Origin of the sequence: Citrifermentans bemidjiense Bem, assembly GCF_000020725.1 — a bacterium.
Classification (GTDB): Bacteria; Desulfobacterota; Desulfuromonadia; order Geobacterales; family Geobacteraceae; genus Geomonas; species Geomonas bemidjiensis.
This window is the reverse complement of sequence record NC_011146.1, coordinates 3,304,435-3,362,105: the sequence shown is the minus strand read 5'-3', so window position 1 is coordinate 3,362,105 and position 57,671 is coordinate 3,304,435. Positions and strand designations below refer to the sequence as shown.

General features: G+C 58.8%; 46 protein-coding genes, 1 tRNA gene and 2 pseudogenes (1 of these 49 running past the window's edge). 30 read left to right on the top strand and 19 right to left on the bottom strand.

Annotated features, from left to right (window positions below):
• The first annotated feature begins 91 nt into the window (after positions 1-91).
• On the top strand, positions 92-697 hold the full coding sequence (locus GBEM_RS14540; RefSeq protein WP_012531341.1) for a YceI family protein: 606 nt from the start codon (positions 92-94) through the stop codon (positions 695-697).
• A gap of 363 nt (positions 698-1,060) precedes the next feature.
• The gene (locus tag GBEM_RS14535) at positions 1,061-1,288 is read left to right on the top strand and encodes a hypothetical protein (protein ID WP_012531340.1); all 228 of its coding nucleotides are present in this window, start codon (positions 1,061-1,063) and stop codon (positions 1,286-1,288) included.
• Between the two features lie 272 nt (positions 1,289-1,560).
• Here GBEM_RS14535 and ldhH read toward each other — a convergent pair whose 3' ends face one another.
• Together ldhH and GBEM_RS14525 are read right to left on the bottom strand one after the other, a co-directional pair.
• Complete coding sequence (gene ldhH, locus GBEM_RS14530) at positions 1,561-3,696, bottom strand: L-lactate dehydrogenase (quinone) large subunit LdhH (protein WP_012531339.1); 2,136 nt, start codon at positions 3,694-3,696, stop codon at positions 1,561-1,563.
• On the bottom strand, positions 3,693-4,244 hold the full coding sequence (locus GBEM_RS14525) for a lactate utilization protein (RefSeq protein ID WP_012531338.1): 552 nt from the start codon (positions 4,242-4,244) through the stop codon (positions 3,693-3,695). Before GBEM_RS14525 ends, ldhH begins: the two co-directional genes overlap by 4 nt.
• 433 nt (positions 4,245-4,677) lie before the next feature.
• Between GBEM_RS14525 and GBEM_RS14520 the strand changes: the two genes are divergently transcribed.
• The 15 genes from GBEM_RS14520 to GBEM_RS14450 all read left to right on the top strand — a co-directional run bounded on the left by GBEM_RS14520 (position 4,678) and on the right by GBEM_RS14450 (position 22,156).
• On the top strand, positions 4,678-6,627 hold the full coding sequence (locus GBEM_RS14520) for an L-lactate permease (RefSeq protein ID WP_012531337.1): 1,950 nt from the start codon (positions 4,678-4,680) through the stop codon (positions 6,625-6,627).
• Between the two features lie 138 nt (positions 6,628-6,765).
• Entirely contained in the window at positions 6,766-7,131 is a 366-nt protein-coding gene (locus GBEM_RS14515; RefSeq protein WP_012531336.1) for a CidA/LrgA family protein, read from the top strand.
• Positions 7,128-7,817, top strand: coding sequence for an LrgB family protein (locus GBEM_RS14510; RefSeq protein WP_012531335.1), 690 nt, complete (start codon positions 7,128-7,130; stop codon positions 7,815-7,817). Before GBEM_RS14515 ends, GBEM_RS14510 begins: the two co-directional genes overlap by 4 nt.
• 59 nt (positions 7,818-7,876) lie before the next feature.
• Positions 7,877-9,265 (top strand): FAD-binding oxidoreductase, encoded by a 1,389-nt coding sequence (locus GBEM_RS14505; protein WP_012531334.1) that lies wholly within the window; start codon positions 7,877-7,879, stop codon positions 9,263-9,265.
• A gap of 51 nt (positions 9,266-9,316) precedes the next feature.
• Positions 9,317-10,558: a (Fe-S)-binding protein gene (locus tag GBEM_RS14500; protein WP_012531333.1), complete on the top strand. Its 1,242-nt coding sequence runs from the start codon at positions 9,317-9,319 to the stop codon at positions 10,556-10,558.
• A gap of 118 nt (positions 10,559-10,676) precedes the next feature.
• The gene (locus GBEM_RS14495; protein WP_012531332.1) at positions 10,677-11,399 is read left to right on the top strand and encodes a FadR/GntR family transcriptional regulator; all 723 of its coding nucleotides are present in this window, start codon (positions 10,677-10,679) and stop codon (positions 11,397-11,399) included.
• 175 nt (positions 11,400-11,574) lie between these two features.
• Positions 11,575-13,356: an aspartate--tRNA ligase gene (gene aspS / locus GBEM_RS14490; protein ID WP_012531331.1), complete on the top strand. Its 1,782-nt coding sequence runs from the start codon at positions 11,575-11,577 to the stop codon at positions 13,354-13,356.
• An 8-nt stretch (positions 13,357-13,364) separates the two neighbouring features.
• The gene (locus GBEM_RS14485) at positions 13,365-14,057 is read left to right on the top strand and encodes a DUF4398 domain-containing protein (protein WP_012531330.1); all 693 of its coding nucleotides are present in this window, start codon (positions 13,365-13,367) and stop codon (positions 14,055-14,057) included.
• Positions 14,058-14,460: 403 nt separating this feature from the next.
• Positions 14,461-16,692 carry an NADP-dependent isocitrate dehydrogenase gene (locus GBEM_RS14480; RefSeq protein WP_012531329.1) on the top strand — a complete coding sequence of 744 codons (2,232 nt, stop codon included), beginning with the start codon at positions 14,461-14,463 and terminating at the stop codon, positions 16,690-16,692.
• Positions 16,693-16,745: 53 nt separating this feature from the next.
• The gene (gene mdh / locus GBEM_RS14475; protein WP_012531328.1) at positions 16,746-17,699 is read left to right on the top strand and encodes a malate dehydrogenase; all 954 of its coding nucleotides are present in this window, start codon (positions 16,746-16,748) and stop codon (positions 17,697-17,699) included.
• A 173-nt stretch (positions 17,700-17,872) separates the two neighbouring features.
• Positions 17,873-18,067: a 4Fe-4S binding protein gene (locus tag GBEM_RS14470; protein ID WP_012531327.1), complete on the top strand. Its 195-nt coding sequence runs from the start codon at positions 17,873-17,875 to the stop codon at positions 18,065-18,067.
• A gap of 22 nt (positions 18,068-18,089) precedes the next feature.
• Positions 18,090-19,223, top strand: coding sequence for a 2-oxoacid:acceptor oxidoreductase subunit alpha (locus tag GBEM_RS14465; RefSeq protein WP_012531326.1), 1,134 nt, complete (start codon positions 18,090-18,092; stop codon positions 19,221-19,223).
• A 1-nt stretch (position 19,224) separates the two neighbouring features.
• On the top strand, positions 19,225-20,037 hold the full coding sequence (locus GBEM_RS14460) for a 2-oxoacid:ferredoxin oxidoreductase subunit beta (protein ID WP_012531325.1): 813 nt from the start codon (positions 19,225-19,227) through the stop codon (positions 20,035-20,037).
• Positions 20,038-20,057: 20 nt separating this feature from the next.
• Positions 20,058-20,606: a 2-oxoacid:acceptor oxidoreductase family protein gene (locus GBEM_RS14455; protein ID WP_012531324.1), complete on the top strand. Its 549-nt coding sequence runs from the start codon at positions 20,058-20,060 to the stop codon at positions 20,604-20,606.
• Positions 20,607-20,905: 299 nt separating this feature from the next.
• A complete protein-coding gene (locus GBEM_RS14450; protein WP_012531323.1) occupies positions 20,906-22,156 on the top strand; it encodes an HD-GYP domain-containing protein in 1,251 nt (416 codons plus the stop codon).
• Positions 22,157-22,327: 171 nt separating this feature from the next.
• Here the strand turns inward: GBEM_RS14450 and GBEM_RS14445 are convergent, their stop codons facing one another.
• Both GBEM_RS14445 and rlmD read right to left on the bottom strand, forming a co-directional pair.
• Positions 22,328-23,527: an HD domain-containing protein gene (locus tag GBEM_RS14445; protein ID WP_012531322.1), complete on the bottom strand. Its 1,200-nt coding sequence runs from the start codon at positions 23,525-23,527 to the stop codon at positions 22,328-22,330.
• A gap of 34 nt (positions 23,528-23,561) precedes the next feature.
• Complete coding sequence (gene rlmD / locus GBEM_RS14440) at positions 23,562-25,280, bottom strand: 23S rRNA (uracil(1939)-C(5))-methyltransferase RlmD (protein ID WP_012531321.1); 1,719 nt, start codon at positions 25,278-25,280, stop codon at positions 23,562-23,564.
• Positions 25,281-25,466: 186 nt separating this feature from the next.
• Between rlmD and ispG the strand changes: the two genes are divergently transcribed.
• The 7 genes from ispG to GBEM_RS14405 all read left to right on the top strand — a co-directional run bounded on the left by ispG (position 25,467) and on the right by GBEM_RS14405 (position 35,449).
• Positions 25,467-26,516 carry a flavodoxin-dependent (E)-4-hydroxy-3-methylbut-2-enyl-diphosphate synthase gene (gene ispG, locus GBEM_RS14435; RefSeq protein ID WP_012531320.1) on the top strand — a complete coding sequence of 350 codons (1,050 nt, stop codon included), beginning with the start codon at positions 25,467-25,469 and terminating at the stop codon, positions 26,514-26,516.
• Positions 26,517-26,836: 320 nt separating this feature from the next.
• Positions 26,837-28,558, top strand: coding sequence for a proline--tRNA ligase (locus tag GBEM_RS14430; protein WP_012531319.1), 1,722 nt, complete (start codon positions 26,837-26,839; stop codon positions 28,556-28,558).
• Positions 28,559-28,765: 207 nt separating this feature from the next.
• Positions 28,766-29,488 (top strand): orotidine-5'-phosphate decarboxylase, encoded by a 723-nt coding sequence (gene pyrF / locus GBEM_RS14425; protein WP_012531318.1) that lies wholly within the window; start codon positions 28,766-28,768, stop codon positions 29,486-29,488.
• Between the two features lie 157 nt (positions 29,489-29,645).
• A complete protein-coding gene (gene rlmB, locus GBEM_RS14420; protein WP_012531317.1) occupies positions 29,646-30,392 on the top strand; it encodes a 23S rRNA (guanosine(2251)-2'-O)-methyltransferase RlmB in 747 nt (248 codons plus the stop codon).
• Positions 30,393-30,466: 74 nt separating this feature from the next.
• Positions 30,467-30,543, top strand: a tRNA-Met gene (locus GBEM_RS14415).
• A 654-nt stretch (positions 30,544-31,197) separates the two neighbouring features.
• On the top strand, positions 31,198-35,082 hold the full coding sequence (locus GBEM_RS20465; protein WP_012531316.1) for a multiheme c-type cytochrome: 3,885 nt from the start codon (positions 31,198-31,200) through the stop codon (positions 35,080-35,082).
• An 85-nt stretch (positions 35,083-35,167) separates the two neighbouring features.
• Entirely contained in the window at positions 35,168-35,449 is a 282-nt protein-coding gene (locus GBEM_RS14405; RefSeq protein ID WP_012531315.1) for a hypothetical protein, read from the top strand.
• A gap of 210 nt (positions 35,450-35,659) precedes the next feature.
• Here GBEM_RS14405 and tsaA read toward each other — a convergent pair whose 3' ends face one another.
• Positions 35,660-36,178: a tRNA (N6-threonylcarbamoyladenosine(37)-N6)-methyltransferase TrmO gene (tsaA, locus tag GBEM_RS14400; RefSeq protein ID WP_012531314.1), complete on the bottom strand. Its 519-nt coding sequence runs from the start codon at positions 36,176-36,178 to the stop codon at positions 35,660-35,662.
• A 601-nt stretch (positions 36,179-36,779) separates the two neighbouring features.
• Between tsaA and GBEM_RS14395 the strand changes: the two genes are divergently transcribed.
• Positions 36,780-37,757: a DMT family transporter gene (locus tag GBEM_RS14395; RefSeq protein WP_012531313.1), complete on the top strand. Its 978-nt coding sequence runs from the start codon at positions 36,780-36,782 to the stop codon at positions 37,755-37,757.
• Between the two features lie 214 nt (positions 37,758-37,971).
• On the opposite strand, the gene GBEM_RS14390 is transcribed toward GBEM_RS14395, so the two are convergent.
• Both GBEM_RS14390 and GBEM_RS14385 read right to left on the bottom strand, forming a co-directional pair.
• Entirely contained in the window at positions 37,972-41,025 is a 3,054-nt protein-coding gene (locus tag GBEM_RS14390; RefSeq protein ID WP_012531312.1) for an InlB B-repeat-containing protein, read from the bottom strand.
• 57 nt (positions 41,026-41,082) lie between these two features.
• Complete coding sequence (locus tag GBEM_RS14385) at positions 41,083-41,427, bottom strand: hypothetical protein (RefSeq protein ID WP_012531311.1); 345 nt, start codon at positions 41,425-41,427, stop codon at positions 41,083-41,085.
• A gap of 416 nt (positions 41,428-41,843) precedes the next feature.
• On the opposite strand from GBEM_RS14385, the gene GBEM_RS14380 reads away from it, so the two are divergent.
• Entirely contained in the window at positions 41,844-42,782 is a 939-nt protein-coding gene (locus GBEM_RS14380) for a LysR family transcriptional regulator (protein WP_012531310.1), read from the top strand.
• Positions 42,783-42,860: 78 nt separating this feature from the next.
• On the opposite strand, the pseudogene GBEM_RS21620 reads toward GBEM_RS14380, so the two are convergent.
• A pseudogene (locus GBEM_RS21620) lies at positions 42,861-42,988 on the bottom strand (ATP-binding protein); the annotation flags it as partial.
• A gap of 711 nt (positions 42,989-43,699) precedes the next feature.
• Between GBEM_RS21620 and GBEM_RS21840 the strand changes: the two are divergent.
• Positions 43,700-44,188 (top strand): EamA family transporter, encoded by a 489-nt coding sequence (locus tag GBEM_RS21840; RefSeq protein WP_041262790.1) that lies wholly within the window; start codon positions 43,700-43,702, stop codon positions 44,186-44,188.
• On the opposite strand, the gene GBEM_RS20800 is transcribed toward GBEM_RS21840, so the two are convergent.
• The 4 genes from GBEM_RS20800 to GBEM_RS14360 all read right to left on the bottom strand — a co-directional run bounded on the left by GBEM_RS20800 (position 44,084) and on the right by GBEM_RS14360 (position 47,392).
• Positions 44,084-44,872 carry an alginate export family protein gene (locus tag GBEM_RS20800; protein ID WP_226373975.1) on the bottom strand — a complete coding sequence of 263 codons (789 nt, stop codon included), beginning with the start codon at positions 44,870-44,872 and terminating at the stop codon, positions 44,084-44,086. The genes GBEM_RS21840 and GBEM_RS20800 overlap by 105 nt on opposite strands.
• A gap of 97 nt (positions 44,873-44,969) precedes the next feature.
• Positions 44,970-45,392 (bottom strand): alginate export family protein, encoded by a 423-nt coding sequence (locus GBEM_RS22105; RefSeq protein ID WP_083770269.1) that lies wholly within the window; start codon positions 45,390-45,392, stop codon positions 44,970-44,972.
• Positions 45,393-45,442: 50 nt separating this feature from the next.
• Positions 45,443-46,306 (bottom strand): transposase, encoded by an 864-nt coding sequence (locus GBEM_RS14365; RefSeq protein ID WP_012531308.1) that lies wholly within the window; start codon positions 46,304-46,306, stop codon positions 45,443-45,445.
• A gap of 228 nt (positions 46,307-46,534) precedes the next feature.
• The gene (locus tag GBEM_RS14360; protein WP_012531307.1) at positions 46,535-47,392 is read right to left on the bottom strand and encodes an SDR family oxidoreductase; all 858 of its coding nucleotides are present in this window, start codon (positions 47,390-47,392) and stop codon (positions 46,535-46,537) included.
• A 97-nt stretch (positions 47,393-47,489) separates the two neighbouring features.
• Here GBEM_RS14360 and GBEM_RS14355 point away from each other — a divergent pair, with 97 nt between their 5' ends.
• A complete protein-coding gene (locus GBEM_RS14355; protein WP_012531306.1) occupies positions 47,490-47,891 on the top strand; it encodes a winged helix-turn-helix transcriptional regulator in 402 nt (133 codons plus the stop codon).
• A 66-nt stretch (positions 47,892-47,957) separates the two neighbouring features.
• On the opposite strand, the gene GBEM_RS14350 is transcribed toward GBEM_RS14355, so the two are convergent.
• A complete protein-coding gene (locus tag GBEM_RS14350; RefSeq protein WP_169308689.1) occupies positions 47,958-48,599 on the bottom strand; it encodes an SPASM domain-containing protein in 642 nt (213 codons plus the stop codon).
• Entirely contained in the window at positions 48,529-49,092 is a 564-nt protein-coding gene (locus tag GBEM_RS14345) for a radical SAM protein (protein WP_012531304.1), read from the bottom strand. The genes GBEM_RS14350 and GBEM_RS14345 overlap by 71 nt, the downstream gene beginning before the upstream one ends.
• A gap of 440 nt (positions 49,093-49,532) precedes the next feature.
• Here GBEM_RS14345 and modA point away from each other — a divergent pair, with 440 nt between their 5' ends.
• Complete coding sequence (gene modA / locus GBEM_RS14340) at positions 49,533-50,276, top strand: molybdate ABC transporter substrate-binding protein (RefSeq protein ID WP_012531303.1); 744 nt, start codon at positions 49,533-49,535, stop codon at positions 50,274-50,276.
• Positions 50,277-50,403: 127 nt separating this feature from the next.
• Here the strand turns inward: modA and GBEM_RS14335 are convergent, their stop codons facing one another.
• The 5 genes and pseudogenes from GBEM_RS14335 to GBEM_RS22100 all read right to left on the bottom strand — a co-directional run.
• A complete protein-coding gene (locus GBEM_RS14335; protein ID WP_012531302.1) occupies positions 50,404-51,063 on the bottom strand; it encodes a choice-of-anchor N protein in 660 nt (219 codons plus the stop codon).
• Between the two features lie 270 nt (positions 51,064-51,333).
• On the bottom strand, positions 51,334-52,164 hold the full coding sequence (locus GBEM_RS14330) for a cytochrome c biogenesis protein (protein WP_012531301.1): 831 nt from the start codon (positions 52,162-52,164) through the stop codon (positions 51,334-51,336).
• On the bottom strand, positions 52,151-53,086 hold the full coding sequence (locus tag GBEM_RS14325; protein WP_012531300.1) for a cytochrome c biogenesis protein ResB: 936 nt from the start codon (positions 53,084-53,086) through the stop codon (positions 52,151-52,153). The genes GBEM_RS14330 and GBEM_RS14325 overlap by 14 nt, the downstream gene beginning before the upstream one ends.
• A 139-nt stretch (positions 53,087-53,225) precedes the next feature.
• On the bottom strand, positions 53,226-56,186 hold the full coding sequence (locus tag GBEM_RS20460) for a CxxxxCH/CxxCH domain c-type cytochrome (RefSeq protein ID WP_049762679.1): 2,961 nt from the start codon (positions 56,184-56,186) through the stop codon (positions 53,226-53,228).
• Positions 56,187-56,297: 111 nt separating this feature from the next.
• Positions 56,298-56,525, bottom strand: a pseudogene (locus tag GBEM_RS22100) (CxxxxCH/CxxCH domain c-type cytochrome); the annotation flags it as partial.
• A gap of 550 nt (positions 56,526-57,075) precedes the next feature.
• Here GBEM_RS22100 and GBEM_RS14315 point away from each other — a divergent pair.
• Positions 57,076-57,671, top strand: the 5' portion of a protein-coding gene (locus GBEM_RS14315) for a fibronectin type III domain-containing protein (protein WP_012531298.1). It continues 19 nt past the right edge of the window; 596 of the gene's 615 nt are visible here — the first part of the coding sequence; it begins with the start codon at positions 57,076-57,078; the stop codon falls past the right edge of the window.

Below are 57,671 nucleotides of genomic sequence, written 5' to 3'. Positions count from 1 at the left end.
AAATGGTATGTTTAGGGCAAGTCCTTGCTCTCAAGCAGTACGGCACTGATGTCTAAGGCGGTGAGTCAATAAAGCAGTAGGGGAGGATACTATGAACAGAAGCATCAAGCATTTTGCTGCCATCTTCGCGGCGGCTTTTCTCGTAATGGTCCCGGCGTTTGCCATTGCATCGACCTGGAACATAGATCCGGAACACTCAAGCGCGCAGTTCAAGGTACGTCACCTGATGGTTTCGCACGTTAAGGGAGGCTTCGGGAAGGTTTCCGGTGTGGTTACGGTGGACGACAAGGACGTCGCTAAATCGCACGTTACTGCCAGCATCGACACAGCCTCGCTCGATTCGGGTGTTGCCAAGAGGGACGCGCATCTAAAGAGCGCCGACTTCCTGGACGTCGAGAAGTACCCGACCATGACCTTTACCTCGACGAAGATCGATAAAAAAGGGGACGGCAAGCTCAGGATGACTGGCAACCTGACCCTGCATGGCATGACCAGGCCGGTCGTTCTGGAGGTCGACGGACCGTCTGCGGAGGTGAAGGATCCGATGGGAAATATCCGGCGCGGCGCCTCAGCTACCACCAAGATCAGCAGGAAGGAGTTTGGAGTTGTCTGGAACAAGGCACTTGAGGCTGGTGGGGTGGCGGTCGGCGATGACGTCGATATCAGCATCGAGGTGGAAATGATCTTGGCTAAGTAACTTGCAGGAAGAAGCTGAATGCAGGGCAGGGCCATCAACTCTCAACGGGTTGATGGCCTTGCTTTTTTCTGCACAGGATCCGATACTTAGGCGCATGACGCAGTTATACACCCACGCGTGCGGGGGTAGTCTTAATGAATACAGTGACTTGGAAGTTTTATCAGTGGGCGGGACGACTCTTTAACTGTCCCAGGTGTATGAAAAAAAGATACTATCGGCTGCGGCCGGAAGAGCGCTACGAATGGGTGATTGCTGTGATTTCAATGACTTGAGGATAAAATCGCTTCGCATGCAGCTCTGGCATGCTTGATGCTCTTCATGAATCAAGCAGACTAAAGAACTGATTCCAAAAAGGAGGATGTCATGAGAGCGAGAGCACCTATTACCGCGATTCTTGCAACGGCCGCTTCTGCGACCACGGCTTTTGCAGCAAACGGTGCGCAGGTCGACGAGCCTGGCATCCTTGTCTGGGCCTTCATGGGATTTGCCGCCGTCATCGTAGCGGGGCAGATGGTTCCCGCAGCGCTCCTGGTATTCGGCGCGCTGAAGGCGCTCCTCGGCAAGCCCGAGGAAGCGAAGATGAAGGCGTAAAGGGACAGGGAGGCTGCTGCAAAACGGCAAAAGCCGCTCGAATTTTCGAGCGGCTTTTGCTTTTTCCGGATTGCGTAATCTTCCGCCGTCGATTCCGGCTCATACTCCCTCCCCCCTTGCGGGGGAGGGTTGGAGTGGGGGGGAAGGCGCCAAGCTATGACTCTGTTGCAGCTTCACCCACCCCCCGACCCCCTCCCGTCGAGGGAGGGGGAGAGTAGTGGACGAAGATCAACTGTGATCAACATTCATGGAATCGATGGCACCTATGGCTGCTAGCCTTTCAATCGCTCGGCCAAAAGCTCGGCGGTATGCTTCACCTTCACCCCGCCCTCTTGCTGATCGAATCCGCCGCGGATCTGCATCACGCACCCCGGGCAGTCCATGGCCACTACCGGCGCCCCGGTTTCCTTGATGTTCTGCAGTTTCCGCTTGAGTATTGGCGCCGAGATCTCGGGAAGCTTCATGGAGTAGGAACCTCCCATGCCGCAGCACATGTCGCACTCGAACATCTCCTCCAGCTGGTAACCCGCCTTTTGCAGCAGTTCGCGCGGCTCTTCCGACACCTTGAGCGTCCGCTTGAGATGGCAGGAGTCGTGGTAGGTGATTTTCGAAAGCCCTTCCCCTTCCTCAAAGCTCAGCCTTCCTTCATCGGTCAACCGCTTCACGAGGGTGGAGAGATCCACCGTCTTAGCGGCCAGCTCCTGCGCTTTTTCCATCCACTCGGTCTGTCCCAGGCTTTCCAGGGTCTTGCCGAACTCGTGCGCCAGCGCCACCGTGCAGGTGGGGCAGGCGGAGACCACGTACTGCGCCTCCTGCTGCAAGAGCGCTTGTATGTTGTCCACGGCGTTTTGCGCCGCGACCTCGTAGGCCCCGTTGTAGAGCGCCGGGGCTCCGCAGCAGGTCTGCTCCTCGGGGAAGACCACCTCGATCCCCGCCTTATTCAGCAGCTTCACCAGCGCGACCCCCGTCTCGGGGTAGGCGAAGTCGATCAGGCAGCCGGCGTAGAAGACGGCCTTTTCCTTTGCCTGCGGCTGCACGATCTCCGGGAAGATGTCCCTGAACGGCTTCTCCGCGATGGCCGGGAGGCTGCGTCCGTCGGTTAGGTCGGCCAGAAACAGCGGCAGGTGGCGGATGAACCCTGCGGAGCTGAAGGGCTTTGCGGCGACGGAGGCGGCGCGCAGCATGCCGTGGAAAAGCCTTCTGTTGTTCACCACGCCGAATATCGCCTTCTGCAGCAGCGGCTGCCCCTTTTCCAGCACCAGCCTGCGCCGTATCTCCATGATCATCTCGGGTATGTCGAGCTTGCCCGGGCAGACCTCCTTGCAGTTGCCGCACTGGATGCAAAGCCCCTGTATATCCTCGGACTTCTTCAGCTCGTCGAACCAGGCGGTGAGGATGGTGCCGATCCCCCCGGTGTAGATGCTGCCGAAGACGTGCCCCCCCACCAGCCGGAAGATCGGGCAGACGTTCAGGCAGGAGCCGCAGCGGATGCATTGCAGAGCCTGCTTGAACTTGGGGTCCTGCGCCATCTCAGTGCGCCGGTTGTCCATCAGGATGATGTGCAGCTCCTTTTCGCTCCCGTCGTCGTTAGGTGTGGGGCCGGTGATGATGGAGACGTAGCTGGTGAGAAGCTGCGCCGTGGCGCTCCTGGGTAGCGCGTCCAGGATGGGGGCGACGCTCTCGAACTTCTCCACCAGTTTCTCGACGCCGATCAGCGCCACGTGGATCCTGGGAAGGGAAGTTACGAGCCTCGCGTTCCCCTCGTTGGTCACAAGCACGATGCTTCCGGTCTCGGCGACGGCTATGTTGCCGCCGGAGATACCCATGTCCGCGGCCAGGAACTTAGGGCGGAGTTCGTTGCGGGCCACCTTCACCAGCCTCGGGATGTCGGTGGAGAGCCGCTCGTCGACCTCTTTGCTGAAGATCTCCGCCACCTCCTCCTTGGTCATGTGGATGGCCGGCATGACCATGTGCGACGGGGTTTGGCCGGCGAGCTGGATGATCCATTCCCCCAGGTCGGTTTCGGCGACCGAGATTCCCTCGTCCAGCAGGGCACGGTTCAGGTGGATCTCCTCCGTCGCCATGGACTTCGACTTCACCACGCTCCTGACCCCTTTATCCTTGGCCAGTTGCAGGATGTAGCGCTTCACCTCCTGTGGGTCGCGGGTGCGGAACACCTTGGCGCCGAGCGCTTCGGCGTTCGCCTTGAAGACATCGGCTACCTCGTCCAGGTGGCAGGCGGCCTTCGACTTCGCCTCGGCGACGGTGGAGCGGAGCGCCTCGAAGTCCATCCCATCGTAGGCCTTGGCGCGGTTCACCTTGTAGGCTTCAGAAAACTTCCCCAGCGCGCCAGTCAGGTTGGCGTCGTTGAGGGCCCGGTTGATCGATGCCTTGAACTCTTTTTTCATCGGCTAACCCCCTCAAGCCCGTCCACGAAGATGATGACCAGACGTTGGGGGCCGTGCACCCCGATGGTGAGCACCCGCTCGATGTCGGCGGTGCGGCTGGGACCGGTGATGAATGCTATGTAGCGGCTGGTCCTGGGGGAGATCCTGCTGAAAAGGGAGACCTTGTCCGGGACGATGTTGGCGCTCGGGACGAGGGCTATGTGGATGTCGGTGAGCGAGGAGGCGAGCCGGTCGGCGGCGGCGCTTTGATCCTGCACCAGCGAACCGGTGTCGGCGACGGCGAAGCTCATTTCGCTGATCCCCACCTTTGCCTGGGCCGCACGCTCCCGGGTCACCTCGAACGAAAGCCCCGGCAGCTCCTTTAGTGCCCCCCGGTCAATCCCATTCAGGAAGGTCCCTTCCGCCCATACCGCTCGGCAGCCGGGAAGATCGACGACGTTTTCATCCTTCAGCAAGGAGACGATCAGCTCAACCGCCTCTATCTTGCCGCCGACCCGATGCACCTCCGCCCCGACGGCGGACGCCTTGGTCTTGAATAGCTCGTACATGCTCTGGTTCCCTCCATCCGGCTCTCGCGCCGGTTTCACCGCCTGCAGGATCGGTCCCGCCGAAGCTGCAGGAAAGCTGTTTTAAACGGTGACGTTCCGGCTGTTTCGACATACATGCGCCCCACTTCTCGGGTCACTCGGCGCATATGCGGGAAAATAGATATTACCAAATCGCTAAGGCATCGTAGTTTAAAAACACACGTATGTAAAGCCGTTTAGTGGTCGCAGGCAAAAAAACTTGACACCGTATTCAAAAGGTGGTTAATTGGCCTGACCAAAATGTATAACCCGGTTTGATTGGCCTGTTCTCCTGCCCGCCAGGCACCGGGTGGCTCAGGCCCAAGACGACGATTGATCCGTTTTACGGTTTAGCTGCACCTAAAAGGCACCGACGCCCCACATACTGCATCAAGAGCAAAGGAGAACTCAAGTCATGCCATGGATTCAGAGCTACACACCTGTAGCGGGTAGTCTCGCGATGTCGGCTTTGGTCGCCGCCATCCCCCTCGTCGTCATCTTCATCTGTCTGGCCGTCTTCAAGATGAAGGCGCACAAGGCGGGCCCCTTGGCGGTCGCCTCCGCCGTCGCCATCGCGATCTTCGTCTGGCAGATGCCGGCGAAACTTGCCGGGCTCGCCACCATCCACGGCGCGGCCTTCGGTCTGTTCCCTGTCTTCTACATCGTGGTGACCACCATTCTCCTTTACAACATCACCGTCAAGGGGGGGCAGTTCGAGATCATCCGCGCCTCCCTGGCGGGGCTCACCGGTGACCGCCGACTGCAGGCGCTTCTGATCGCCTTCTGCTTCGGCGCCTTCATCGAGGGGGCCGCGGGCTTCGGCACCCCGGTCGCCATCGCCGGCGCCACCCTGGTGGGCCTCGGTTTCCGTCCCTTCTACGCCGCAGGGGTCTGTCTCATCGCCAACACCGCGCCGGTCGCCTTCGGTGCCATCGGCATTCCGGTGGTCGCGCTGGCGGGCGTCATGGGTTACGACGACGGCGGCCTGATGAAGCTCTCCACCATGGTGGGGAGGCAGCTTCCCTTCGTCTCCGTGTTCATCCCGTTCTACGTCATCATGATCATGGTAGGCTGGAAGAAGACCATCGAAGTCCTCCCCGCCATCGTCGTCTGCGGCGTCACCTTCGCCTTTGCCCAGTGGGGCACCGCCAGCTATCTCGGTCCCTACCTCCCCGACGTTACCGCCTCGCTTCTGACCCTGGCCGCCCTCGTCATCCTGCTCAAGTTCTGGCAGCCCAAAACCGTCTGGACCTTCGATCACGAACCCGAGTTCTCCGGCAAGGAAAGTCACGAATACACCGGCGGTCAGGTGTTCCGCGCCTGGGCTCCCTACCTTGTCCTCACCATCATGGTGCTGGTATGGGGCATCCCGTCCGTTAAGACCTCCCTGGATAAGAGCAAGGTGGTGGTCCCGGTCACAGGCCTCGACAACGCCATCGTGAAAAAGGTCTCCAAGCCGGAGGACGGCGTCAAGAAGGTCGCCGCGGTTAAGGCCGAAGCGGCCAAACAGGCGGCGCTCCTCGCGCCGGCCGACGCCAAGCAGGCAGCACTTGCGGCTGGCCTTGCGGAACTGCAGGGGCTGGAAGACAAGCTCCTCGTCGTCGAGCAGAGCCTCCCCGCCGGAAAGGCCGTGGTCACCGCCGAGCGTCTGGCCGCCTACGACGCGGTCGACAAGAAGCAGAAGGACCTGCAGAAGATAGAAAAGGAACTGGTCGAGGCGAAGTCGGCGGACAAGGCGCAGTTCAAGGCGCTGGACAAGGCGGTCGCGGACCAGCTCCCGGCCAAGATTGCCGCCAAGTTCACCTTCAACTTCATGTCCGCTGCCGGTACCGCCATACTCATCGCCGCCATCCTCTCGGCACTTATCTGCGGCGTCGGCATCGGCGAATTCTTCCAGGTGCTGGGCAAGACCCTGTTCGACATGCGCTGGCCGGCTGTGACCGTCGCCTCCGTGGTCGGCCTTGCCTTCGTCATGAACGCCTCGGGCATGACCACCAGCATGGGGATCTCCTTCACCAAGGCAGGCGCGTTCTTCCCGTTCCTCTCTCCCTTCCTGGGGATGCTCGGGGTCTTCCTGACCGGCTCCGATACCTCCAGCAACGTCCTCTTCGGCGGGCTGCAGAAGGTGACCGCCGAGCAGCTCGGCATGAACCCGCTTCTGACCGGCGCAGCCAACACCAGCGGCGGCGTCATGGGCAAGATGATCTCGCCGCAGTCCATCGCGGTCGCCTGCGCTGCCACCGGCCTGGTAGGGGAGGAGGGGAACCTGTTCCGCTTCACCCTGAAGCACGCGCTCTTCCTGACTACGGTCATGGGCATCATCGTGGCGCTGCAGGCCTACGTCTTCCCCTGGATGATCCCCTGATGAAACCCGCGCCCCGGGAGGGTCGTCCTCCCGGGGAGACGGTCGTTTCGCCGTTTGCCACGCTCCGATCGTTTGGGGTCAACCGCTAAACACGGCCTCCTGCCGCCAGAGGGAAAAAACAGCAAGCTGGTAGCGATCATGACAAAAACCGCATTCAACATATCCTGGCAGGTACTGCTCCTGTGGCTGGTATTTCGCCTGGGGACCTTTCTGGTCGCCTTGCTGCATCTCTCCCTGCCGGGCAACGTGGCAGGGATGCTGATCATGTTCCTCCTTTTGGCGAGCGGCGCGGTGAAGCCGTCGCTCATCGAAGAGGGGGGCGGCTTCCTCCTCAAACACTTCGCCTTCTTCTTCATCCCGATCTCGGTGGGACTCATGACCTTCGGGGATCTGATGCGTCAAAGCGGCGCGGTCCTCCTCCTCGTCCTCACCGTGAGCGCCCTGGTGGGGGTGGCGGCTACCGGGGTCTCGGTGGAACTGCTGCAGGGGAGATCGTCACGATGAACCTGCTCTTCAGTGCCTCCCTTATCCTGCTGACCCTTGGGGCTTATCTCGCGACCCGCCGCATCTTCCTTGCCTACCGGCACCCGCTGCTGAACCCGGTCTTCCTGAGCACCGTCGTCATCATCTCCCTCATGAAGCTCACGGGGTACTCCTGGGACGACTACCAGCCGGCCAAGGAGGTGATGACCTTCCTGCTCGGCCCAGCCACGGTGGCGCTCGCCCTGCCGCTCTACCACAACCGGTCGCTGTTGCGCCGGCATGCTCCTACAGTTCTGGCAGGGGTTGCCGCTGGGTCGCTGACTACCATGGCCGCAGCCCTGGTAGCTGGAAGGCTTTTCTCCTTGGGCGACACCCTGCTCCTCTCCCTGGGGCCGAAATCCGTGACCGTCCCCATAGCCGTGGAGATCTCGCGCCTATGCGGAGGGGAAGCCCCGCTTACCGCTGCCTTCGTAGTGGCCACGGGAATGCTCGGCTCCATCCTCGGGCCGGGAGCGCTCTCGCTACTCAGGGTGAAGCACCCGATGGCCCGGGGGCTCGCGCTCGGCACCGTTTCCCATGGCCAGGGAACCGCGGTGGCGCTAATGGAGAGCGAGACCGCAGGCGCCATGAGCGGGGTAGCCATGGCGCTTGCCGCCGTATTTACCGCATTGGTAGCACCATATTACCTCCCGCTTTTCCTGCGCTAGCCGGGGACGGGACGTAAAGCATCGACACTTCATACAAGCCAAAAAAAGGAACAGATGCCATGGAAAACAGTTTCATAAAGGCGCTGGCCGGAATCGTCGGAGCACCGAACACCCTGACCGATCCCGAATCGCTCGCCTGCTACGGATACGATTCCACCCCCGAACTGCAGAGCAGGCCGGGCGCGGTGCTGCTCCCGGGGAGCGCTGAAGAGATTTCGCAGGTCATGGCGCTTTGCCACGAGGCGGGTGTGCGGGTCACCCCCCGCGGCTCCGGCACCAACCTTTCCGGCGGCTCCATCTCCTTCGATGCCGGGGTGGTGCTGCAGACCAGCCGTCTGAACCGGATCCTGGAGATCGATGAGGAGAACCTGACGGCTACCGTGGAGACCGGCGTGATCACCTCGGCGCTGCACCGCGAGGTGGAGGCGAAGGGGCTTTTCTACCCACCCGACCCGGGGAGCATGAACATCTCCACCATGGGTGGGAACGTGGCCGAGAACTCCGGGGGGTTGCGCGGTCTCAAGTACGGCGTGACCGACGACTACGTGATGGGGCTTAAGACGGTCCTCGCCGACGGCGACCTGTTGAAGACCGGCGGCAAGGTGGTGAAGGACGTGGCGGGCTACAACCTGAACCAGCTCCTCGTCTCCTCCGAGGGGACACTAGGCATCTTCACGGAGATCACCGTGAAGCTGATCCCGAAGCCGGTGGCCAAGAAGACCATGCTGGTGCACTTCCCGCAGTTGGAGCAGGCGGCCCTCACCGTCTCGCACATCATCGCCGCGCGCATCATCCCGGCCACCTTGGAATTCCTGGACCGGGTCACCATCAAGTGCGTCGAGGATTACGCCCACGTGGGGCTGCCGCTCGACGTCGACGCGGTGCTCCTCATCGAGGTGGACGGCCACCCCGCCCAGGTGGAGGAGGACGCCGCCGGCATCAGGGAGATCTGCGAGCGGCACCACTGCTCCTTCTTCCAGACCGCAGCCGGGCCCGAAGAGGCCTTGAAGCTCGCCACTGCGCGCCGGGTGGCGCTTTCCGCCTTGGCCCGCATGAGGCCCACCACCATCTTGGAGGACGCAACAGTCCCCAGAAGCTGCATAGCGCCCATGGTGAAGCTGATCCAAGACACCGCCAGGAAGTACGACCTCCTGATCGGCACCTTCGGCCATGCCGGCGACGGCAACCTCCACCCCACCTGCCTCACCGACGAGAGGAACCCCGACGAGATCTCCCGCGCCCACAAGGCCTTCGGCGAGATCTTCGAGGCCACCATAGCCATGGGGGGGACCATCACCGGCGAGCACGGGGTAGGGGTGGCCAAGAAGAAGTACCTACCTAAGCTGGTGGGAGAGTCCGGTCTGCGCGTTATGCGCGGCATCAAGGGCGCGCTCGATCCCAAGGGGATACTGAACCCTGGGAAAATCTTTAGTCTGACTTCGGACTAGTCCGACCCGTCTGACCTGTCCGACGCCGTTTCTTCAACAAGAGGATGCACCATGGATTACGTCAAGCTGATCAACTGCATGCGCTGCGGCATGTGCCTGCCGCACTGCCCGACCTATAAGGAGACCTTCCTGGAAACCGCCTCGCCGCGCGGACGCGTGGCGCTGGTGCGCAAGCTCCAGGAAGGGGAGCTGGTGGAAAGCGAGAAGTTCCTGGAGTACGTCTCTCTCTGCCTTGACTGCCAGGCCTGCGCCTCCGCCTGCCCCTGCGGCGTCAACGCCGGCGAACTGGTGGCCGAGTTCCGCTGCGAGAGCAAGAAGGAGAAGGGGCTCTCCATGATGGAGGACCTGGTCCTGAGAAAGCTGGTGCCGCACCCGGACCGCCTGGAGGCCGCTACGGCGCCGCTTCGGCTCTACCAGAAAACCGGCCTGCAGCAGGTGGTCCGCTCGCTGGGGCTCTTGAAACTGTTCCCTGAGGCGCTGGGACGCATGGAAGGGCTTCTGCCTAAGCTCCCCGACGCGCCGCTGCGCCAGACCATCAGCGAGGTGACGCCGGCGGCTGGAAAAGAGAAGGGGACCGCGGGCTTTTTCCTTGGCTGCGTCATGAGCCTCATCTTCAGCGAGGCGAGCCTTGCCACGGTGCAGCTGCTCTCGACTTTGGGATACCGGGTGGTGACCCCCAAGGCTCAGAAGTGCTGCGGCGCTCCCAACATGCTGGGGCACGATCTGGACGGGCTCAAGGAGGCCGCTAGCTTCAACACCGACCTCTTCGACTCCTTCGACCTCGATTTCGTGGTCACCGACTGCGGCGGCTGCGGGGCCGAGCTGAAGAAGTACGGCCAGCACCTGGACGGCGAGCGCAAAGCCGAGGAATTCAGCGCCAGCGTGCGCGACATCTCCGAAGTCCTCTTCGCCGAGTCGGAGGCTTTGGCCGCAAAACTCAAACCCCTGCCGTTAAAGGTCACCTACCACGACCCCTGCCACATCGCCCACTGCCAGGGCATCCGCAGCCAGCCGCGCGCGCTGATCAAGCTGATACCCGGAATCGACTTCCGCGAGCTCCCCGAGGCGGATGCCTGCTGCGGGTCGGCGGGTACCTACAACATCGAGAAGCCGGAGATGGCGGACCTGGTGCTGTCGCGCAAGGTGCAAAACGTGCAGAAGACGGGAGCCGAATACCTCGTGACCAGCAACCCCGGGTGCCTCTTGCAGCTCAAGAAGGCGCTCTCGGAGGCCGAGCCGCAGGTAAGGGTGATTCATCTCACCGAACTGCTTCAGATGAGCATGAATGCGTGAGGGTAGGGGAGGTTACCTCTTCATGCCGTATACGGAATTTTCCCGGCTGCCAGATTGGTCAAAAATATTTACCAGAAAACCTATTGCCTTCCTCTTACATATGTAGTATCGGTGCCTTATGAAATTTACGCCGATAAAACCGAAAAAAGTATCGACCCAGATCGCGGAGCAGATCCGCAGTTCCATACTGGCCGGCGAGTTCAACCCGGGGGAGAAGCTTCCCCCCGAGCGCGAGCTTGCCGAGCTTTTCGGCGTCTCCCGTCCTTCGGTGCGCGAGGCGCTCAACATCCTTACCTCCTCCGGACTCGTCGAGACCTATCAAGGGGGGGGCACGCTGGTCCGTTCCCTGGTGGAGAACTCCGCCGGGATGCCGCTCTCCGAGCTGATCCGCATTGACGGCGACCGTGCCCTCGACGTGATCGAAGTGCGCAAGGGGATGGAGTCCTGGACCGCCTGGTACGCCGCTACCCGGGCGCTCCCCGAGGACGTTCGGCGCCTGCAGGTTGTTGTCGACGGCATGGCCAAAAACCTGGAGCAGCTGAAGGCTTCGGAGGATTTCGACGCCCACTTCCACATGCTGGTCGCCCGCGCCACCCACAACGTGGTCTGGGGCCACATGATGCAGAGCATTTTCGAGGCGATGCAGGAGTTCCAGCGCGACGTCTGGCGCGCCGTTTATATGACGGAGGAGGACCAGCGCCTGCTCTTCAGCCACCACCTGAAGATCTATGAGATGATCAGGGACCGCGACGCCGACGGCGCGAGAGTGGCCATGCTCGAGCACCTGGACTTCGCGCAGAAGAGATGCTCCGCCTACGTCTCCATGCGCGGCACCGAATAACGCGGCACCAAACTACCGATAAAGGCCCGGCAGCGATTCCTGCCGGGCCTTTGTGTTTTACGGCCGGCGACAATCTCCCGCGGCGCCCAAATCCCCCGTTTTTGGTTGAAGCTCACTTTCTTTTTGGGTATAGTGACCCGTTATTTCTTGCAGATTAATTCCAAGGAGGAGTTCGATGATAGATTTTCTGGGTGATTGGAAGAGAAGCAGTTACTGCGGCGAGTTGAGGGGGGGCCACATAGGGCAGGAAGTCACCCTCATGGGTTGGGTCTCCAAGAGGCGCGACCACGGCGGGCTCATCTTCGTCGACCTGCGCGACAGGGACGGCATCTCCCAGATCGTCTTCGACCCGGAGCGCTGTCCCGAGGCCCACGCCAAGGCGGAGTCCGCCAGGAACGAGTACGTCCTTGCCATCAGGGGTACGGTTGCCGCCCGCCCGGAAGGGACCGTCAACCCGAAGATGAAGACCGGCGAGATCGAGGTGCTGGTGACCGAGTGCAAGCTTTTGAACCCCTCCAAGGCGCTCCCTTTCACGCTGGACGGCTTCGTGGACGTCAACGAGAACATCAGGCTCAAGTACCGCTATCTCGACCTTCGCACCGGGACGCTGCAGCAGAACCTGATGCTCCGCTCCAAGGTGGCCCAGTTGACCCGCTCCTACTTGAGCGACAACGGCTTCATCGAACTGGAGACCCCTTTCCTCACCAAGTCCACCCCGGAAGGGGCGCGCGACTTCCTGGTTCCCTCCCGCATCAACAAGGGCGAGTTCTACGCGCTGCCGCAGTCCCCGCAGCTCTTCAAGCAGATCCTCATGGTCTCCGGCTTTGACCGCTACTTCCAGATCGTGCGCTGCTTCCGCGACGAGGACCTGCGCGCCGACCGCCAGCCCGAGTTCACCCAGATCGACTGCGAGATGTCCTTCATCGACCGCGAGGACATCATCACCGTGATGGAAGGGCTCATGGCCCGCATCTTCACCGAGGCCAGAGGGGTCAAGGTTGAGCTCCCGATCGAGAGGATGACCTACCAGGAGGCGATCCGCCGCTTCGGCGTGGACAACCCGGACCTTCGTTTTGGGCTCGAACTGGTAGAGCTCTCCGACATCGTCAAGAACTCCGGTTTCAAGGTCTTCGCCGACGTGGTGAACGGCGGCGGGATCGTCAAGGGTATGAACGTCAAGGGCGCCGGCGCCATGAGCCGCAAGGAAATCGACGACCTGACCGAGTTCGCCAAGATCTACGGCGCCAAGGGTCTCGCCTACGTGAAGATGACCGCCGAAGGGTGGCAATCCCCCATCGCCAAGTTCTTCACCCCCGAAGAGATCGCCACCATGGATAAGGCCTTCGACGCCAAAGAAGGGGACCTGCTCCTCTTCGTCGCCGACAAGCCGAAGGTGGTCAACGATTCGCTGGGCAAACTCAGGAATCATCTCGCCGCCAAGATGGGGCTCACCGATCCCAACGTCTTCCGCTTCGTCTGGATCACCGACTTCCCGCTTCTCGAGTGGGACGAGGAAGCGAAACGCTGGGCGGCGGTGCACCACCCCTTCACCGCGCCCATGGACGAGGACCTGCAGTACGTCGAGAGCGATCCCGGCCGCTGCCGCGCCAAGGCCTACGACCTGGTCCTTAACGGCAACGAGATCGGCGGCGGCTCCATCAGGATCCATCAGGAGGAAGTGCAGTCCCTCATGTTCAAGATGCTGGGGCTCTCCGAGGAGAACGCCCGCTCCAAGTTCGGCTTCCTGCTCGACGCGCTCGAGTACGGCACCCCGCCGCACGGCGGCATCGCCTTCGGCCTGGACCGCCTGATGATGCTGATCACCGGTAGCGACTCGATCCGCGACGTCATCGCTTTCCCGAAGACCCAGAAGGGGGCCTGCCTCATGTCGGACGCCCCCTCCGGTGTCGATGCACTGCAGCTGCGCGAGCTCGGCATTCGTCTCGCCGCCAAGTAGGGGGGCTGTTGAAGCTCGCCGTCCGGTTCATAACTCTTTTGCTCGTCATTTCAGCGGCGGCCTGCGCAACGCAGCCGCCGCGTTTTCGCGATGAGGCGAGCGCGAGGCTCGAACAGCTGAGGCTCCAAGGGGGCGAGCGGCTGCACCCGAACGAGTACGCCGGCACGCTGCAGGCCTTTTTCAAAGGGGACTCGCTGCTTTTGGCCAACGAGCGCGAGGAGGCGGATCGCTACTTCGAGCTGACCCTCTTGAAGGCCGAGCTGCTGGAAAAGACCCTCAACGAGGAAAAGGCGCGTGAGCAGGCCGCGCGCGAGCGGGCCGAAGAGGAAAAGCGGCGCGCCGAACGTGAGAAAAAGGCGCTGGAGGAAGCGGATCGGCGGGCCCGGGCGAAAGCCGCCGCCGAAGAGAGGGCGAAGCGTGAGGCGGCTGAGGTCGAGCGCAGAAAACCCAAGCCTCAAAAGGAGCCGCAACTCGTCGCCTCCTACACGGTGAGAAGGGGCGAATCCCTCCCCCTCATTGCCTCGCGTCCCGAGGTCTACGGCGACCGCGTCCTATGGCCGCTTCTCTACCGCGCCAACCGGGACCAGATCCGGGACCCAAGGCACATCTGGCCCGGCCAGGTGCTGCGCATCCCCCGCAACCAGGGGCGCGACGACATCTCCGAGGCCAGGCGCTACGCCCAGGAACACCCGCTGCACTGACCGCTGTTGACGATATATTTAAACAGTATTTTGCCGTCGTCAAATCCGACTCCACACCCCTTTGCACCACCGCGGATCGAGTGATTTTAACCCCTTGAACTACTCCGTCCGCACCCCTTCCGACTAATTGCAGATGCACCGTATCCCGCCCCGATTTTCCCTTGACAGTGAAAAACGTTTTGTATACTGTATACAAAATTTGTAAACCAGAACAATCCTGCTAACATCCCATAATCCCTTGTATATAGTAAGTCGCATTGTAGGAAGGCCGTTCGCGGCCGAACGGCCGACGGCCGACAGGTTCCCGCAAGCGAATAAAACAGCATATCGGGCACACCGTAGCCGCATAGTTGCCCCTTGAAAACGACTTTAGTGCAATTGGCATGAAACCCAAGGAGAGACAATGACAACAGAAAAAGCAAAGATCGTTTGGACCAAGATCGACGAGGCCCCCGCACTGGCAACCTACTCCCTGCTCCCCATCGTCAACGCCTTCACCAAGGCCGCCGGCGTTGTCGTTGAAACCAGGGACATCTCCCTGGCAGGCAGGATCATTGCCAACTTCCCGGACTACCTGACCGAGAGCCAGAAGATCCCGGACGAGCTGGCGTACCTGGGCGAACTGACCCAGAAGCCGGAAGCGAACATCATCAAGCTTCCGAACGTCTCCGCCTCGATCCCGCAGCTGAAAGCAGCCATCGCCGAGCTCCAGAGCCAGGGTTACAAGCTCCCGGAATACCCGGAAGAGCCGAAGACCGACGAGGAGAAGGCGCTCAACGCACGCTACGCCAAGGTGCTCGGCTCCGCCGTCAACCCGGTCCTCAGGGAAGGCAACTCCGACCGCCGCGTCGCCAAGGCAGTCAAGGAATACGCCAAGAAGCACCCGCACAAGATGGGCGCCTGGTCCTCCGACTCCAAAAGCCACGTCTCCAACATGAGCGCCGGCGACTTCTACCACAGCGAGAAGTCGGTGACCCTGAAAGACGCCACCGTCGCCCGCATCGAGTTCGTCGACAACTTCGGCAACGTCACCGTGATGAAGGAAAAGCTCCCGCTGCAGGCAGGCGAGGTGCTGGACGGCTCCTTCATGAACGTGCGCGCCCTGAGGAAGTTCATCCAGGAGCAGATCGACGACGCTAAAGCCAAGGGCGTGCTCTTCTCCGTGCACCTCAAGGCCACCATGATGAAGATCTCCGACCCGGTCATCTTCGGCCACTTCGTCTCCGTCTATTTCAAGGACGTCTTCGAGAAGCACGCAGCTACCTTCAAGGAAATCGGCGTCAACGCCGACCTGGGCCTTGGCGACCTCTACAAGAAACTCGAGAAGGTTCCGGCAGGGAAGAAGGCCGAGATCGAGGCCGACATCAAGGCCACCTACGCGAAGCAGCCGCCGCTGGCGATGGTCGACTCCGACAAAGGGATCACCAACCTGCACGCGTCCAACGACATCATCATCGACGCCTCCATGCCGGTCGTTATCCGCGACTCCGGCAAGATGTGGGCTCCGGACGGCAAACTCGCCGACACCAAGTGCGTGATTCCGGATACCTGCTACTCCGAGTGGTACCAGGAGTGCATCCAGTTCTGCAAGGAAAACGGCCAGTTCGACCCGACCACCATGGGCGCCACCTCCAACGTCGGCCTCATGGCTCAGAAGGCTGAAGAGTACGGCTCACACGACAAGACCTTCAAGGCTCCGCTGAACGGCACCATGCGCGTAGTCGATGCTTCCGGCGAAGTGCTGATCCAGCACCAGGTCGAAGAGGGGGACATCTGGCGCGGCTGCCAGGCGAAAGATCTCCCGATCCGCGACTGGGTCAAGCTCGCCGTCAACCGTGCCCGCGCCACCGGCGCTCCGGCCGTCTTCTGGCTCGACAAGAACAGGGCTCACGACGCCCAGATGATCAAGAAGGTGGAGACCTACCTGAAGGACCACGACACCAAAGGGCTCGAGCTGCACATCATGTCCCCGGTCGAGGCGATGAAATTCACCCTCCCCAGGGCCAAGAAGGGTCTCGACACCATCACCGTGACCGGCAACGCGCTCAGGGATTACCTGACCGACCTGTTCCCGATCCTCGAGCTCGGCACCTCCGCGAAGATGCTCTCCATCGTTCCGCTTCTTGCGGGCGGCGGCCTCTTCGAAACCGGTGCGGGCGGTTCTGCTCCGAAGCACGTGCAGCAGTTCCAGCAGGAAGGCTACCTCCGTTGGGACTCCCTGGGCGAGTTCCTGGCCCTGGCAGTCTCCCTGGAGCACCTGGCAGCAACCTTCAAAAACGAGAAGGCAGCACTCCTCGCCGAGACCCTCGACGCAGCCAACACCAAGTTCCTGGATCAGAACAAGAACCCGGCGCGTAAGGTAGGCCAGATCGACAACCGCGGCAGCCACTTCTACCTCGCCATGTACTGGGCCGAGGCGGTCGCCGCCCAGACCAAGGACGCGGACCTCGCAGCCCGCTTCGCCAAGGTCGCCAAGGAGCTCCAGGCCAACGAAGAGAAGATCAACGCCGAGCTGATCGGCGCACAGGGCAAGCCGGTCGACATGGGCGGTTACTACCACGCCGACGATGCCAAGACCGAAGCGGCTATGCGCCCGAGCGCAACGCTGAACGCCATCATCAACTCGATCGTATAAAGCTTTCGCTGCACCAGGTAGATAATCTCAATTTAATTACGGAGGAAGAAAAAATGGCACGTAAGAAAATCGCACTTATCGGTGGTGGACAGATTGGCGGCGTACTTGCTCAGCTTGCAGCTCTGCGCGAACTGGGTGACGTAGTAATGTTCGACATCGTCGAAGGCCTGCCGCAGGGCAAGATGCTCGACATCGCCGAAGTCGGCTCTGTCGACGGCTTCGACTGCAACCTGAAAGGGACCAACAGCTACGAGGACATCAAAGGCGCCGACGTGGTCATCGTCACCGCAGGCCTTCCCCGCAAACCGGGCATGAGCCGCGACGACCTGATCGAGGTCAACTCCAAGATCATGACCTCCGTGGCTGAGGGGATCAAGGCCAACGCACCCAACGCGTTCGTCATCGTCATCTCCAACCCGCTCGACGCCATGGTTACCCTCTGCCAGAAGATCACCGGCTTCCCCTACAACCGCGTCATCGGCCAGGCCGGCGTGCTCGACTCCGCACGCTTCAAAACCTTCATCGCTTGGGAACTGGGCGTTTCCGTGAAAGACGTCAACGCCATGACCCTGGGCGGCCACGGCGACGACATGGTGCCGCTGGTACGTTACGCCTCTGTGAACGGGATCCCCGTCATGGAACTCCTCGAGAAGAAATACAAAGACAAAGCCAAGGCTAAAGAAGTCATGGAAGCCATGGTCAAGAGGACCCGCGGTGCAGGCGGCGAGGTTGTTGCTCTCCTCAAAACCGGTTCCGCATTCTACTCCCCGGCTTCCTCCGCCATCCAGATGGCTGAATCGATCCTCAAGGATCAAAAGCGCGTCCTCCCGACCTGCGCTCACCTGAACGGCGAGTTCGGCGTGAAAGGCTTCTACGTCGGCGTTCCCTGCGTGCTGGGCGAGAACGGCGTCGAGCAGATCCTCGAGTTCGAACTGGACGCAGAAGAGCAGGCGATGATGGACAAGTCCGTCGCAGCCGTCAAGGAACTCGTAGGTTCCATGAAGTAATCGGAGGCTGAACACGCTTTGCCAGGGGGTAAGGAGGTGTCCCCTCCTTACCCCTTTTTTTCGAGGCAGAGCCAAGGTGCCGGTCAGCGTCGCTTGCATTTTGTTTACAGCATGTGTTATAAACCCATTTTTGCACAGCCCGAAAGGGCCTTTAAGTCAAAGGAGCTACGTGGATGGAGAAAAAACTGCCGACAATCGAGATAATCGAGAAGTACTGCAAAGGGTGCCACATCTGTGTGGAATTTTGCCCTACCAAAGTCTTGGAAATGAAGGGTTTCGTGGCAAGCGTCAAGAACCTTGAGGCTTGCATCAAGTGCATGCAGTGCGAGCTTAGATGCCCTGATTTTGCAATCAAAGTAACGGCTTAATTATTCTTAGGAGGTATTGAAAGTGGCTAAAAAAGTTGCATTCCTTCAGGGGAACGAAGCTGCCGCACAGGGTGCATTGTATGCCGGGTGCACTTTCTTCGGCGGTTATCCGATTACACCCTCCACCGAAGTTGCAGAAGTTCTCTCCATAGAGCTTCCGAAAATCGGCGGCAAATTCATCCAGATGGAAGACGAGATCGGCGCGATGGCTTCCGTCATCGGCGCGTCCCTTACCGGTGCGAAAGTTCTCACCGCTACCTCGGGCCCCGGCCTCTCCCTGAAGCAGGAGCTCATCGGTTACGCCTGCATCGCCGAGACCCCGGTCGTCATCGTCAACGTCATGAGGGGCGGCCCGTCCACCGGCATGCCGACCGGCCCTTCCCAGTCCGACGTGATGTGCGCCAAGTGGGGCACCCACGGTGACCACCCCGCCATCTGCCTGGTTCCGGCTTCCGTTCAGGAGCTGTTCGAGGAGACGGTCCGCGCCTTCAACCTGGCCGAAAAATACCGCACCCCGGTAATGGTCATGCCCGACGAGATCGTTGCCCACATGCGCGAGCGCATCGTGTTCCCGGAGCCGGGCGAGATGGAAGTCATCAACCGCACCGCTCCGAGCGTCTCTCCGGCAGAGTACAAGCCGTACGACACCAAATTCGGCGACGTACCCCCGCTGGCCGCTTTCGGTTCCGATTACCGCTTCCACGTAACCGGCCTCAACAAGGCCGAGGACGGCTTCCCGACCACCAAGGCAGCACTGGTACAGGCCGAGGAAGAGCGTCAGGTCCGTAAAGTCGAAGCTAATGTCGACGACATCGTGACCTTCGAAGAGTACGAACTGGCCGACGCCGAGGTCGTGGTCGTAGCCTACGGCTCCACCTCGCGCTCCGCAAGGTTCGCAGTCAACGAGGCCAGGAAGCAGGGGATCAAGGCCGGCCTCTTCAGGATCAAGACCTTCTGGCCCTTCCCGGACAAGCAGATTGCCGCCATCGCCGGGAAGGCGAAAGCGATCATCACCCCCGAAATGAACCTCGGCATGTGCACCCAGGAAGTACAGCGTTGCGCACAGGGCAAGGCGTCGGTTTCCGGCATCTTCCGCGTCGACGGCGAGCCGATCAACCCGGGGCAGATCCTCGAAAAGATCAAGGAGGTCAAGTAACATGTCTTTTGATTACGATAAGTACATCCGTCCTGGCAAGCTGCCGCACATCTGGTGCCCCGGTTGCGGTCACGGCATCGTCATGAAGGGTCTGATCCGCGCCATCGACACCCTGGGCCTCGAGAAGAACAACACCGCTATCGTTTCCGGTATCGGCTGCGCTTCCCGTCTTCCCGGCTACCTCGACTTCTGCACCCTGCACACCGCACACGGCCGTGCAGCTGCTTTCGCCACCGGCGTCAAGATGGCGAAACCCGAGATGAACGTGATTCTCGTCGGCGGCGACGGCGACGGTACCGCCATCGGCGGTAACCACTTCATCCACGCCTGCCGCAGAAACATCGACATGACCTACATCATCATGAACAACAACATCTACGGCATGACCGGCGGCCAGTTCTCCCCGTGCACCCCGACCGGCGCCAAGGCGTCGACCACCGTGTACGGCAACCCTGACCCGGCATTCGACGTCGCCAAGCTTGCCATCGGCGCCGGCGCAACCTTCGTTGCCCGCGGCACCGCATACCACGCGACCCAGATCGACAAGCTGATCGTCGAGGCCGTGCAGCACAAAGGGTTCTCGGTAGTCGAGATCCTGGACGACTGCCCGACCACCTATGGCCGCCGCAACAAGTTCAAGTCGGTCATCGAGATGATGAACCGCCTGAAGGACGTAGCTGTTCCCGTCAAGGCTGCCGAGAAGATGACTGCCGAGCAGCTCGAAGGCAAGATCCTCACCGGCGTTCTGTACAAGGAAGAAAGGCCCAACTACACTGACGAGTACGCGAAGGTCATCGAGCGCGCCAAGAAATAACCAAAGGAGGAGAACCTCAGATGTCTCAGAGATATGAAATCAGATTTTCCGGGGCTGGCGGGCAGGGTCTCATCCTTGCCGGTGTCATCATGGCCGAAGCCGCTTCCATCTACGACGGCAAGCAGGCAGTACAGTCCCAGAGCTACGGCCCCGAGGCAAGGGGTGGTGCATCCAAGTCGGAGGTTATCATCTCCGATACCCTTATCGACTACCCGAAGGCAACCGTGGTTGACGCGCTCTTGGCGCTGACCCAGGAAGCCGCCGACAAGTACTCCCACGACCTGAAGGAAGGCGGGGTACTGCTGATCGATTCGGACCTGGTGAAGAGAGTGCCGGCGGGGAAATTCAAGACCGTCGCCTTCCCGATCATCAACACCGCGAAGAACGAAGTCGGCCGCGAGATCGTCGCGAACATCGTGGCGCTGGGCGCCATGGTGGCACTGACCGAAGTCGTTACCAAGGAAGGCGCCGAGAAGGCAGTTCTCGCCCGCGTTCCGGAGGCCTTCGTCGAGCTGAACAAGAAGGCGTTCCAGATGGGTTACGAGAAGGCGATCGCTGCACGCGCCTAGTCTTAGCTCACACAGGCAGCATCGAAGGGCCCGGCGGAAACGCCGGGCCTTTTTTTTCAACCTGAAAGGCATCGCACGCGGATGACGCGGATCAAAAACGATAATTTCGGATCAGGCAAAACCGTGCTCTAGCTTAATCTGCCGTTATCCGCGTTATCCGTTAAATCCGTGTGCGATGCCTTTTGCTTCAACAACCCTCCGATTTTCATCTTTCGTAGACGGTTTTCCGGGTTTGAAGTTTCCCCCCCGATCCGATATAACAATAAAGCCCTCATCCTCAGACAGAACCAGGAGTAACCGTGTCACTAGAACTTTGCCACATGGCGCTCAGGCAGACACTTGATCTGGTCGCACTGACAGACGAGACGCTGCAGGGATTGACGCGCCGCAAGTTCACCAGCGACGAACTCTACGGCGAAGTCCTCGGCAAGCTCCTCGGCGGCAACGGCGTGCGCGGTCCTTCGGGCATCCTCATCGCCAGCGAGAGCGCAGACACCGCCTGCTGCAACGGCCGCGTCTTTCACTTGCGCCACGAGCGGCTGGTGGAGCGTTCCGATGTCATTTGCATCGAAACCGGTTCAAGCTATGCCAGCAGTCTGGTTCTTCTGGAGGGAGGGGCCGAGGTGGTGGCCATCAACTGGAAAGAGGTCTGCTCCAGCGTAGAGGAATTTCAGGCCTTCTTTCATCCCAAGGTGCTGGCGGCGATGGCCGAGCCGATCCTGAACTTCGTGAGCTGCCGGATCAGCGGCAAGCCCGCCGGCGTCATCGAGGCCTTCAACTACCCAGGCCACGCCACCGAATACGACGCAGACGTGCTGCGGAGCGCGGCTGTGGTAATGGGGTCGCTTTTGGCGGTGTCGAACGGGATGCGCGAGACCGAGCAGGCGTTCAATTACACCATCGAGGCCTTGGCCCGTGCCTGCGAGGCCGCGGAAGAGGATACCGGCAGACACATAGTCAGAGTCAACCGTTATTCGGGCGCCCTTGCCGCCAACATGGGATTCAACATAGAGTTCATACAGGACATCTCGATATCGGCGCAGATGCACGATGTCGGGAAGATCAGGATACCGTCGGAGATCCTGCTCAAGAAGGGGCTGCTTACCGCCAAGGAGATGCAACTGATGCGGCAGCATCCTGCCTTTGGCTCCGAGATCATCGGGGATTCGCCGAGGCTCAGGCTCGCGCACGAGATCGCCTTGGCCCACCACGAGAACTGGGACGGCACGGGGTATCCGAAACGACTGAGGGGGGAGAGGATTCCTTTAGGGGGGCGCATCGTGAAGGTGGCGGATGTCTACGACGCGCTGCGCTCAAAGAGAAGTTACAAGGGGGCGATGACCCATCAGGAAGCAGTGGCCGTATTCAGGGATGGGGATGAGAGGATCAATCCTGCCGCGCATTTCGACCCCGCGGTCCTGGCAGCCTTCTTCAGGATAGAGCACATGTTCGACATGATCTACGACAGCTCAGTACCGAAGATCGGGCTGAACCATACCAAAAAGAGCAAAACCAAAACCCTCGGCCGCGGAGACACGGAGAAAATCTGAGGATACACGCTGCCCTTGCGTCCCCTCCCTCTTTGGGAAGATTCTTGGTCCCCCCTCCCCTTGCGGGAGGGGGGGCGTTATCCACGCAATTCCCCGGTGACTTTGGGAAGGGACCCACCCCTTACGTCCCCTCGCCCTTTGGGAGAGGGACAGGGTGAGGGAAGATTCCAATCATCTACTTCTTCTCAACTCCTCCACCCGTAGCTGCATGATTATCTGCTGCAGCTTCTCCGGCGGGACTTCTTTGTTATCCAGCATCTCCCGCCCGATCCCCAGCTGCGCGGCGTTCAGCGCCGCCACCCTGAGCGCCTCATCCCACCCCGGCATCTTTCCGCCGCAGTCCGCCGCAACCTGAAGCGGCAGAAATTCCGCTATCCCCCCCTTGACGGCGTCGACGGCCAGCCTGATCTTGGTCGAGTCCCTCAACTCTTCCCACTTGTTCGCAGTGTCATGCAGCTTGCTGGTCGCTTTCAGCGCGCGCTGCAGCGCCGACGGCAGGCGCAGCCTCTTGCAGAAAGCATCGGCAGCTGAGGCCCCGAGCGCATCGTGGCCGTGGTGCTTCGGGTGCTGGTCTTTGGGGGTATAAAGCTTTCCCAGATCATGGAAGAGCGCGCAGAACCGGCCGGTCACGTCATCGGTCAGGGCAGCCATCCGCTCCAGCGTCTGCATCGAGTGGGTGAACAGATCCCCCTCGGGGTGGTGCTGCGGCGGCCCGGCAATGACCTGCTGCATTTCGAAGATCTCCGGCAGATAGTTCCTCCCCGCCTCAAACTCCACCATGCGCCTGAAGAAATGAGCGGGCTCGGGCTTCGCCAAAGCCTTGAGCATCTCCTGTGAGAAGCGCTCCACGGGAATCGCTGCGAACGCGTCGGACCAGTCGAGCGATACCAAGAGCGCCTCCGCCTCGCGGTCCAGGTGCCACCCCTCGCATTCGAAGCGCAAAGCGCGGAAGATCCTCAAGGGGTCGTCGGTGATGCTGGTCTGGGTGCAGGCGCTCAGGATGCGCTGTTCCAGGTCGGCCTTCCCGTGAAGCGGGTCGATGAGCGCGCCGTCCAGGCTCATCGCCATGGCGTTCACCCGAAAATCGCGGCGGAAAAGATCGGAGGTCAGTTCCTCCACCGACTCCAGGCGGGTGACCTCGATCTTTCCGAATTCCTGACGATAACTGAAGTAGATGTTGGGGGTGCTCTTGGACTCGACCAGGCGGAAACCGAGAGAGGCGAGTTCCGCCGCGGTAACCGCGGCGGCAAGATCGACGTCCTGGCAGGCGACCCCCAGCAGGAAGTCGCGCACCATGCCGCCGGTGAGGAAGATACGGGAGTGCAGGGACGCAGGGAAGAACTTCTTCAGTCGTAGAATCAAAGCATCCATGGCAGCCCTAGAAGCGGCATTACTGCCGCTGTTGTCACTGCTTTTTTTCCAGAAGCGCCACGTCCTCGACATGCACCGTCTGCGGGAACATGTCCACCGGCTGCACCTCCACGGTGCGGTAGCCGAGCCCGGAGAGGATGTCCAGATCCCGCGCCAGCGTTTCGGGCGAGCAGGAAACGTAGATGATGCGTGGGGGATTGATGGCGGCCACGCTCCTCAACACCTTCTCGTCGCACCCTTTCCGCGGCGGGTTGAGCACGATCAGGTCCGCGCCCCCTTCCTCCCCGATCTCGTCAATCAGATGCACGGCGTCGCCGGCCTCGAAGTGACAGTTCTCCACGTGGTTCAGTGCCGCGTTGATGGTGGCGTCGGCGACCGCTGCCTCGACGAATTCGATCCCGACCACTTCGCGAGCCTGGTCGGCGAGATAGAGCGAGATGCCGCCGATGCCGCAGTAGACGTCGATGACCCGCTCGGTCCCCTTCAGGTTCGCCAGCTCCCGCACCTTCTCATAGATGATGCGCGCGGCACCGCTGTTGACCTGGAAGAAGGAGTGGGGCGAAAGGTTGAAGATCTTGTCACCCACGAACGCCTTCAGCGTCTGGGCCTTGGTAATGGAGCGGTCCTTGGTGCCGAAGATCACGTTGCCGGTCGAGGTGTTGATGTTCTGCGCCACCACCGAGACCTCCGGGACCGCCTGCTGAATGAACTTCGCCAGGTGGTGCATCTCGTTGTAACCCTGGTCCGTCGTCACCAGAACCACCATGACCTGATTGGTCTTTTCGGCCACGCGAACCACCAGGTAGCGCAAAAGCCCCATCTCGCTCTTGGGGTTGTAGATCTGCACCTTTCCTTTCTTGATCCCGGCCTTGGCAGCCTTCACCACCTTATTGATCAGCGGGTGGTGCAGCGCGCAGTCCTCGATCTGCAAGACGTCATGGGTGTTGCGACGGTAGATGCCGATGACGGGATCGTTGTTCTTCCCGGCAATGACAAGTTTTGCCGTGTTGCGATATCCAAGCTCCTTGGGCGAGCCGATGGTTTCCCTGATGGCGACCTCGAAAAGAGAGGGGTATTTCCGGAAGTGGCGGGCGACCAGCGACTTTTTCCATGCCAACTGGGCCGGGTAGCGCATCTGCATCAGTCCGCAGCCGTCGCACACCCGTCCCAGGGTGCAGGCGGGAGAGGGGTTGCGGTCCGGAGAACGCTTCAGACACTTTATGGTATGGGCGAAGGCTTCCCTGCGGCCGACGTAGGTGATCTTCGCCACCAGCACCTCGCCCGGAAGTCCCCCTGCCACCAGCACGCGGGTCCCCTCGTGGTTGGCCACGCCGAAGCCCTCGTCGTTGGTAGCGAGAATGTTCAGCTCCAGCACCTGTCCGCTGCGCAGCGTAGGCTGGCGCTCGTCGCGGGAAGATGCTCCTCCCTTTCCAGCAGGCGTCCTCTCCGGTCTGTTCCCGGCTGTCTTTGCCGCCGGTTTACGGTCCCTGCCTTTGCCCGGTGCGGGAGGCGCCGCCGAACGATCTCCCTTCGGGCGGGCGGGACGTGAGCCAAACGCTGCAGCGGGAGTTTCGCCCCTGGAGCTGCGGGTGCTTTCGGTGCGCTCAGTCTGGGCGGCTTTGGGTTTGCGCGCTGTAGTTGAGGTGTTTTTGGAGTACTTGGGGGTAGCGCTGGACTCGGCGCCTTCGGTTCTGGCTGAGTCGTCTTTCTTGTATGGCTTTTGTGACTGGGGACGGGAGTGCTCAAACTTCATCGACTTGCCGTCTGATGCAACCTGCTTCGCTCTATCTCTTTTCGGTGCTTCGCTTTTATTTTTCATGCTTCTTACATAAGGGTAAAAGAAGTTCCTGTCAACCGCCGAATTGACTAGGCTTAGCTTGTATTGCTACAACCCCTTCATCCTTGCATTTCGTACTCCTTTTAGCTACTATGGCCCGCTATGAGAAAAACGACCAGGCAGATCATGATAGGGAATATCCCGGTTGGCGGAGGTGCTCCCTGCTCCGTCCAGTCCATGTGCTCAACCGACACCCGTGATGTCGCGGCAACCCTTGGGCAGATCGGCCGGCTTGCCGCCGCCGGATGCGAGATCGTGCGCTGTGCGGTGCCGGATATGGACGCCGCCCTGGCCCTTGCCGCCATAAAGGCCGGCTCCCCCATGCCGCTCATAGCCGACATACATTTCGACTACAAGCTTGCCTTGAAGGCCCTGGAGTCCGGGGTGGACGGGCTCCGTCTCAACCCCGGCAACATAGGCGAAAAGTGGAAGGTTGCCGAGGTGGTGAAAGCCGCGGCCGAGCGCAACGTTCCCATCCGCATCGGCGTCAACGGCGGTTCGCTGGAAAAGGAACTGCTGGTGAAGTACGGGCACCCGACTCCCGAGGCCATGGTCGAATCGGCGCTGGGGCATGTGCGGATCCTCGAGGAACTGGGCTATCAGCAGATAAAGATATCGATCAAGGTCTCCGACGTATTGCGGACCCTGGAGGCGTACCGGCTTCTTTCCGACGCCGTTGACTACCCTCTGCACATAGGCGTTACCGAGGCCGGAACCATCTTCGCCGGAACCGTCAAGTCCTCCGTAGGTCTGGGAATACTTCTTAACCAGGGGATCGGCGACACCATGCGGGTCTCCCTCACCGGCGATCCGGTTGACGAGGTGCGGGTAGCGTACGACATACTCAAATCGCTCGGTTTGCGGACCCGCGGCATCAACTTCGTCTCCTGCCCCACCTGTGGGCGTTGCCAGGTGAACCTGATACCCGTAGCCGAGGAAGTAGAGCGGCGCCTGGCGCATCTGGATACAACGATCACCGTCGCCGTCATGGGGTGCTCCGTCAACGGACCCGGCGAGGCTCGCGAGGCCGACTTCGGCATAGCCGGGGGTAGGGGAGAAGGGCTTCTCTTTCGGCACGGCGAGATCCTGCGCAAGGTCCCCGAAGCCGAGCTAGCCGATGCCTTGGTGGAAGAAGTCTTAAAAAATCAGTAGCCACAGACTGAAAGGCGGAACACAGAGGTCGCAGAGGTTCACGGAGGCCACAGAGGTTTTTCAGGGAAAGGCACAGGCACTCACCACAGAGGGACACAGAGGAAGAACAAAAGGTTTAACCTAAAGTCTTTTTGGTTCTCTCAGATTCTCTCCGTGGCTAATGGTTTCTTGTAGTTTTTTAGCTCAAAGCTTTTGGTTTTCTCAGAAGTCCTCAGATTTTCTCCGTGCCAATGGTTTTGTTTTCAGGTTTTGGTTTTACCTCAGTGTTCCTCTGTGGTTAATGCTTTTATAGTTTTTTCAATTCATAGTGAGGTCGATTCATGCGTTATTCCCAGTACTTTATTCCGACTGTCAAGGAGACTCCTTCCGATGCGGAAGTCATCTCCCACAAGTTGATGCTGCGCGCCGGCATGATCAGGAAACTCGCCGCCGGTATCTACAACTACCTCCCGTTCGGCCTTCGCTCTATCCGTAAGGTCGAGGCCATCGTCCGCGAGGAGATGAACCGCGCCGGCGCCATCGAACTCCTGATGCCTGCCGTCCAGCCTGCCGAACTCTGGAAGGAGTCGGGGCGCTGGGAATTCTACGGCAAGGAACTCCTTCGCTTCAACGACAGAAAAGACGCCGAGTTCTGCATGGGCCCCACCCACGAGGAGGTCATCACCGACCTCATCCGCAAGGAAGTCCGCAGCTACCGGCAACTGCCGATCAACCTGTACCAGATCCAGGGCAAGTTCCGCGACGAGATCCGCCCGCGCTTCGGTCTGATGCGCGGGCGCGAGTTCATCATGAAGGACGCTTACTCCTTCGACGTGAACGAGGCCGGTGCCGACGTCTCCTACGAGAAAATGTACAAGGCCTACCGCCGCATCTTCGAGCGCTGCGGGCTTAAGTTCCGCGCCGTCGAAGCCGACACCGGCACCATCGGCGGGAGCTACTCCCACGAATTCATGGTGCTTGCCGACTCCGGCGAGGACGCCATCGTCTCCTGCTCCGCCTGCGAGTACGCCGCCAACATGGAAAAGGCCGAGACCCGCAAAGGCGAGGGGATCGAGCATGCCGACCCGCGTCCGATGGAGCACGTGAGCACCCCGGGGCAAAAGAGCATCGAGGATGTGGCAACGTTCCTCGGTGTGCAGAACACCCAGGTCGTGAAGACGCTGGTGCTGGTCGCCGACGGCGAGCCGGTCGTGGCTCTTATCCGCGGCGACTATGACCTGAACGAGATCAAGCTGAAAAATCACCTGGGATGCGCAGAGCTGGAGATGGCCGAGGACGACGTGGTCGTCAAGGTCACCGGCGCACCCACCGGCTACGCCGGCCCCGTGGGGCTCGCTGCCAAAGTGAAAGTCGTAGCCGACCTCTCCCTGGAGGGGATGCACAACTTCGTCACCGGCGCCAATGCAGCCGACACCCACCTGAAAAACGTGAACATCGGGCGTGATTTCAGCGTCAGCGGCTTCGTAGACATCAGGAACGTCGTCATCGGCGACGCCTGCCCGCGCTGTGACAGCGGCAAGCTGGAGATCTGGCGCGGCATCGAAGTCGGTCACGTCTTCAAACTCGGCACCAAGTACTCCAAGGCACTCAAGGCCACCTTCCTCGATGCCGACGGCAAAGAGCAGATCATCTTCATGGGGTGCTACGGCATCGGCGTCGGGCGCACCGTCGCCGCCTGCATCGAGCAGAACCACGACGAGAACGGCATCATCTTCCCGATTCCCATCGCGCCGTTCCAGTGCATCATCTCCTCCTTGAGCGCCAAAGAGGACGAGGTCAAGGCTGCCTCCGAGTCAATCTACCAGGAACTTCTGGAGGCGGGCATAGAAGTGCTTCTCGACGACCGCGACGAGCGCCCCGGCTTCAAGTTCAAGGACGCCGACCTCATCGGGATACCGCTCAGAATAGTCGTAGGCGCCAAGGCCCTGGCAGAAGGCAAAGTCGAGCTGAAAGAGAGAAGAAGCGGCGAAGTAGAGGTACTCCCCATCGCCGAAGCCATAGCCAAGGTAAAAGCCGCCGTAAAGGAAGCGCTGCAGGTATAAGAAACCAAACCATTGGCAAGGAGCACATCTGAGGACATCTGAGCATAAACAAAGGCTTGAGGTTAACCTCCAAAAGCTTTTCTCAGAAGTCCTCAGACTGTCTCCTTGCCAAAGGTTTTGACTAAAGCTTTGAGATCCACCAAAAGCTTTTCTCAGAAGTTCTCAGATTTTCTCCTTGCCAACGGTTTTGACTTAAGGATTTTGATTATGACCAGAGAAGAAGCAATCAAGAAGATAATCTTCGCCATGGATGTGAAGGAGTTCAGCGACGTACAGTACTGGGCCGAACTCCTCTCGCAGCACGTCGGCATGTTCAAGGTCGGCAAGCAGCTCTACACCGCCTGCGGTCCCGCCGCGGTCCGCATGATCCAGAAGTGCGGCGGTGAAGTGTTCCTCGACCTCAAGTACCACGACATCCCGAACACCGTCGCCATGGCGACCCTCGAAGCCGCGAACCTCGGCGTGCAGCTCTGCGACCTGCATGCCATGGGCGGCTACGAGATGATGAACAAGACCATGGAGACCCTGGACAAGAACTTCAGCGGCTGCACCGCGCGTCCCAAGGTCCTCGCCATCACCGTCCTCACCTCCTCCAACGAAGAGACCCTGCGCGGCATCGGGATCGAGCTCCCCGTCCCCGAGATGGTGGTGAAACTTGCCAAGCTGGCGAAAAGCGCGGGCGTCGACGGCGTCGTCGCCTCCCCGCAGGAAGTCGAGCTGATCAGGGAAGCGTGCGGCAAAGATTTCCTCGTCGTTACCCCCGGAGTCCGTCCGAGCTTCGCGTCCGCTGACGACCAGAAGCGCATCATGTCCCCCGCCGAAGCCGTCAAGGCCGGAGCCGACTATCTCGTCATAGGCCGCCCCATCGCCGCCGCCCAAAGCCCGGTCGAAGCCGCCCAGAAGATCGTCGACGAGATAGTAGCCGGGTAATACTTCATTTTTTTTGAGAAACACCTTTTCATGTCCCCTCCCCCAATGGTAGAGGGGCAAGTCCATCCCCTCGCCCTCTGGGAGAGCGGCAGGGGTGAGGGAGTTTTTCTTCAGAAATTCTCCCTGGCCAATGGTTTAAAAGGTTTTTGAGAGGAATATGTCAAAAGAAGAAATCATCTACGGCCTGAATCCGGTAATGGAAGCACTGCGCGGCTCGCGCGAGATCCACGAGCTTTTCGTAGCCGGCACCAGCGCAGACAAGCGCCTGGAGAAGCTCCTCAAGCTCGCCGCCGAGCGTAAGATCCCTGTGCGTCAGCGTGAGAAGGGCGACCTCAACCGTCTGTGCGGCACCGAGCACCATCAAGGCGTGGCCCTCAAGGTGGAGCCCTTTCCCTACGCCGATCTGGACGACGTACTGGAGGGACTGCAGGGTACCCGCGACGGTCTCATTCTGGTTCTCGACAGCGTGCAGGACCCGCACAACCTCGGTGCCCTCATCCGCAGCGCTGCCTGCGCGGGAGCAAACGCCGTCGTCATCCCCAAAGACCGTGCAGCAGGAGTAACGGCAGTAGCCGAGAAGTCTTCAGCCGGCGCCACCGAGACCATCTCCGTCGCGCAGGTAACCAACATCTCCCAGGCGCTGGAGAGTCTGAAGAAAGCAGGCTTCTGGATCTACGGAGCCGACGGCTCCGCGAGGCACACCCTCTACCAGCAGGACTTCACTGGACCGGTAGCACTCGTAATAGGTGGGGAAGGGGAGGGTATCCGTCCGCTGGTCCGAAAAGGATGCGATGCGGTCGTGAGCATTCCGCTGCAGGGAGGCGTGAACTCGTTAAATGCCTCCGTAGCCGGAGGAATCTTCCTGTTCGAGGTCGTGCGGCAGAGGGTTTCTGTGAAGAAGTAATTAAAATGCTTGTGGAGTGATGTTTACATTGACTCGCTCTGAGCGCTGTAGTATAAGAGTTGAGTTGACCATGACGCGGGGTGGAGCAGTCTGGTAGCTCGTCGGGCTCATAACCCGAAGGTCACAGGTTCAAATCCTGTCCCCGCAACCAAAACATAACAAAGGCACTTGGCTGATTAGCTAAGTGCCTTTTTGTTTGTCCGCAGTTCCCTCATTCTCCTCCCTCCTTTTCCGGGGACACAATACCTATTAAATGTTGACTCGGGAATCCCCATTTTCCCTATCTCAAATCCCATCACTGGCAGTCACAATCATAACTACAGTCTCAGTCGGGTACTGTGGTCAGTAGTAGGCACGCTTACGCTGGCACAGCATCGCCAGCAAACACGTTTCGCATTAGTGAATTCGCGGTTGCTCCCGCCAAAAGACAGGTTTCACTGGCAATGTCACTTGTCTCCAGTCTGCCGACTCCCTCATCCAGCTATTTTAAAAGAGTTTTTGTAAAATTGTATTCATTGTAGTAATTGGATCAAATCTTGTAATGAGAGCTTGATTAAGTCTAAGTCCTAGTATTTGAGTGCAGTCCTCGTCGGGAAAACGGGTACCTGTGGTCGTTAAGGTCGCTATGCGCTCATTGGATTGAGCTTATCAACTGCTTTGTGACAGGAGCCCGACTATGCCCCTGACAACTTCAGCGCAGCGTTAAGAGTTGTTGTACGGATGGTTCGGGAAATGTTTCAAGATGGCACCGCGTTCAGCGGAAAGTCGCCGCTGACCGTCTTTTACTAAAGACAAGGGGGGCTTTATGTTGAAGAGAGTACTATCTGTTCTCGTCTGCTTGCTGACGGCGGGGGCTCTGTATGCTTGGGCCGCTACCACATGGCAGTTGCAGACGAAGCTGAGTACCACGGGTGGAACGCTCAAGGTACGCAACAATGCCACCCAGACCACTGCCGGCAGTGTCGTGTACAACAACTTCACCACCAGCGCCAACGTGCCGGTGACGGTCTCGGCGAATGTGGGATACAAGATCTCCGCCCTGACCAAGAGCGGCACTGCGGTGCCTCTCGGCAACTACACCACCCAGTATGCGACGACCTTCAACAAGGCAAACGGCACCACGCAATCCCTGGTTGCTGGTTTCATCGCGAGGCAGTACCAGGTAACCGCCTCGGCCATAGGGCCCGGCAGCATCTCTGCCACTTCCGTACTGGTCTCCTATAACAACTCGGCTGTTCTGACGGCAACGCCAACCTATACCAACTGCTACCTCATGGAGGTGACCGGCGGCACCGTGGCCGATACCTACGGAAGTCCTGTCAGCTACCCCTACGGTGGTCCCGTCAAGATCACCGTCGCCAACGTCACCGCGCCGCGAACGGTGACAGCAACGTTCATGCAGGCCGCCGTCAATGCCGGCGTGGACCAGGTAGCGCAGACCAACCAGGTGGTCAACCTGACCGGTACCCTCACCGGAAGCGGCACCCTCGCCTGGAGCTTTGTGAGCGGTCCCGCCACCGTCGACACAAGCGCCTGGAACACCCTGACCCCCTCCTTCATCACCGTCGTTCCGGGTACCTACGTTCTGCAACTGGCGGAGATGGCGGGAGCCAAGACGCTTGCCTCCGACACGGTACAGATCACCGTCACCAACTCGGCAACCGCCTACATGCGCACCAATTGCAACGGCTGCCACGGCTCGCAGGGGGTGTACCCTTCCACGGCGTTCTCTTTGTGGTCGACCGGATCGCACAAGACGGCCGGGATACACTGCATAACCTGTCACACCAATTCGGCGATGCCGACGCCGGTCAACACCAACACGGTGAACAATTCCACGTTCACGATCGCCTACGCAAGTGCCGGGACCGTCGGATCCAATTTTTGCGCCACCTGCCACCCGACCTCGATCGTCACGGCATTTTCCGGCTCGCCCCACAATGCCAACGGCCTGACCTGCTCGACCTGCCACACGGGGGGCGGCCACCGGCCTGACGTCGCCGACAGCGTCTGCAACGGCTGCCACCGCGACTCCACTGGCAACGTCGCCAACCACCCGTTTGCCATCGGCGCCAATCCCTGCATCGCCTGCCATAACCCGCACAGTACCGCAGGAAGTGCCGCAGGGGCGACCCCCGTGCACTTCAACACCATGACCGCCGCCGGCTACCCGGCCTCCTACGTGACCTCGCGATCCAACTGCTCCAACTGCCATGCCGACAGCAGCTCAAATCTCGCGGTGCGTCAGCAGTGGGCGCGCTCGGCACACGCCGCAGTCGCTGATGCTCCCTGGAAAGGGGAGGACTTCAAGACCAAGGCGGGCTGCGTGCAGTGCCACACCACAACCGGCTTTGTGGCCTGGTCCAGCGCCAAGATTACCGCAGCCTGGGGAAGCGCGGCCGACAAGACCAAGGAGGTGCTGAGCTGTGTCGGCTGCCACAGCGACATCAGCAACGGGATCCTGCGCTCGGTCACTCCGGTGCGCCCCTACGCCGAGGACCCCGGTTACCAGAACCCGAACCTCGGCAAGTCGAACATCTGCCTTGGCTGCCACAGCGGCACCAACAACGGGCAGAGCATCGCGGTCCGGCGCGATAACTTCGCCGATTTCGGCAACCTCAACTTCATCGATCCGCACTTCATGGCGGTGGGCGGCACCAGCTACGCCAAGGGTGGGTACCACTTCCCGGGGCGCAGCTACAGCGGCGAGTCTACCCACACCAGGCTCGGCCTAAGCGACGCGAGCGGCCCCTGTGTCGCCTGCCACAAAAACGCCAGCAACGGCCACACCTTCGTCACCGGGGCGCTGCCGGTCTGCGCCGGCTGCCACGGTAGCTCCCTTAGCGAGGCGGGGCTTGCCGCTGAGCGCGCCGCCCTCCTGAACGGGCTGGAGATCCTCAAGGCGCAGCTCGCCGCCAAAGGCTTCGGTACGACCTCCCCGACTGCCGGTTTCAGCACCACCAACTGGGGCTCCGGAGAGAACGGGGCCAACACCATGGGGGCCGCCTTCAACTACGTGCTCCTGGCCAGCGAGCCAGGGGCCTACGCCCACAACCCGAGATATGCGCAGCAACTGCTGCTCGACTCCCTCGATTACCTCGACAACGCCCAGCTGGACAACTCGGTAGCAACCCTGGCGATCCCCAATCTCGTCGCCTCGGGTGCCATCAGCCAGGCCATGGCGGACAGCTTCGCCAGCTACCAGGTGAAAGACAGCTGCACCACCTGCCACGGCGGCAGCGCGGACAGCGCGAAGCCGATGGCCACCGGTGGGCACAGCGCCCACGTAACCCTCGCCTATGGCCCGGGGAACTACTTCGGTAACGGGGTGACTGTCTGCCAGAACTGCCACAGCTTCGATCCTGCCACCCACTTAAACGGCTCGGTGGATCTCATCAACGGCGCGGGTTCCGCCTGCGTCGGCTGCCATCCGGGCGGCCTCCCCTCCTGGAGCGGCAGCCGGTTGCCCTGCACCTCCTGCCACGCGGCGCAGCCGTCGGTACTGCCGAACGGGGTAGCCGCACCGTACCAGGCGAACTTCGACAGCACCGGTCATGGCCGCTACGCCGCAAGCAGCAGGTGTACCGACTGCCACGATCAAAACAGCCGGCACATCTCCGGGTCGCTCGGTTCCTACACCCGCCTGTCCATTTCCGGAAATGCCCTGTGTGCCTCCTGCCACAACGACGCGGCTCTGGTTCGCCCGGCATTCCTCAACATGAGTAGCCACTTCACCGCCAAAGGGAGCGGCCAGACCATGGGGTGCGTCGCCTGCCACGACACCCACGGCAGCGCCAACCGTTCCATGATCAGATCCATGATCAATGGCGTCGCCATCACCTTTACCAACAGCACCACGGGGCTGGTCGACCTGGGGACCAACCTCGGGCTTTGCCAGGTTTGCCACACCGTGACCGCCCACTTCCGCAATGGGGTTCCGGAGACCGGCCACCCGACCACCGGCTGCCTGAACTGCCATCGGCATAACGCTGCCGGAGGTGCCTTCAAACCCTTTGGCACCTGCGACGCCTGCCACGGCTATCCGCCACTGCCCAAGCGCGCCGGTCTTAGCTTCGGCACTATGAACAACTGGTCCGGGGCACGCTTCGAGTCCTACTCGGGCGGCGGCGGAGCGCACCTGACGCACGTGGCGAAGACGGCCAAGGCTTCGGAGGGGTGGAACAACTGCACGCCGTGCCACAGCGGCGGGGCGGCCAGCCACCTCATGGTGCTCCCCATCAAGGACCACCAGTCGAACGTGACTGTTGCCGTCGATACCCAGTACAGCTTCACTGCGGGTTCTGTGCCGCTGTACGATTCCGGGAAGAGCTGCTCGAACGTATCCTGCCACGCTGTGAAGGCCGGCAGCTTCAGCTACTACTCGGGAAGCGATGACTACGGTTTGACCACGGTGAACTACGGTGGTGCGCAGCGGACCCCGGCCTGGAACGCGACCGGTCAGCAATGTGCGGCCTGCCACGGCAATCCGCCTGCGGACGGCAGGGTATGGCACGGCGGGACCCACGGCAACCAGGGTCCGACCTCGAGCCTGAACCAGTGCCAGTTGTGCCACCCCGACGTGAGCAGCGTGAACGGCCATGGGACGACGATCACCAACCCGACGCAGCACAGAAACGGCACGCTCAACGTTCAGGGGGCCTTCAAGTCGACCTGCTTCGGGTGCCACTAGGACTAGGGGAGGGCTCGGACCGCTGATCTAGGTCCGAACCGTGCTGGGAGATTACGAGCGGGAACTATCTGAGGAGGATATCCGAATGAAACGGTTTGTGACGATCTTGATTGCGTCCGGCTTTATGGGAACTCTGTTGTTGTGGGCCACGGTGTGCGCTGCGGAACCGGTACCCGGGGGGACGACGCTGGCCACGGAAAGCGACCTCCCGTCGCTGCCGCCAAGCGGCAAGGTGGTGAGCGACACCGCTCCGCCCAAGGCGTTAGTGGGCATGATCTGGGTGGACAGCACCAGCAACATCGAGTACATCTTCGACGGCAGCAACTGGGTACCGCATACTCCCCCCGCCGAGCAGCCGCCGCAGTAGGGAGGGCAAAAACAAAGGCACTTGGCTGATTAGCTAAGTGCCTTTGTTGCGTCCTCCACTCTCCCGTCTTCTGGACCCTTGTCATTGCCAGCCATGTCGTATTCTCCGCAGATTATGCGGTGAATACGAGGCATAATCACCGCACACGCAAGAGTATTGGCATCAGTGAGTGGAGGCCGAAGACTGCAGAGGGAACCGGAATGGATTCAGTTACCGCGGCTTTCGCGGACCCGGTGCGTAATACCGTCCTACCTTTTCATCCAGTTCGTCAATCCAACCTGCTTTCGAGTCGGGAAAGGCGTCGGCGTAGGGGACGTACGGTTTGATATCCAGCACAGGCGTGCCGTCTAGGAGGTCGACGTCGCGCAGGTGCAAAGTCTTTCCCTCGACCTTCACCAGACTCACCGCCGAGAGCCCTATGGAATTGGGGCGATGCGGCGAGCGGGTTGCCAGAACCCCGCGTCTTGGCCCTCCGCGCGGAGGTTTCACAGAGCTTCGCCACCCCTCGCTCAGATGAAAGGCGAAGATGAGCCAGAGCCTGTCAAAGCCGCTCAGGTCCCGGATGGTTTCTTCGTCAAGCCATTCCTGGAGTTCCAGGGTGGCGACGGCAAGTTCGCCGGTGTGGGTCCCTTCGGTAATCGTGCTTTGGTGCGGGGCGTCGATGCGGCGGGAATAGGGAGAACGCAAAAGGCCTATGGGGCGGTACGTGAAATCTACGTCTTGGAACATGTCAGGCGATATCTCTCTTTGCAGCGATTTATCCAGCGTTATCCGGTTACTTCTTTGCACTATCTGAATCAAGCACTTCCCAGCTCTCCCCCTCCCTTGACGGGAGGGGGCAGGGGGTGGGTGAACTTGCCAGCAGCTCAGAAGGTGGCGCCTACCACGTTGCGGGCTCGCAGTGTAGCACCTTTTCTCTCTCAGTTCCAACAAGCAATTCTTTTAACTGGGGTAGCGCAAGATCAACGGCACGCACACGGATTCAACGGAAACAACGGATAACGGCAGGTAGAAATACAACTAAACATGTAAGATTTTGCAGGGTCTTAATCTGCAGTTATCGCTTTTGTTTCCGCCTTAATCCGTGTGCGATGCAGTTAATGGCTGTGGACCGAGAATCTCTTTGACAACCGGCACCGGCTGTTGCTATATACGTCGGCATGTACTATCCCTTCTCCAGCATATTACCCCCGCCCTCAGCCATTCTCGCCTAACAAGGCAGTCTGGCCGGTTACCCCCTCCAGTTCGCGTACTGCGTTCCCACTAGAGTTGCGCCTTACTGCCTTGATCTCAGATGTTCCCTTTCAACTGAGTTTCAAGGAGATTTCCCATGCAGTCCATAAACGCTGCCCGGGCCGAGTCGCGCCGCGGGCTACTTCTGATTATGCTTGCCGCAGTCCTGTGGGGCACTGTCGGCATTTCCACCAAAACCATTTATCACCTGGCCTCGACCAATCCCCTGTCGATCGGATTCTTCCGGCTCGTATTTTCCCTCCCTGTGTTGTTCTCGATCTGCTGGGCCAGGCAGGGTAAAGAGATGCTCCACGTTTCCCGCGGCGACCTGGGGCTGATGACGCTGATCGGGCTTATGACCGCGCTGTACCAGGTCTGCTACTTCGGCGCCGTTGCGCGTACCGGGGTAGCGGTCGCGACAGTGGTTACTCTTTGCACGGCGCCGGTCATGGTCGCCGTCATCACCGTCGCATTCACCAGGAAGAGACCTAGCAGGTCGACGCTGGTAGCCCTTGTAGGTGCTCTATCCGGCACGGCTGTCCTGGTTCTGTTCCAGGACAGGGGACTGGCTCCGCAAGGTGCCTGTCCCCTTAGGCTAACCGGAGCGGACACCGGTGGCATTGCGCTGGCCATGGTATCCGCCTTCAGCTATGGGCTGGTCACCCTTATCTCACAGAAACTGGCCGCGCACCGCGACCCTTTTCAGTCCCTCGCCATCAGCTTCAGCGTGGGTGCCGCCGTGCTCTTCGGTTTCGCAAAAGACATGGTAATGACCTACACCCCTCTAGCCTGGGTGTTGCTCGTCTACCTAGGCACGATACCGACAGCTCTCGCCTACGTTCTCTTCTTCAAAGGAATGCGTTCCACTTCGGCAACGGCAGCCAGCATCAGCACCCTTCTAGAGCCTATGGTGGCGACTATGCTGGCCTGGTTCCTCTTCGGTGAGCGTTTCACCCCCGTGGGGTTTCTGGGGATCGCCTTACTGGGGGGATCACTGCTGCTGTTGTATCTGGGTGCCACGGCACCCATGCGAAAGGCGGGGAGGGCGACGGTCAGAGCGGAGGTCTTGAGATAGCAAATACAGCGACTCCGGTGACATTAAGCACCGGGGTCGCTGTGGCGGGGGGGGGCGAGGATAAAGCATGCTTTAAATGTCCGGATGTCTGGCCTGCCCCCGATGCCCCCGATGCCCCCGATGCCCAATCTGCCTGGGTGGGGTGTAATGCGTGAAGACCTCTGGAAAAGGCCTCCGGAAATTTTCCGGAGGCCTTCTGCTTCTTCGGTCCGATTTATTTCGCTACGAAAGTTACCGCTACTGCATGGTTTGTTGTAATGTTGGCGACATTATACCCGCCATTACTAACCTGCGTCGTTACATCCGTTCCATTGTCAGTCACGGTTTCGATCTTGTAACCGCTGTCTGGCGTTATGTTTATAAAGTAACTATTGCCATCCATGATCTGGGTAGAGCTGACGCCTATCCTTCCGTTTGCACCCGCAGTGCCGTTAAGCGCCCAGTAGATTGCAGAGCACGTGGCACTGATTGTGGTGTTTGCAAGCATGGCATTGGCCGGTGCATAGGTATATGAGCCATCGGCATTCTTAACTGCGCTGCCAGTGACATTGATACCACCGACCTGGAGTCGGTACAGTTTGTAGTGGGCGTTTGGCACCACGTCAATCTGAGGCTTGGAGCCAGAGGCAACCGAAGTACTGGCGGTTGCCGTCGTACCGTTGATCTTGACGCTGCCATTGGTGACGGTGGTGGCCAAGGTGACGGCATTGCCGAAAGTAACATCAAGGCTGTGGTTTGTCGCCACATCTGCGAAGGTGAAAAAGCTGGGAGTCCCAACAGATGTGCCGTCAACCTTGACGTCGCGGATAGCATAGCCGGCTGCAGGGGTGAAGTAGAAGGTGGCACTTTTCCCTTTTACTATCGACTCGGTGCCTGGAGTCACGGTGCCGTTGCTAGTTGCCCCGACAGTAACGGTGTATGCCTCGTCTGCAGTGAAAGTCACCACAAAAGTGTGGGCTGCTGTTATGTTTGTGAACGGATAGCCGCCGTCTGCGCGTACGACGCCGAGTACATCCGCACCGTCAACGGTGGCAGCCGTTACTGTGTAGCCGGCTTCAGGGCGGACACTGATGAAATAGTCACTTCCTGATGCAACGTCAATTGATGTTGCTCCAAGTGTGCCGCCCTTTGTGCCGCCGACAGTGACCGATGAAGCGGAAAGGGTAAAAGTTGTGACTGCCGGCGGCGGCGCGGGGGCTGCTGGCTCAGTGAATGTCGCCGTTACCAGGATGCCGCGGTTTTCTGCGCCAGATGCCGGTGTGCCGACATTGGCCGTGCAGGAAAGGGGATCCGATTGTGACGGTGTACACCCTGACCATTTCACAAACGCCTGTCCAGGTGCCGAAGTCGCGGTAAAGGTAACATCGGAGGCGGGTGTAGCACCGATGGCGCATTCATTGCCGCCGGCGGTGGTGCAGCTGTTGGCTCCCTCGCTGACCGCCACGCTCCCTTGCCCAATAACCCGGGTGATCGCCGGGACGATGTCTGCTGTCAGCTGCTTGGCCCTGAACTCCGTATAGCCCATGGTCTTGTAGTGCGGCTTATAGATCGGCTTGCCGGCATTCGTATTGGCAACGGTGCCTGCTTCGTCCAGATAATCGTACTGGGCCGGCTCCGCGAGCTGCATTCCATGGAAGAATGGAGAGCTGTTCCCGTGGCAGTCCGTACAACCGCCGGAACCGTACGGACCAGGTTTGACGACTGGGTTAGCCGCGTCGCGCTTCGCAACGACGTTGTGATTCACTGCGAAGTCATGGCTTTCTGCAACGGTGCTCTCGAAATACTCGACTTCGCCTGCGGCGTTCAGGAAATAGACTTTGTCGGCGCGGACCAGGACGGGTCTGGTGGCGATTTTGTCGTTGGAGGTGCCGGCAGTGTCAGTGACAGTGCTCATTCTCACAAGAGCCGCCTTTATCTCCTCCTTCCTATGCAGGATAGGGGCCCCGTTGGCAACCTGCGTCCCCGCAGTCAGCGGCAGCGACGCGAGTCGGGCCACATTCTGGGCGTACTGGTCCGTCATTCCCTTGCGAACAAGCCGAAGATTAATCGGCCTGATCACCGCTGCACTACCCTCTCCGCTGATCCATTCCCCGAACCATGCGGTGTAGAGGGGCTTGACGGTGGTGATCTTGTTACCCCACCACTTGAGGCCGGGGTACCAGCGAAAGGGCTGGCCGGTCAGATCGACGAGGTTCTTTGTGGGGTCGAGGGGGTCGGTTCCGAGGTATGCGTTCAGTTTCGAGATGTTCTGGGTGCCGTTGGAAGCCATCTCGATCACCTGCTCCGGAATCGTCGGTGCAGTCGTGCTGCCGGCACTGACGAAGCGGATATGGCATACCTGACAGTTCAGGAAGTTCATGTGGGAACCTGGAACCTTGTTGAGGTGTGCCGCGGACGGGTTCGGCGCTGCGGCGTCACCACCATCGAGGTGGCAGTTTTCACAGCTTTTCACCGTATTATCCAGGTCGTTGCGGATGGTGCCGATGGTGATGTTCCCCTTGCCAACCTGGTGGGTGTTCCCCGTCGCGACACCGAGGGAGTCCTTTGTCCCCGTATTGGGGGTTGCGTGACAGCGGGTGCAGGCCAGGGCCGAGTGGACGTCGGTGGTGGCAAGGGTGGTGCGCCCCGACTTCTTGCCGTCGGGAGAGGTGTGGCAGCCGCGGCAGTTGGCGTTCCCGGCAGCGCCGATGACGCCTGTCGGAATCACATAATTATTGCCGCTGTCGGCAACAAGGGTGCCGGCGGTGGTGCCGAGGCCGTAGTTGATGGTAATTGCCGTTGCCATCGGTGGTGTGCCGTCAGCAACGGTGGTGGCGTAGGTTACCTGCCCCCATCCGGCGCCAAGAGTCGCGGCCGAATCGAAGTTGGCAACGCCCGCAACCGAGATACCGCGGGCTGTGGCGGCACGCTTGTGCCAGCTTGCGCCCATGTCGTTGTTGTTGAATACCACATAGTTTTTCGTGGCATCGACGACTGTCTTTGTGGTCGTGTCGTACTTGTTCATGTGGCACATGAGGCAGTCCGGTTCCATGATGCCGGTCTTGCTCCATGCTGCCGTTCCTGGCACTCCGGTGCTGGGGTTGATGAATCCGTAGTCGCCATCCAGCTTGGCGGCCGGATCCGTCAGTGCCGCGACGCCGCCGAGATAACCGAAGAGGTTGGTGGTTCTATTGAAGTAGAGGTTACCATTGCGGTCATATTGCGTAGCCGCGCCACCGGGGTGGCAGGCGCCGCAGTTGGCGGTAAAGAAGTAAGAGGTCTTGTCCATCTGGGTGCTGCTGGTATTGCTCTTCCGAGCCAACTGGCTCGAGTCCGAAGACGGCGGTCACCACTTTCCATACATACCGTCTGAAAGAAGCCAGGGCTTCGCGGTATTGTATGTGTCCGATACTCTAATGTCGCTGTTTGAGAACCCTTTCCCCTGCTGGAAATGGTACCCCTGGGTTATGAGGCTGGTGTCGTGGCAGGTACCACAGGTTTTTTCCGGGCTGTACGGAGTGGTGCTGCCGACCGGTATCAGATTCCCCGTCCGGTCTTTGAGGGGTACTGCCCCTGCTGAATCGGTCTTGTGGTACGTCGACGCTTTTGCCAGGTCCGCTCCTGCGGCCGCGGCAAAGGCGAAGGCACATACCGACAGAGCCGTTAGCAGCGTCTTCTGCTGTTTCTTCATCTGTCCTTCCTCCTTTTTTGGTTTCACCTGCAACCCAGAACCTCCTGGAGGGTCCGGGGCTTGTGGCTTTGCATCCCCTAATGGAGCGGGTTTTGTCATTGCCATTGATAACGTAGTATGCAATTATTGGAATATGAGGGTATGAATCTTGCTCATATCAAAATTAATACTTTTCTGATTAAGTCTGTCGTAGCTAATATTACATTTACAATGCCAAAGCTTTTTGAGGCCTCTGTGGGCGAGGTTTCAAATTCACAGTATCTACAAAGCTGCGGATCGGCTGAATGGTTAGTGCGAAATCACCCAAAGGAGAGGTTTCTGTATCAATAATTTTCATGTATCCATTACGAAGGTTCATTGGCCGTTTCGGGTGAAAGGTTGCAAATTTTGGAACCACGGCAGGAGAGAGCGAAACTATGGACATCGAGTATCTACGAACAATCATTACGGTATTGCGGGAAAAGAGCTTTTCCAAAGCTGCTACTGCTCTTAACGTGACCCAGTCGGCGGTTTCCCACCGGGTCAAGTTTCTCGAAGACCATTTCGGGGGGCGCCTGATCGATCGCTCCGGAACAGAGCTGATGCCCACGGATATGGGCCTGCGGGTTTTAAAAAAGGCTGAGCGGATTGTGCAACTCGAAGATGATCTCATTGAGGATGTTGCGAATTTGGGAGGGGATCGGACGCTGTCCATCGGCACCACTGTCGCGTTCGCTGTCAATCATATGTCGAACATCATGAATAATTCTTTTCTGTCTCATTCCGAAGGTGCAAATCTTAAGATTCTTGTTCAACACCCGAAAGCGCTGCTGGATGGTTTGAAAGGCGGCTTTTTCGATATCACTGCGATTGAGCACAACGGTAATCTTGATTTCTCCGGTCTCAAAACATTTGAACTCCCTGACGATGAGATGGTTTTTATCAGTAACAGTGCTCCGGAGCTTACTTCATACGACTCCCCGCTCTCCTGGTTGCTTGATAACCGGATAATCGCCCGTGTCGAAGGCTGCAGTTGCAGGGATATGCTTTCCGAAAACCTGAATAAATGCTCTCTGCAACTGAGCGATTTCAAGGGAGTGATAGTATGTGATGATATGAAATTCATGATAGAGTCTGTGCTTACTGGACAGGGGATCGCTTTTGTTTCTAAAGCCCTTGTTGTAGATCATCTAGACAAGAGACGGCTTGTGGCGCATAGCATCGAGGGATTCAATCATTTTAGAAGAATTACCGTCGCTATAAAGCAGGAGAAGTGCAATGACGACAAAATCAGGTCACTCCTTGGCGCGATTGTTGACATTACGAAAATCGCTGCGATTTCACCTTTTCTCTGGCTCCCGTTACTACAGAGTTAGCCCACGCAGGGTGTCAATCCGCTTTGAAAGTTGACCCACCATCCGCGTCCAACATTGACCCACCCCAGGTAGCAGTTTTCAGTTCTTGATTCTGGTCTTGATTCTCCAGCTATCGTTTCCCGTTCGATGATCTTGCAGTGCTGAGTGACCCTGTCCAGGAGTGCCGTGGTCATCTTGCCGTCGCCGAAAACCTGTGGCCGTTCTCCTGGTGATGATCAGCGACGTCCTCTACCCGACGTTGCTAGGACTGGTGAAGGACTGGGGCGAATTGCTTCAAGAAGAGGATGCTGAGGCAAGCGACAGAGTTCGAGCTGGAGTAAAGACTGGCAGGCCTGTGGGAAGTCAGAACTTTCTAGAAAGAATGGAAGCGATTACGGGACGGGACCTCAGTAAAGGTCATCCTGGTAGGCCGGCGAAACCGCAGAAATGAGTGGTGTGGCACGGAAGTCGGGGGACCAATCTTCTGTCCCTCATGTGTTGCAAAATTATAGGTATTGTGTCCCGGAAATCCATAGGTATTGTGTCCCCTGAAATCCAGGGTAGCGCAAGATCAACGGCACGCACACGGATTCAACGGAAACAACGGATAGCGGCAGGTAGAAACAACTAAAGATGTAAGATTTTGCAGGGTGTTAATCTGCAGTTATCGTTTTTGTTTTCGCCTTAAATCCGTGTGCGATGCAGTTAGGGGCTGTGGACCGAGAATCTCTTTGACAACCGGCACCGGCTGTTGCTATATACGTCGGCATGTACTATCCCTTCTCCAGCATATTACCCCCGCCCTCAGCCATTCTCGCCTAACAAGGCAGTCTGGCCGGTTACCCCCTCCAGTTCGCGTACTGCGTTCCCACTAGAGTTGCGCCTTACTGCCTTGATCTCAGATGTTCCCTTTCAACTGAGTTTCAAGGAGATTTCCCATGCAGTCCATAAACGCTGCCCGCGCCGAGTCGCGCCGCGGGCTACTTCTGATTATGCTTGCCGCAGTCCTGTGGGGCACTGTCGGCATTTCCACCAAAACCATCTATCACCTGGCTTCGACCAATCCCCTGTCGATCGGATTCTTCCGGCTCGTATTTTCCCTCCCTGTGTTGTTCTCGATCTGCTGGGCCAGGCAGGGTAAAGAGATGCTCCACGTTTCCCGCGGCGACTTGGGGCTGATGACGCTGATCGGGCTTTTGACCGGGAGCCTGGGGGTCAAGTCTTTATTCTTGAGCCTGGGGGGCAAGTCTTTATTCTTGCTCATATACGTCGAGATGAGAGTCGATCAGCTGCCCTGGTTTCGTTTATTGCCTGCCCTCTGCTCAAAACTTGTAAGTGACCCAGGTCGTAAAGTAATCGACGTCGTCGCCAGGCCCCGACTCCCGCAGGAAGGGTCCTGCAAGGAAGTGGGCGTAAATGGCTACTAGGCTGACATGCCGTTGCACGTTCCATTCACATTGTACCTGCGGCTCGCTCCCTACGTATCGGGCAGAGCTGCTTTTCCCCGAACGAACTAGAACCACGGCGTTGTTATAGGTGCCGTCACGCGTGCTCTCTCGCCAGAAGAAGTCCCAGTTGGCAGTGACGGTAAGGTTTTTTAGGAAGTGGAATACTACTGAGGGATTGACATCGATGAAGTTGGCGGGACCGATCAGCCCGTTCTCGCTGAAATAGGCGCCTTTCGGGAACAGCGGGTTGAAGGTTTGCAGGTCGGGGTTGTTGGGGTCCTTATCGCCGCTAGTTATATCCGCTTTCAACCCAAATCGAGGAGAAAAGGGGAGATCTGCAGCTGAGTATCCGGTATCAGAAGCTGCGGTCCAGGCACTGATCTCGCCGTCGCCGAAACTTCCCCACTGGTAAAGGAATTCGAAGTTGTAGTCGAGCGGCTTCTCGGCCCGCCAAAGCCTGGCCCCCACCGAGTGGCGGGTTTCCTTCGCTTGCCCCTGATCAAACCCGGCGTTGCCGTTGTAGTAACCGAGGTAATATAGATCGGCCTTAGTTTTGGTAGCCGCCGGCAAGGGAAAGACGGAGTAGACACCCCAAAGGGCCCGACGGTGATCGGTGCCGTCGTCGAATGTGTGTTCGTCGGTCTGCGCCGGGCGGGTCGCTATCCGGCAGCCTGGGGGTCCGGTCTTTATTCTTGCTCATGTACCTGTCGAGATAAGAGTCGATCAGCTGCCCTGGTATCGTTTATTGCCTGCCCGCTGCTCAAAACTTGTAAGTGACCCAGGTCGTAAAGTAATCGACGTCATCGCCAGGCCCCGACTCCCGCAGGAAGGGTCCTGCAAGGAAGTGGGCGTAAATGGCTACTAGGCTGACATGCCGTTGCACGTTCCATTCACATTGTACCTGCGGCTCGCTCCCGACGTATCGGGCAGAGCTGCTTTTCCCCGAACGAACTAGGACCACGGCGTTGTTATAGATGCCGTCACGCGTGCTCTCTCGCCAGAAGAAGTCCCAGTTGGCAGTGACGGTAAGGTTTTTTAGGAAGTGGAATACTACTGAGGGATTGACATCGATGAAGTTGGCGGGACCGATCAGCCCGTTCTCGCTGAAATAGGCGCCTTTCGGGAACAGCGGGTTGAAGGTTTGCAGGTCGGGGTTGTTGGGGTCCTTATCGCCGCTAGTTATATCAGCAGCCTGGGGGTCAGGTCTTTATTCTTGCTCATGATGAGTGTCGATCAGCTGTCCTGGTTTCGTTTATTGCCTAAGATTCGGTTGATCGTGGAATAGTGCAACCCCAGGTGGTCTGCAACGTCCTTCTGTGCATAGCCATGCACTTCTATTGCCTCTATTACTGCGTTTTTTCGCAGCCTTTTGTTGTCTTTATCAATTCCAGAAAAGAGTTCCTGAAGATCTGGGCGCTGTAAGAATCGCTGGTCGCGCGGGATTTCTGTCAATGCCTCTACTCCCTTTGCTATATCTTTAAACTGCTCAACAAAGTCCTCATCGCCCAGCAGTATCTGCGACCTGAGGTCCTCCCATATCGACCTTGCGTTTATACCGTCTTGAACGAACTCCCTATATTTTTTGTTGGCGCTGGTCGGCTTTTGGTCAAACTGTTGAAGGATCCAAGCTGTTGTAAGGCAAGCTGCTGGTTTTTCAAGACCACTTGTCGCTTTGTAGCTACTCCATCGCCACTGAGCAGGGTCTGCAGCGAGCTTTGCCCTTACTGGATTCAACACGACATATCTGCAGGCTTCTAAGAGATGGCTCTCTTTCTCGATTAGGATCGCCTTGTACCTTCCTTGGAAAACATGACCAACACTGTGATGATTCCAGTTGAATTTCTGAGTATAGACCCCGTTTAGATGCCGCATGCCCCTGCTTAAAGTGTCATCCACCGTCTCAACGATAAGGTGGTAGTGGTTCCCCATGAGGCAGTATGCATGACAGAGCCAGTTGAAGAGGTTGCAGGATCTTGCCAGAATATCAAGAAAGATCGTGCGATCCTTGTCGTCGCGGAAGACATTCTTTTGTTCGTTGCCGCGGGAGGTGAGGTGGTAGACTGCACCAGGGAATTCAATGCGTAAGGGTCGCGCCATCGCAATTGCTCCGCACATGTTGTGACATTAGCTGCTATTAAGCCTATTGAACCACAAAATGAGCAATAAACAAGACTTGACCCCCAGGCCGCGGAGGGGTCACTTCCGGCTACCGCCTAATAATCCGAGACCACAACCCAGCTTATAGTGTTCGAGTGAATAAAAGCCCGCCGAGTAGCACGGCGGGCTTTTTTGCGCGTGGAATCTTGAAGAGGCAAGCCGGGCGCTTCACGCGCCTTTTTTGCCTTGGGCTATCACCGCCTCCAGGGCGGTGGTCGGCCTGCCGATCAGGGTGCTCAGTTGACGGCTATCGTCGAAGAGTCCCCCTTTTGCGGCGCCGCTGTCGGAATCGGCCAGGAGAGCTGCGAACGGCTCAGGAAGCCCAACGGAAACGAGCAGCTTCTTGTACTCGAGCTCGGGGAGGTTGACGTAGTTGACCGGCTTGCCGTACTGGCGGGAAATCTCGGCGGCGAATTCGTTGAGTGTGTAGGCTGTGTCACCGGCCAGTTCGTAGACCCGTCCCCCCTCCGCTTCAGTGGTGAGCACGGCAACGGCGGCCTCTGCGTAGTCGGCGCGGGCGGCCGACGCGATCCGGCCGTCGCCGGCGGAGCCGTAGAAGGTCCCATGCTCGACCGCCGGAGCGATACTGGCGGCGTAGTTCTCGGTGTACCAGCCGTTACGTAGCATGACGAATGAGATACCGGAGTCGCGGATCATGGTTTCGGTGGCGACGTGCTCGGCGGCGAGTCCGAGGGGGGAGCTATCGGCCCGCAGCAGGCTGGTGTACGCGAGAAGTTTCACGCCGGCCCTTCTGGCCGCATCGATGACGGTGCGGTGCTGGCCGATGCGCTTGCCAACCTCGCTGGAAGAGATCAGTAGCACCTTCTCGGCGTCGACGAGTGCGCTTTCCCAACTCTCGGGCAGGTCGTAGTCGGCCCGGCGAACCTGGACGCCGAGGTTGGCAAGGTCTTTGGCCTTGTCGGGGTTCCGTACCGCGGCGACGATGCGGGAGGCTGGTACTTTTTTGAGAAGCGATGCGATGACGAGGCGCCCTAACTGTCCGGTGGCTCCAGTGACGACGATCATATGAGTATCTCCTTTATGTGTGCATGCGATCTGTGTTACAGGTGAAGCATAGCAACAACGATTACAAAAAGTAAGTACGCACAAAAAGGTAAGTGTCATGATTGAATCCGAAGTCGTCACTCTGTCGGACCAGTTGCGCCGCGGAGAGCTGCTCTCCACACAGTGCCCGTCCCGGGAGATCCTGAAGCATGTCACCAGCCAATGGGGAGTTCTCGTGCTGGTCGCACTGATGGAAGGGACGCACCGCTTCAGCGAGCTGCGGCGCAAAGTGGGAGGAGTGAGTGAAAAGATGCTTGCGCAGACCCTCCAATATCTGGAGAGGGATGGATTCGTCGACCGGATTTCCTATCCGGTTGTGCCGCCTCACGTTGAATACTCGCTGACCCCGCTGGGAAGGGCCATAGGAGAGAAGGTAGAGGCCCTGGCAGACTGGATCGAAAGCAACCTGCCGGCCATCATGGTGCTTAAGCGGACAGTGCACCCGGGAGCGGACAGGTAGGGGGGCAAAGAGGTTGCGGCCTGAGACCCTTAGAACCATTGTCGCGGAATGTTGACAGGTTACAAGTTAAGGTGGGCCAGGGTTAGACGCCGATGCAGGGGCAAACTTCAAGTCCGATTCACAACTATTCGCGGTCTTGGGGGTGGGGGCAAGCTCCGACTTCAGCGCCCTGATGGAGGCCTCACAATTGCACGGGGTCACGGCGCAAGGGATGCAGGTTCCCTTTTTGAAAAATTTGCACTCCTTGTTGATCTTGAAAAGGTTCTTGCCAGGGTCGTAATAGGACCGGAATGTCTCAAATGCGTCGGAATGCCAGATGTTCTGAAAGCTACTCTTCATGATGTTGTTTGACTTGATGTGGCTGTACAGCTTTCCCAGTTCCGGAGGTAACTGCTTCAGGAAGGGGCATGGCAATACATTCCCAGATGGGTCGAGATAGATCATGGTGGTGGCGGCCGTGCAATTTTCGTAGAAATTTCCGAAACCGGTTACCTTGTAGAGGTATTCACCGAACAGCGGCCTCGCATCCAAGTAGAGCGGAGGGTCCCCCTCGACCATGTTCTCCTTGATCCTGGCAAGCGAGGCAACCAGCTTGCTCCATACACCCGCCTCATCCGCCTTCCGGATATTCGGCTTGTCAGCCGATCTCCCTAAAGACACCTCGGGAGCCAACCTGTATTCCTTTATTCCATACTCGCGCGCCACCATACTCGGGAATCCTGTCCACATTCTCGGCAGTCGCCACCGTCAGCACAGCCACATCCAGTCCCCTTTCGACCAGATTTGCCAGCCCTTTCAGTGCCAGTTCCATATTGTTGCGGGAACCGGTGACTCCCTCATAGGTCTCCCTGCTCTCGCCGTAAAGACTCATCTGGATGTAGAACAGGGAATTCCTGAGCTCATAAAGAGCAGAGGCGACCTCCTCGGTGACCAGAGAGGCGTTGGTGGAGAAGGAGAGAAGGATCCCTTTCGCGGCGGCGTACCTGAGCAAAGTCAGGATATCCTGCCGCAGAAAGGGCTCCCCCCCCCCATTTATGCTCATCATCTTCTCGTCACCGTTGTAGCCATATGCGCGAAACGCCTTCACAGGGTCTTCGATCAGTGCCAACACGAACGCCGGATCCTCCTTCAGTTTCTCGCTGTAAGAGATCTCAATCGGTTTTACATCTTTTAGGATATCTTCTGTCTTTTTCTCTGCCATGACTTAACCTCCTTAAGTATCGAGCGTGATATTAGCGAAAAAAATTTATACTCGATAATTAAATATTGTCGATTTAATATTCTGAGGCAAGGCATCTAAAATTAGATCGTTCTATCCAAAGGTGCTGAAAGAAGGGGGCAGACAGGCTCTGGAGCTGCCGGGTTTGTCGGCATAACAGAACAAAAAACAGACAGCCGTTTGTAGATTTGATTGCTTAATGCCTAACTGTTTTCTTTGTTTTTAATAAGTTATTCTGCTAGCGGGGTCATGGCATGTGTTGTGTACTATCTTCATAACGAAGTGATGGCACCGCGTACCAAGGCAGGAATGAAAGTATGTATCGAGCAGAAGGCTTAGTGGCAATCTTACGAGTTGCACTGCAGTGACAGACAACGATGTAGCGAACTGACGCCCTTTATTCACTGCAACATGGAGGAATCATGCATTCTCTCAAGAAGTCGATGCTCACCCTTATCTGCTGCACCCTTTTTGTCTCGCCCGCCCTAGCCGGCGAGGTCAACCTTTTCGTGGCTGCAAGCCTCAAGGAGGTGGTTAACGAGCTTTCCGACAGCTATTCCCACAAGCACCCCAGCGTAAAGTTCGTGAAAAATTACGCGGCGTCCGGACAACTCGCCAAACAGATCGAAAACGGCGCTCCCTCAGACCTGTATGTCTCGGCCAATGTCGAATGGATGAACTATCTCAAGGCGAAGAAACTGGTCGATCCCGGCAGGATCGGAACCTTTACTTACAACACCCTTGTCTTTGCAGGCACTCCGGGCAAGGCGACCTCGCTACGGGATCTGGTCAAGTTGGATCGCATTGCTATTGGTAGCCCGAAGAGTGTCCCAGCCGGTGAGTATGCCGCCGAGGCGCTGAAAAAAGCGGGACTGGATAAGCAGATCGAGAAGAAGTTGGTCATGGCAAAGGATGTGCGCGAATGCCTCATGTACGTGGAGCGGGGCGAAGTGGACGGCGGCTTTGTGTACCGCACAGATGCTCTGCAGGCGAAAAAAGCGAGGATACTCTTTACTGTTCCTCAGGAGCTTTATCCCAGGGTGGTGTATCCCATGGCGCTCACGGCAGCCGGGGGGAGAAATAAGGAGGCAGCCGACTTCTTTGCTTTCCTAATGGGGGGCGAGGCCAAGGCGGTACTTGCCAAATACGGTTTCGCGTCCCACTGAAGTTAACATAGCAACTCTTGATCAAACGTACTATACGACTTGAAAAAAAGAAACCCGGCCATGAAAGCCGGGTTTCTCAATTCCACCGCTTGTTGGGGCGATGGTCTGTACTGTTCAGCTGTGGTTACTAGTTACGACGGCGTTTGCCGTAAATGGCGAGGCTGAGAAGACCTGCGCCAAGCAGAACCACGGTGCCCGGTTCCGGAACGGGGTTGGTATTCTCACCGTCATGTGAGAAAGGAGCGAAGATGTATCTAGTGTGGTTTCCGCTTTCGATGTGGTCGTAAGCGTCGAAGTGCAGCCCGCTTGCGTAACCGACGATGTCTACGTTGTACTTGTTGATCTGGCCGGTACCCTGGTCCGCAGTGCCGGTGGTGTAGTCGTAAATGGTGTCGGCCTTGGAGGTGAAATCACCCAAGAGGTAGGAGTACCAGCTGGTTCCGGCTCCCCACGGGTCGTGGGGCGCCAGACTGGCGCCACCACCCAAAAGAGGCACGGTTCCGTCGCCTCCGCTATGAGCAACGGCGAGGCTGGTGCTGCTGCCCGTACGGGTGATGTTGATCGTTCCGGTCTCTCCGGTCGCGTATGCTGCGGCCAGGTACACACCGGAGATGGGCTCTTTGGCACCGTTGCCGATCACCCACAATTCGAAATTGTTGCTGTCGATGACCCAGGTGTCGCTGAGGTAAGTCGCTCCCGGGATGTACAGCTGCAGAGCGGGGATAGCAAAGGCTTGGGTTGCTATCAAGGAGAGCGCTAAGACAGTTGCTAATACGAGTTTTTTCATGGCATATACCCTCATTCATTGATTAAACAGATGCTCCAGCAAATGCAGTAGGCATGCCATGTTATAATCCATCCCGTAGCCACGTCGGACTATATACCTATCGTTTATACATTTGTTTGAAATGACTGAAAAATTGGGAGACGCGCAAGATCCGTAGTGCTGCTAAAGTGTGAATATTCCAATGATTCCTGCGGGGAATGCTTACGGTGTGTAAAAGAAATCGACAGTGAGTTGTAAAGCATTTCGTCACGGCAGGGCAGGAACCTTCTTCTACTTCGCGAACATGAAGCTGTTGTGCACGGTATTCAAAACGTAGGGCATGATGAAAAAGGAAACCGCAGAAACCAGAAACGAGTTGATGCAGTAGACCGCGGCGGGAACCCCCTTGAAACGGTAGGTGATGCGCAGGTGGAGATACAGGCCGTATACGATCCAGGTGATCAGCGACCAGACTTCCACCGGGTCCCATCCCCAGTACTTCCCCCAAAGCTGATTCGCCCAGATGGAACCGGAGACGATCATTATCGAGGCAAACATCAGTGACGCGGCGATGAGTTTGTGACAGAGCCGGTCGGCTCGTTCTGGCTCGGTCAACCGCATCATGAAGCGGTGTTTCTCTGCCGCATACCGTTTGAGAAGTATGGAAATGGAGAGTGCCGTAGCAACGACGAGGCTTCCGTAGGTGAGCTTCGCAAAGCAAATGTGCAGAATCAGCCAGACGCTTTTGTAGGCAGGGGTGAGGTTGGAAGCTTGAGACGGGGACATCACGACTGCCCCAACGGTGAGAAGTATGATCGGCATGGCAAAGACCCCTATGGCATCGAGGGCTTTGCGCTTGAAGGTGACCGCGAGATACAATGCCGTGGCAACCCAGACGTTGGAAAGCAGGACCTCGTAGAGGGTGATATACGGTCCGTGGCCAAGATGGTGCCAACGCACGGCAATCGCTCCGGTAACGAGGCCAAGAAAGGGCCAGATCAGCCCTTTCCCGATGCTAAAGACAGTATCTTTGGAAAAAATCCAGCCAATGATGTGGAATACGCAACTCACGCCGCAGGTGATTATTGCGGCAAACAACAGCAACTTTTCAATCTCTGCCACTTCTCAAAGCCTCCTGGAAAAAACGTAGGTAATACATCAGCAAGCCGGCAAGAAAGAGCGCGAATCCGGCAAAGGTGATTTCTTTTCCCGAGTCCTTTACCACCGTAATACCGTTCCAAAGGGAGATGCCGGTGAGTTTCAACCGCCCTTTGCCCAGATCGAGTACGTCGCCGGCAACCATGGTTCGGCTCACCCATCCCTTCCCGGGAGTATTGACCGAGACAGCGACGGCTCGGTCGGTGATGTTCCGGTAGGCCGCGGTGGCCTCGTACCCCAGGGCGGGGATGGTAAAGGTGTTGGTTTTGGCTGTGTCGCTGATATATATGTAGCCTTCCTTCTCCCCCTGCGCTGTTTCCAGCGCGAAGTGAGGCGCGAGGCCGAAATAACGTGCGAGGTTTATCAGCAGGCCGCGGTGCCGCACGGATCCGTTTACTTCCAGAACCGCTTCCCTTTCCATGCCGCCATCCCCGATGACTACCAGGTTCGTATATTCCTTGATCTGGCCGTTTTCCCAGAAATTCAGGTGAATCTTCTTCACGCCAATCTGAACGCCGGTCCCTTTCCTGCTTCCGAACCGCTGCTTCCAGCCGTTGTAACTGGAGCGCTCGTCGCTAAAACTGTTCCCTTCGGCGACTTCCACATATCCAACCGAATAGGTGTAATAGCTGACCACGCCTCCCAGCAGGATGACGAGAAGTCCCGCATGAAAGGTGACGAATCCCATCTGGCGCAGGCTCGCTTTGGCCACTTTCCGCGCATTGAGATATATGCAACAGACGAGGTTTGCTGCCAGCAGGAATGCGCCGCAAAGTAGTATTTTTGCCGTTACCTGCTGGGTTACCCCCTCATAAACGAAGATGATGAGCACCAGCACGAGTAAAAAGACCGCAACCTTCTTGCTGCCGATGAAACCGACTACCATGACTGCTCCGAATAAAGGCCTGTTCGCGTGATGGCACCTGCCCCCACCCCCTAACCCCCTCCCGCAAGGGGAGGGGGGCCAAAGGGCGGCCTCCCCGAAATTACACGATGACCCTGGAAAAGCTACCTTGTTCCGATAACTAGTTGCCGCTGCAGTTTTGGTGGCTACCGCAGCTGTTTTCGGTCCATTTGCCGCTGAGGCCCCAGTTGGTGCTGTTCAGCGGGAGGTCGATCCCCGATCTGGAGGTCGTCCCGGTCCCGTTATAGGCCGCGTTCTCCGCCGGATAGTTGGCAGGCATGTTGTAAGGCTTGAGCAGGTGGGGTATCTGCCAGCCATGGGGAACCTTTATATGGCAGTCCATGCACGTGCCTTTGCTACCGCTGTGCTTGGAGGTGTGCAAGGAACTGCCTGACCCGCTGAACCCGCTGTTGGTGAAGGCAGGGAGGTGGCAGTTGAAGCACCATACGTTCGCGCCGCCGACCTGGGACGTGCTGTTCCACGTCGTGTAGGGGCTCCCCGCCGGCACCTTGAGCATCCTGGCGTAGGAGGAACCGTGCGGCCCGTTCGGGTTGTTCTCCGCGTTGTCGGAGCCGTGGCAGTCGGAGCAGCGCATTCTTACCGTACGCAACTGGGCATCGGTGAAGCCGTTGTAGCGCGGCATCATCTTGTAGATATAGGTCTTGTTGAAGTTGCCGTAGGTGGTGTCGGCTTTGGCCGCGCCGCGGTCCCCTTCGATCCAGTGATACGACTTGTTGCCGGTGCTGAATTCCTTCCCGAGATCGGTCCAGGCGCTGCTCCAGGAGGAGAGCCCCGTGTTGTATCCGCTGTGGCAGCGGAAACAGATCTTGTATTCGTCGTCACCGCCGGCCACGCTGACGTCGGCCCAAGCGGTCGGCGCGGTCCAGTTGCCGGTGCTGTTGGTGGGATTGGCCCCCATGGCCCCTTTGGTCGGATTGGCGGCTGTCGCGGTGTGCGGGTTGTGGCAGTCGCTGCAGTCTACGTGTTTGTTGGCGGCATTGGAGATGTACGCTCTCGATTCATCCACCGCATTCGGTTTGTGCTTCCCGCTGTAGGCCGGAAGATCGACCTGATGCTTGTTGGCCTTCTGGAAACTCTGGAATATCGCGGTGGCGCGAGAGGACATGGTGGTGACGGCGCCATACCAGTCCCTGGCATTGGCGGTTTTCTTCGTTCCGCCCACCGCGTCGGCTGCGTTGCTGTGACAGCGGTAGCAGAGTCCCGCCTCGTAGGGGTCGGTGAGGGTGCCTCCCAGAGCGCCGAGGATGGAGCTGGCAGTGCCGTCGTGGTTGCCGAAATTCCCTTTCAACGAGGTCTCGCCGTTTTGGGCGTTATGGCACTTGATGCAGTTCGCGTTGACCCTGGAGGCGTCGCTGAAGGCTCCCCCTGCGACGGCGTAGTTGTGGGCGGACCCGGCGTACTCGCTCTTGGTTACCCGCGGCGTGACGGTTGTCCCGTTACCCTTACGGTTGGTGCTGTTTTTGGTCTGCTGGTTCGTATGGCAGCTTACGCAGACGCCGCCGGAGGCAAGGGCATTGTCGAAATCGCTGTTGGTGAAGCCGACGCTGGCAGATACGGCATCGATTGCCCCCGTGCGCAGGTTCTTTGCGCGGGCGCCGCCTGCATTCATGTCGGGGCGGAATATGTTGTGATCCACGTGGCACATGAGACAGCGCCGGTTCGTGTCGGTGGCGCTGGGAGTAGCGCTGTTGGAGTAGGTCGCCGTGTCGTTCTGCATGTAGTGGTGATAGCTCGCGTTGGTCCGCATGTTGGCGAATCCCGTCGCGTGGCAGCCAAGGCAGGGGGCCCCGCCGGCCGACTCGCTCCCTGGGAAGGCGTTGCTGCTATTCGGGCCGGTATGGGTATGACAGCTCGTGCAGCGTGTGCCCGGGTTGTGGCTGTCGCCGCTTGTGGCGGTGTAGTGATTGACGGTCGAGTCGTGGCAAACCTGGCAGATGCCGTTATAGGGCGCGGCGCCGCGGGCATAATCGGTGCCGGTGGCAAAGGCGGTGAAAGAGGTTGCGGCGGTGGTCGCCGGCGCTCCGGTGGTTCGATCGGAGGTGCTGGCGACACTGTTGTGGATCATGTAGGCGTTGGTGTCGCCGTGGCCGTCGTGGCAGTCCCAGCAGAACTGTCCGCCGTTTTTGGAGTTGCTGTGTTTAGCCCCGTAGTGGTCGGAGCCGACCTTGCGCGAAGAGTTCTTCAGGTGCGATCCGACCGTCACGCCCGCCGAGCCGGCTCCATGGCAGTTCTGACAGACGGCGTTGCGTCCCCAGGCGGCAGTGGAGTAATTCCTCAGCCGGAAGGCGTTGGAGGCCTGGGCATGCCCGACGCCCGCATCGTGGCAGTATTCGCACTGCTTTGCTTCCACCCCGAAGTTCGCTGCGGCAGTTCCCGAAGGATAGGTGCCGCTGGCCCTGCCGTGACCGGTGCCATCCCACTCGCCGGCAGTTTTGATCTTCCCGGTCGTTCCGTCGCTCCAGAAGGTGCCGCCGAAGTTGTCCGCGTCGCTGCCGCCGCCGTGGCAGTCCTGGCAGTTGACCGTTCCCCCCCACGTGACGGGATTGCCTCCATGACAGTAGAGGTTCTGGCACACCGCATAGTTGGACCCGGGTGTCTTGACCGAAGGTGACAAGGGCGTTGCGAGAGTGCCGTTGTAGCTGCCGCCGGTCGGGTTGGAACTGCTGTCGAAGGCCACCTCCACCTGACCGTTTACGTGCCGCGACCGGTCCGAAATAGCCATATCGGCCGCGGCGGTCGCGGCATGACATTTCACGCATGATATCTGCGATTTGGCGCTTCCGTCTCCGTAGACGTGCGCGTAATGGCTTCCGGTATTCATGTAGTCACCGGAAACCGACCCCTTGTGACAACCGGTACAGTCCAGAGTTCCGCCCCAGGCTGCGCTCTTGTTGGGATCTGCCGAGCTGCCGGCGGGCTTGGTGCCGGGGCTGTGGCAGTAGGTGTTTCTGCACGTCCCGCTGCGCGCGGCGTTTTTGCTGGGGAGATAGTACGGGTAGGCGACGTTTCCGGTGTAGCGGCCGAAGCCGTTATTGGGAAGGGCGGCAAATCTTACGCTCAAAGTCCGGTTTCCCGCACTAGTGGCATGGCCAAAGGGTGCCGGTTCGCCGGTGTGGTCGGGATGGCATTTTGCGCAAGAGGACGTGGTAGTGCCATAGTACTGGGCGTGCTTTTGGGCGCCTACAGGGTGATTCCCGTCACTCGGCGCCGCCTGGTGGCACTTGTCGCAGTCGCTGGGCGAAGAATATGCGGCTCTGCCCCAGGCAGGAGTTGTGGTTTCGAAGTGACAGTTGACGTTGGAGCAGGTCTGCAACGTGGGCAGTGTCGTCTGGTTGAAAAACCTCGGCTTGTTATAGACCGAACGCAAAGGATGGGCGGAGCTGTTGATGTTGCTCGTCATGTTGATGAATCCATCTCGATGGGACGTCAGGAAGCTCCCGCTCCCGGCGTGACATTTCTCGCAGGATTGCTTCGAGGCAATGGACGGAGGGTTATGGGTTTCGTGGTTTCCCGTGAAGCCGCCGGTATCAGGGTTGCGGTACGGACTGTCAAGAGGGGGCATCCGGTGGCACTCGTCGCATGAGATTGGGTACTGGCTTTGCTGAGCATGCGATTCCAGAGGATTGGACAGGATCGATAGGGCGAGGATCGCGAAGGATGCCCACAAGTGCATGTATGTTCCCTTTGCCATTAAATGATAGCTCCTTGGATAAACATAATTAAAGGCGGGTTATGTTAGTACATCATTTTGACCTAAAAAGAAATGAAAAAATTGTAAATTACTAATTTATTAACCTCGCCTTCCGTATGTACCGGCCCGGCCAGCTTGATGCCACGGTCGGGTGGTTCTGGTCGTCGAACAAAAAAAATATCCCTGTAGGTTGTGGACAGTGGGGAATGATGTAGCATGTTGCATTAAGTAATTCACATTATGCGTATCGGGAGGTCCTATGCCACAAAAGACATCCAACGCCGATATGGTTCCCAAGACTGCACCGGTGTCACGTTCGTACACTGACGAGTTGCACGCTTACCTGTTGTCACTGCTGACTTCTCCTGTTGTCTACAGGGGGGCACGTGACCGCTTCCTCGAAAGCTACAATGGTTCCTTGCAAGGCGACCCCGAAAAAGTCGCCGCCTGCGAGGCGGATCGCAAGGAACTGAACCGCCAGCATCTCATGTTGCTGGGGCTTGCCAAGTTGGCGGCCACGCAAGACCCGACCGTGCCGGAGAAACTTGGGCTGGGACCGGTAGCGACGAAGACCAGCGCTGTCAAGTCGCGCTTGGCTAAACCGGAAAACTTCAAGCTGAAGTACGGTTCCAAAGACGGAGAAATGCTGGGGACAGTCTCGTCCGTCAAGGGCGCCAAGATGTTCGAGATATGGGGCTGCACGGGGGATCCGAACCTGGAGGAGAACTGGAGTCTATTGGCCGCAGCGCCGAACTGTACCGGTATTGTGGTAAAGGGGCTCACTCCCGGCACGAAGTATTGGTTCCGGATCAGGGCCATGCGCCACAATGAACTGGGCCCTTGGTCGAATTACAT

Excerpts from the sequence above, each read along its gene's own strand:
- GBEM_RS14525 (WP_012531338.1), bottom strand. The coding sequence starts at position 4,244 with ATGTACGAGCTATTCAAGACCAAGGCGTCCGCCGTCGGGGCGGAGGTG.
- GBEM_RS14335 (WP_012531302.1), bottom strand. The coding sequence starts at position 51,063 with ATGAAAAAACTCGTATTAGCAACTGTCTTAGCGCTCTCCTTGATAGCA.
- GBEM_RS14520 (WP_012531337.1), top strand. The coding sequence starts at position 4,678 with ATGCCATGGATTCAGAGCTACACACCTGTAGCGGGTAGTCTCGCGATG.
- rlmB (WP_012531317.1), top strand. The coding sequence starts at position 29,646 with ATGTCAAAAGAAGAAATCATCTACGGCCTGAATCCGGTAATGGAAGCA.
- GBEM_RS14325 (WP_012531300.1), bottom strand. The coding sequence starts at position 53,086 with ATGGTAGTCGGTTTCATCGGCAGCAAGAAGGTTGCGGTCTTTTTACTC.
- GBEM_RS14430 (WP_012531319.1), top strand. The coding sequence starts at position 26,837 with ATGCGTTATTCCCAGTACTTTATTCCGACTGTCAAGGAGACTCCTTCC.
- GBEM_RS14480 (WP_012531329.1), top strand. The coding sequence starts at position 14,461 with ATGACAACAGAAAAAGCAAAGATCGTTTGGACCAAGATCGACGAGGCC.
- GBEM_RS14385 (WP_012531311.1), bottom strand. The coding sequence starts at position 41,427 with ATGAAGAAACAGCAGAAGACGCTGCTAACGGCTCTGTCGGTATGTGCC.
- GBEM_RS14500 (WP_012531333.1), top strand. The coding sequence starts at position 9,317 with ATGGATTACGTCAAGCTGATCAACTGCATGCGCTGCGGCATGTGCCTG.
- GBEM_RS14505 (WP_012531334.1), top strand. The coding sequence starts at position 7,877 with ATGGAAAACAGTTTCATAAAGGCGCTGGCCGGAATCGTCGGAGCACCG.
- GBEM_RS14535 (WP_012531340.1), top strand. The coding sequence starts at position 1,061 with ATGAGAGCGAGAGCACCTATTACCGCGATTCTTGCAACGGCCGCTTCT.
- ldhH (WP_012531339.1), bottom strand. The coding sequence starts at position 3,696 with ATGAAAAAAGAGTTCAAGGCATCGATCAACCGGGCCCTCAACGACGCC.
- GBEM_RS14470 (WP_012531327.1), top strand. The coding sequence starts at position 17,873 with ATGGAGAAAAAACTGCCGACAATCGAGATAATCGAGAAGTACTGCAAA.
- GBEM_RS14390 (WP_012531312.1), bottom strand. The coding sequence starts at position 41,025 with ATGGACAAGACCTCTTACTTCTTTACCGCCAACTGCGGCGCCTGCCAC.
- modA (WP_012531303.1), top strand. The coding sequence starts at position 49,533 with ATGCATTCTCTCAAGAAGTCGATGCTCACCCTTATCTGCTGCACCCTT.
- ispG (WP_012531320.1), top strand. The coding sequence starts at position 25,467 with ATGAGAAAAACGACCAGGCAGATCATGATAGGGAATATCCCGGTTGGC.
- GBEM_RS14350 (WP_169308689.1), bottom strand. The coding sequence starts at position 48,599 with ATGGTGGCGCGCGAGTATGGAATAAAGGAATACAGGTTGGCTCCCGAG.
- GBEM_RS14460 (WP_012531325.1), top strand. The coding sequence starts at position 19,225 with ATGTCTTTTGATTACGATAAGTACATCCGTCCTGGCAAGCTGCCGCAC.
- GBEM_RS14345 (WP_012531304.1), bottom strand. The coding sequence starts at position 49,092 with ATGGCAGAGAAAAAGACAGAAGATATCCTAAAAGATGTAAAACCGATT.
- GBEM_RS14455 (WP_012531324.1), top strand. The coding sequence starts at position 20,058 with ATGTCTCAGAGATATGAAATCAGATTTTCCGGGGCTGGCGGGCAGGGT.
- GBEM_RS21840 (WP_041262790.1), top strand. The coding sequence starts at position 43,700 with ATGCAGTCCATAAACGCTGCCCGCGCCGAGTCGCGCCGCGGGCTACTT.
- GBEM_RS14510 (WP_012531335.1), top strand. The coding sequence starts at position 7,128 with ATGAACCTGCTCTTCAGTGCCTCCCTTATCCTGCTGACCCTTGGGGCT.
- tsaA (WP_012531314.1), bottom strand. The coding sequence starts at position 36,178 with ATGTTCCAAGACGTAGATTTCACGTACCGCCCCATAGGCCTTTTGCGT.
- GBEM_RS14495 (WP_012531332.1), top strand. The coding sequence starts at position 10,677 with ATGAAATTTACGCCGATAAAACCGAAAAAAGTATCGACCCAGATCGCG.
- GBEM_RS14360 (WP_012531307.1), bottom strand. The coding sequence starts at position 47,392 with ATGATCGTCGTCACTGGAGCCACCGGACAGTTAGGGCGCCTCGTCATC.
- GBEM_RS14355 (WP_012531306.1), top strand. The coding sequence starts at position 47,490 with ATGATTGAATCCGAAGTCGTCACTCTGTCGGACCAGTTGCGCCGCGGA.
- GBEM_RS14380 (WP_012531310.1), top strand. The coding sequence starts at position 41,844 with ATGGACATCGAGTATCTACGAACAATCATTACGGTATTGCGGGAAAAG.
- GBEM_RS14405 (WP_012531315.1), top strand. The coding sequence starts at position 35,168 with ATGAAACGGTTTGTGACGATCTTGATTGCGTCCGGCTTTATGGGAACT.
- mdh (WP_012531328.1), top strand. The coding sequence starts at position 16,746 with ATGGCACGTAAGAAAATCGCACTTATCGGTGGTGGACAGATTGGCGGC.
- GBEM_RS14515 (WP_012531336.1), top strand. The coding sequence starts at position 6,766 with ATGACAAAAACCGCATTCAACATATCCTGGCAGGTACTGCTCCTGTGG.
- rlmD (WP_012531321.1), bottom strand. The coding sequence starts at position 25,280 with ATGAAGTTTGAGCACTCCCGTCCCCAGTCACAAAAGCCATACAAGAAA.
- GBEM_RS14365 (WP_012531308.1), bottom strand. The coding sequence starts at position 46,306 with ATGGCGCGACCCTTACGCATTGAATTCCCTGGTGCAGTCTACCACCTC.
- GBEM_RS20465 (WP_012531316.1), top strand. The coding sequence starts at position 31,198 with ATGTTGAAGAGAGTACTATCTGTTCTCGTCTGCTTGCTGACGGCGGGG.
- GBEM_RS14540 (WP_012531341.1), top strand. The coding sequence starts at position 92 with ATGAACAGAAGCATCAAGCATTTTGCTGCCATCTTCGCGGCGGCTTTT.
- GBEM_RS14395 (WP_012531313.1), top strand. The coding sequence starts at position 36,780 with ATGCAGTCCATAAACGCTGCCCGGGCCGAGTCGCGCCGCGGGCTACTT.
- aspS (WP_012531331.1), top strand. The coding sequence starts at position 11,575 with ATGATAGATTTTCTGGGTGATTGGAAGAGAAGCAGTTACTGCGGCGAG.
- GBEM_RS14445 (WP_012531322.1), bottom strand. The coding sequence starts at position 23,527 with ATGGATGCTTTGATTCTACGACTGAAGAAGTTCTTCCCTGCGTCCCTG.
- pyrF (WP_012531318.1), top strand. The coding sequence starts at position 28,766 with ATGACCAGAGAAGAAGCAATCAAGAAGATAATCTTCGCCATGGATGTG.